The organism is Frankia umida (assembly GCF_023242945.1).
Taxonomy (GTDB): Bacteria; Actinomycetota; Actinomycetes; order Frankiales; family Frankiaceae; genus Frankia; species Frankia umida.
In genome coordinates, this window is sequence record NZ_JALKFT010000014.1 from 30,586 (window position 1) to 88,256 (window position 57,671).

51 protein-coding genes and 2 pseudogenes (1 of these 53 running past the window's edge) are annotated in these 57,671 nt (G+C 71.7%); 27 read left to right on the top strand and 26 right to left on the bottom strand.

What is annotated here, in order from left to right:
- A partial coding sequence (locus tag MXD59_RS14995; protein ID WP_248825356.1) for a tetratricopeptide repeat protein occupies positions 1–242 on the top strand: 242 nt, incomplete at its 5' end.
- Positions 243–253: 11 nt separating this feature from the next.
- Here MXD59_RS14995 and MXD59_RS15000 read toward each other — a convergent pair.
- From MXD59_RS15000 to MXD59_RS15020, 5 genes are read right to left on the bottom strand one after another with little or no spacing between them, the layout of a single operon-like run.
- A complete protein-coding gene (locus tag MXD59_RS15000) occupies positions 254–958 on the bottom strand; it encodes a response regulator (protein WP_248825357.1) in 705 nt (234 codons plus the stop codon).
- 34 nt (positions 959–992) lie between these two features.
- Positions 993–1,895, bottom strand: coding sequence for a potassium-transporting ATPase subunit C (locus MXD59_RS15005; RefSeq protein WP_248825358.1), 903 nt, complete (start codon positions 1,893–1,895; stop codon positions 993–995).
- A gap of 3 nt (positions 1,896–1,898) precedes the next feature.
- Positions 1,899–4,364 carry a potassium-transporting ATPase subunit KdpB gene (gene kdpB / locus MXD59_RS15010; RefSeq protein ID WP_372512088.1) on the bottom strand — a complete coding sequence of 822 codons (2,466 nt, stop codon included), beginning with the start codon at positions 4,362–4,364 and terminating at the stop codon, positions 1,899–1,901.
- A complete protein-coding gene (gene kdpA / locus MXD59_RS15015; RefSeq protein WP_248825359.1) occupies positions 4,361–6,073 on the bottom strand; it encodes a potassium-transporting ATPase subunit KdpA in 1,713 nt (570 codons plus the stop codon). Before kdpA ends, kdpB begins: the two co-directional genes overlap by 4 nt.
- On the bottom strand, positions 6,073–6,162 hold the full coding sequence (locus MXD59_RS15020) for a potassium-transporting ATPase subunit F (protein WP_163549796.1): 90 nt from the start codon (positions 6,160–6,162) through the stop codon (positions 6,073–6,075). The genes kdpA and MXD59_RS15020 overlap by 1 nt, the downstream gene beginning before the upstream one ends.
- Before the next feature lie 287 nt (positions 6,163–6,449).
- Here MXD59_RS15020 and MXD59_RS15025 point away from each other — a divergent pair, with 287 nt between their 5' ends.
- From MXD59_RS15025 to MXD59_RS15045, 5 genes are all read left to right on the top strand, one after another.
- Positions 6,450–9,014: a sensor histidine kinase gene (locus MXD59_RS15025; protein ID WP_248825360.1), complete on the top strand. Its 2,565-nt coding sequence runs from the start codon at positions 6,450–6,452 to the stop codon at positions 9,012–9,014.
- Positions 9,015–9,262: 248 nt separating this feature from the next.
- The gene (locus MXD59_RS15030) at positions 9,263–9,928 is read left to right on the top strand and encodes a phosphatase PAP2 family protein (protein WP_248825361.1); all 666 of its coding nucleotides are present in this window, start codon (positions 9,263–9,265) and stop codon (positions 9,926–9,928) included.
- A 67-nt stretch (positions 9,929–9,995) separates the two neighbouring features.
- Entirely contained in the window at positions 9,996–12,194 is a 2,199-nt protein-coding gene (locus MXD59_RS15035; RefSeq protein WP_248825362.1) for a PEP/pyruvate-binding domain-containing protein, read from the top strand.
- Positions 12,191–12,694 (top strand): hypothetical protein, encoded by a 504-nt coding sequence (locus MXD59_RS15040; RefSeq protein WP_248813605.1) that lies wholly within the window; start codon positions 12,191–12,193, stop codon positions 12,692–12,694. The genes MXD59_RS15035 and MXD59_RS15040 overlap by 4 nt, the downstream gene beginning before the upstream one ends.
- A 31-nt stretch (positions 12,695–12,725) precedes the next feature.
- Positions 12,726–13,115, top strand: coding sequence for a hypothetical protein (locus MXD59_RS15045; protein WP_248825363.1), 390 nt, complete (start codon positions 12,726–12,728; stop codon positions 13,113–13,115).
- 270 nt (positions 13,116–13,385) lie between these two features.
- On the opposite strand, the gene MXD59_RS15050 is transcribed toward MXD59_RS15045, so the two are convergent.
- Positions 13,386–15,101 carry a DHA2 family efflux MFS transporter permease subunit gene (locus MXD59_RS15050; RefSeq protein WP_248825364.1) on the bottom strand — a complete coding sequence of 572 codons (1,716 nt, stop codon included), beginning with the start codon at positions 15,099–15,101 and terminating at the stop codon, positions 13,386–13,388.
- A 209-nt stretch (positions 15,102–15,310) separates the two neighbouring features.
- Here MXD59_RS15050 and MXD59_RS15055 point away from each other — a divergent pair, with 209 nt between their 5' ends.
- The 5 genes from MXD59_RS15055 to MXD59_RS15075 all read left to right on the top strand — a co-directional run bounded on the left by MXD59_RS15055 (position 15,311) and on the right by MXD59_RS15075 (position 21,322).
- On the top strand, positions 15,311–15,862 hold the full coding sequence (locus tag MXD59_RS15055) for a MarR family winged helix-turn-helix transcriptional regulator (RefSeq protein ID WP_308301714.1): 552 nt from the start codon (positions 15,311–15,313) through the stop codon (positions 15,860–15,862).
- A gap of 1,000 nt (positions 15,863–16,862) precedes the next feature.
- Positions 16,863–18,047 (top strand): Rv3169 family protein, encoded by a 1,185-nt coding sequence (locus MXD59_RS15060; protein WP_248825365.1) that lies wholly within the window; start codon positions 16,863–16,865, stop codon positions 18,045–18,047.
- Positions 18,044–19,246, top strand: coding sequence for a cytochrome P450 (locus MXD59_RS15065; RefSeq protein WP_248825366.1), 1,203 nt, complete (start codon positions 18,044–18,046; stop codon positions 19,244–19,246). The genes MXD59_RS15060 and MXD59_RS15065 overlap by 4 nt, the downstream gene beginning before the upstream one ends.
- A gap of 52 nt (positions 19,247–19,298) precedes the next feature.
- Positions 19,299–20,414: a phosphotransferase family protein gene (locus MXD59_RS15070; protein WP_248825367.1), complete on the top strand. Its 1,116-nt coding sequence runs from the start codon at positions 19,299–19,301 to the stop codon at positions 20,412–20,414.
- A gap of 68 nt (positions 20,415–20,482) precedes the next feature.
- The gene (locus MXD59_RS15075; RefSeq protein WP_248825368.1) at positions 20,483–21,322 is read left to right on the top strand and encodes an SDR family oxidoreductase; all 840 of its coding nucleotides are present in this window, start codon (positions 20,483–20,485) and stop codon (positions 21,320–21,322) included.
- A 25-nt stretch (positions 21,323–21,347) separates the two neighbouring features.
- On the opposite strand, the gene MXD59_RS15080 is transcribed toward MXD59_RS15075, so the two are convergent.
- Positions 21,348–21,941 (bottom strand): TetR/AcrR family transcriptional regulator, encoded by a 594-nt coding sequence (locus MXD59_RS15080; RefSeq protein ID WP_248825369.1) that lies wholly within the window; start codon positions 21,939–21,941, stop codon positions 21,348–21,350.
- Between the two features lie 153 nt (positions 21,942–22,094).
- Here MXD59_RS15080 and MXD59_RS15085 point away from each other — a divergent pair, with 153 nt between their 5' ends.
- Together MXD59_RS15085 and MXD59_RS15090 are read left to right on the top strand one after the other, a co-directional pair.
- A complete protein-coding gene (locus MXD59_RS15085; RefSeq protein WP_248825370.1) occupies positions 22,095–23,765 on the top strand; it encodes an MFS transporter in 1,671 nt (556 codons plus the stop codon).
- Between the two features lie 227 nt (positions 23,766–23,992).
- The gene (locus MXD59_RS15090) at positions 23,993–25,834 is read left to right on the top strand and encodes a phosphatidylglycerol lysyltransferase domain-containing protein (RefSeq protein WP_248825371.1); all 1,842 of its coding nucleotides are present in this window, start codon (positions 23,993–23,995) and stop codon (positions 25,832–25,834) included.
- Here MXD59_RS15090 and MXD59_RS15095 read toward each other — a convergent pair.
- The gene (locus MXD59_RS15095; RefSeq protein WP_248825372.1) at positions 25,759–26,685 is read right to left on the bottom strand and encodes a TIGR03564 family F420-dependent LLM class oxidoreductase; all 927 of its coding nucleotides are present in this window, start codon (positions 26,683–26,685) and stop codon (positions 25,759–25,761) included. The two genes, MXD59_RS15090 and MXD59_RS15095, sit on opposite strands and share 76 nt — an antisense overlap.
- 137 nt (positions 26,686–26,822) lie before the next feature.
- Positions 26,823–27,167 carry a hypothetical protein gene (locus MXD59_RS15100; protein WP_248825373.1) on the bottom strand — a complete coding sequence of 115 codons (345 nt, stop codon included), beginning with the start codon at positions 27,165–27,167 and terminating at the stop codon, positions 26,823–26,825.
- 257 nt (positions 27,168–27,424) lie between these two features.
- On the opposite strand from MXD59_RS15100, the gene MXD59_RS15105 reads away from it, so the two are divergent.
- Entirely contained in the window at positions 27,425–28,048 is a 624-nt protein-coding gene (locus tag MXD59_RS15105; RefSeq protein WP_248825374.1) for a TetR/AcrR family transcriptional regulator, read from the top strand.
- A 130-nt stretch (positions 28,049–28,178) separates the two neighbouring features.
- A complete protein-coding gene (locus MXD59_RS15110; protein WP_248825375.1) occupies positions 28,179–28,832 on the top strand; it encodes a histidine phosphatase family protein in 654 nt (217 codons plus the stop codon).
- 206 nt (positions 28,833–29,038) lie between these two features.
- Here MXD59_RS15110 and MXD59_RS27785 read toward each other — a convergent pair.
- The 5 genes and pseudogenes from MXD59_RS27785 to MXD59_RS15135 form a co-directional block, all read right to left on the bottom strand.
- Positions 29,039–29,233: pseudogene (locus MXD59_RS27785) on the bottom strand (LLM class flavin-dependent oxidoreductase); the annotation flags it as partial.
- 90 nt (positions 29,234–29,323) lie between these two features.
- On the bottom strand, positions 29,324–30,454 hold the full coding sequence (locus MXD59_RS15120) for an RNA-guided endonuclease TnpB family protein (protein WP_248825376.1): 1,131 nt from the start codon (positions 30,452–30,454) through the stop codon (positions 29,324–29,326).
- A gap of 95 nt (positions 30,455–30,549) precedes the next feature.
- Complete coding sequence (locus MXD59_RS15125; protein WP_248825377.1) at positions 30,550–30,699, bottom strand: hypothetical protein; 150 nt, start codon at positions 30,697–30,699, stop codon at positions 30,550–30,552.
- A gap of 27 nt (positions 30,700–30,726) precedes the next feature.
- Positions 30,727–31,998, bottom strand: a complete 1,272-nt coding sequence (locus MXD59_RS15130; RefSeq protein WP_248825378.1) for an SfnB family sulfur acquisition oxidoreductase — start codon at positions 31,996–31,998, stop codon at positions 30,727–30,729.
- 404 nt (positions 31,999–32,402) lie between these two features.
- Positions 32,403–33,125: a M24 family metallopeptidase gene (locus MXD59_RS15135; protein WP_248825379.1), complete on the bottom strand. Its 723-nt coding sequence runs from the start codon at positions 33,123–33,125 to the stop codon at positions 32,403–32,405.
- Between the two features lie 63 nt (positions 33,126–33,188).
- On the opposite strand from MXD59_RS15135, the gene MXD59_RS15140 reads away from it, so the two are divergent.
- Positions 33,189–34,349: an RNA polymerase subunit sigma-70 gene (locus MXD59_RS15140; protein WP_248825380.1), complete on the top strand. Its 1,161-nt coding sequence runs from the start codon at positions 33,189–33,191 to the stop codon at positions 34,347–34,349.
- Here the strand turns inward: MXD59_RS15140 and MXD59_RS15145 are convergent.
- From MXD59_RS15145 to MXD59_RS15165, 5 genes are all read right to left on the bottom strand, one after another.
- Positions 34,312–35,625, bottom strand: coding sequence for a phosphotransferase family protein (locus tag MXD59_RS15145; protein WP_248825381.1), 1,314 nt, complete (start codon positions 35,623–35,625; stop codon positions 34,312–34,314). The genes MXD59_RS15140 and MXD59_RS15145 overlap by 38 nt on opposite strands.
- Positions 35,626–35,706: 81 nt before the next feature.
- Positions 35,707–35,877 (bottom strand): antitoxin, encoded by a 171-nt coding sequence (locus tag MXD59_RS15150; RefSeq protein WP_248825382.1) that lies wholly within the window; start codon positions 35,875–35,877, stop codon positions 35,707–35,709.
- A gap of 292 nt (positions 35,878–36,169) precedes the next feature.
- Positions 36,170–38,686 carry a SpoIIE family protein phosphatase gene (locus MXD59_RS15155; protein WP_248825383.1) on the bottom strand — a complete coding sequence of 839 codons (2,517 nt, stop codon included), beginning with the start codon at positions 38,684–38,686 and terminating at the stop codon, positions 36,170–36,172.
- Positions 38,683–39,285, bottom strand: a complete 603-nt coding sequence (locus tag MXD59_RS15160; protein ID WP_248825384.1) for a biliverdin-producing heme oxygenase — start codon at positions 39,283–39,285, stop codon at positions 38,683–38,685. Before MXD59_RS15160 ends, MXD59_RS15155 begins: the two co-directional genes overlap by 4 nt.
- A 330-nt stretch (positions 39,286–39,615) precedes the next feature.
- Positions 39,616–40,356: a type 1 glutamine amidotransferase domain-containing protein gene (locus tag MXD59_RS15165; protein WP_248825385.1), complete on the bottom strand. Its 741-nt coding sequence runs from the start codon at positions 40,354–40,356 to the stop codon at positions 39,616–39,618.
- A gap of 556 nt (positions 40,357–40,912) precedes the next feature.
- On the opposite strand from MXD59_RS15165, the gene MXD59_RS15170 reads away from it, so the two are divergent.
- The 4 genes from MXD59_RS15170 to MXD59_RS15185 all read left to right on the top strand — a co-directional run bounded on the left by MXD59_RS15170 (position 40,913) and on the right by MXD59_RS15185 (position 44,256).
- A complete protein-coding gene (locus MXD59_RS15170; protein ID WP_248825386.1) occupies positions 40,913–42,010 on the top strand; it encodes an aromatic ring-hydroxylating oxygenase subunit alpha in 1,098 nt (365 codons plus the stop codon).
- A gap of 148 nt (positions 42,011–42,158) precedes the next feature.
- Positions 42,159–43,376, top strand: a complete 1,218-nt coding sequence (locus tag MXD59_RS15175) for an isopenicillin N synthase family dioxygenase (protein WP_248825387.1) — start codon at positions 42,159–42,161, stop codon at positions 43,374–43,376.
- 9 nt (positions 43,377–43,385) lie between these two features.
- Complete coding sequence (locus MXD59_RS15180; protein WP_248825388.1) at positions 43,386–43,721, top strand: hypothetical protein; 336 nt, start codon at positions 43,386–43,388, stop codon at positions 43,719–43,721.
- Positions 43,722–44,073: 352 nt separating this feature from the next.
- Positions 44,074–44,256: a hypothetical protein gene (locus MXD59_RS15185; RefSeq protein ID WP_248825389.1), complete on the top strand. Its 183-nt coding sequence runs from the start codon at positions 44,074–44,076 to the stop codon at positions 44,254–44,256.
- Positions 44,257–44,715: 459 nt separating this feature from the next.
- Here the strand turns inward: MXD59_RS15185 and MXD59_RS15190 are convergent, their stop codons facing one another.
- On the bottom strand, positions 44,716–45,135 hold the full coding sequence (locus tag MXD59_RS15190) for a hypothetical protein (RefSeq protein WP_248816281.1): 420 nt from the start codon (positions 45,133–45,135) through the stop codon (positions 44,716–44,718).
- Positions 45,136–45,390: 255 nt separating this feature from the next.
- Between MXD59_RS15190 and MXD59_RS15195 the strand changes: the two genes are divergently transcribed.
- On the top strand, positions 45,391–46,329 hold the full coding sequence (locus MXD59_RS15195; protein ID WP_248825390.1) for an alpha/beta hydrolase-fold protein: 939 nt from the start codon (positions 45,391–45,393) through the stop codon (positions 46,327–46,329).
- 114 nt (positions 46,330–46,443) lie between these two features.
- Here MXD59_RS15195 and MXD59_RS15200 read toward each other — a convergent pair whose 3' ends face one another.
- A complete protein-coding gene (locus tag MXD59_RS15200; RefSeq protein ID WP_248825391.1) occupies positions 46,444–46,731 on the bottom strand; it encodes an EthD family reductase in 288 nt (95 codons plus the stop codon).
- 302 nt (positions 46,732–47,033) lie between these two features.
- On the opposite strand from MXD59_RS15200, the gene MXD59_RS15205 reads away from it, so the two are divergent.
- The gene (locus MXD59_RS15205) at positions 47,034–47,750 is read left to right on the top strand and encodes a TIGR03619 family F420-dependent LLM class oxidoreductase (protein WP_283096937.1); all 717 of its coding nucleotides are present in this window, start codon (positions 47,034–47,036) and stop codon (positions 47,748–47,750) included.
- Positions 47,751–47,852: 102 nt separating this feature from the next.
- On the opposite strand, the gene MXD59_RS15210 is transcribed toward MXD59_RS15205, so the two are convergent.
- From MXD59_RS15210 to MXD59_RS15225, 4 genes are all read right to left on the bottom strand, one after another.
- A complete protein-coding gene (locus MXD59_RS15210; RefSeq protein WP_248825393.1) occupies positions 47,853–49,181 on the bottom strand; it encodes an ABC transporter substrate-binding protein in 1,329 nt (442 codons plus the stop codon).
- An 81-nt stretch (positions 49,182–49,262) separates the two neighbouring features.
- On the bottom strand, positions 49,263–50,609 hold the full coding sequence (locus tag MXD59_RS15215; protein WP_248825394.1) for a CoA transferase: 1,347 nt from the start codon (positions 50,607–50,609) through the stop codon (positions 49,263–49,265).
- 8 nt (positions 50,610–50,617) lie between these two features.
- Positions 50,618–51,925, bottom strand: a complete 1,308-nt coding sequence (locus MXD59_RS15220; RefSeq protein ID WP_248825395.1) for a CaiB/BaiF CoA transferase family protein — start codon at positions 51,923–51,925, stop codon at positions 50,618–50,620.
- 257 nt (positions 51,926–52,182) lie between these two features.
- A complete protein-coding gene (locus MXD59_RS15225; RefSeq protein ID WP_248825396.1) occupies positions 52,183–53,442 on the bottom strand; it encodes an amidohydrolase family protein in 1,260 nt (419 codons plus the stop codon).
- Between the two features lie 185 nt (positions 53,443–53,627).
- Here MXD59_RS15225 and MXD59_RS15230 point away from each other — a divergent pair, with 185 nt between their 5' ends.
- The 5 genes and pseudogenes from MXD59_RS15230 to MXD59_RS27375 all read left to right on the top strand — a co-directional run.
- The gene (locus tag MXD59_RS15230) at positions 53,628–54,404 is read left to right on the top strand and encodes an AraC family transcriptional regulator (protein ID WP_248825443.1); all 777 of its coding nucleotides are present in this window, start codon (positions 53,628–53,630) and stop codon (positions 54,402–54,404) included.
- A 304-nt stretch (positions 54,405–54,708) separates the two neighbouring features.
- Positions 54,709–54,909, top strand: coding sequence for a hypothetical protein (locus MXD59_RS15235; protein WP_248825397.1), 201 nt, complete (start codon positions 54,709–54,711; stop codon positions 54,907–54,909).
- A gap of 9 nt (positions 54,910–54,918) precedes the next feature.
- Positions 54,919–55,362 carry a ferric reductase-like transmembrane domain-containing protein gene (locus MXD59_RS15240; RefSeq protein WP_248825398.1) on the top strand — a complete coding sequence of 148 codons (444 nt, stop codon included), beginning with the start codon at positions 54,919–54,921 and terminating at the stop codon, positions 55,360–55,362.
- 114 nt (positions 55,363–55,476) lie between these two features.
- Positions 55,477–55,815: a ferredoxin gene (locus MXD59_RS15245; protein WP_248825399.1), complete on the top strand. Its 339-nt coding sequence runs from the start codon at positions 55,477–55,479 to the stop codon at positions 55,813–55,815.
- 56 nt (positions 55,816–55,871) lie between these two features.
- Positions 55,872–56,030: pseudogene (locus tag MXD59_RS27375) on the top strand (FAD-dependent oxidoreductase); the annotation flags it as partial.
- A 255-nt stretch (positions 56,031–56,285) separates the two neighbouring features.
- Here MXD59_RS27375 and MXD59_RS15250 read toward each other — a convergent pair.
- On the bottom strand, positions 56,286–57,671 hold the 3' portion of the coding sequence (locus MXD59_RS15250; RefSeq protein ID WP_248825400.1) for an AMP-binding protein. It continues 288 nt past the right edge of the window; only the last 1,386 of its 1,674 coding nucleotides appear in the window; its start codon lies off the right edge, out of view — the gene reads right to left on this strand; it ends in the stop codon at positions 56,286–56,288.

The following is a 57,671-nucleotide window of genomic DNA, read 5'->3' on the forward strand; positions in this document are numbered from 1 at the left end:
AACAGACCCTCACCGACCGCGTCCGCATCCTCGGCCCCGACCACCCCAACACCCTGACCTCCCGCCACAACCTCGCCGGCGCCTACCAGACCGCGGGACGCCTCACCGACGCCACCGACCTGTACGAACAGACCCTCACCGACTGCCGGCGCGTCCTTGGTTCTGACCATCCGCTGACACGTACCGTCGCGGCGAATCTCGCCCGCTGCATCGGCGGCGAAGGAACCACCGCGGATGCGTAGGTGATCCTCTTTTATGGCTGGTAGCGGTAGCCCATGCCGGGTTCGGTGGTGAGGTGGCGGGGGCGGGAGGGGTCGGGTTCGAGCTTGCGGCGTAGGCGGTTGACGTAGAGGCGCAGGCTGGAGGTGTCGTCGCCGTGGCCGGGGCCCCAGACCTGGTCGAGCAGCGCCCGCGTGGAGATCAGCTTGCCGGGCTCTCGGACCAGAACCTCCAGCAGCCGCCACTCCGTCGGTGTCAGGCGCAGGGAGCCCGACGGCTCTGCTCCGCCGGGTGCCCCGTCCACAAGGACGGTGGCGGTTTTGGTGGTGAAGTCGATGCGGTGGTGGCCGAGGGTGATGATGGGGGCGGTTTCGGTGGGAGTGGCGCGGCGGGTGACGGCGCGGATGCGGGCGAGCAATTCCTCGATGGAGAACGGTTTGGTCACGTAGTCGTCGGCGCCGGCGTCCAGGGCGGCGATCTTGTCGGGGCCGGAGGTGCGGCCGGAGAGAACGATGATGGGGACGCGGGTCCAGCCGCGCAGGCCGCGGATGACGTCGACGCCGTCCAGGTCGGGCAGGCCGAGGTCGAGGACGACCAGGTCGGGCGGGTGGCCGGCGGCCTCGGCGAGCGCCTGGGCGCCCCCGGTGGCGGCGCGGACCTCATGGCCGCGGCTGTGCAGGTTGATCCGCAGGGCGCGTAGCAGCTGCGGTTCGTCCTCGACGAGCAGAATCCGGGTCACCCGCGTCCCCTCCGTCCCGTTTCTACCGCTGCTTCTACTGCCGCGCCGGGGTGAGCGCGTCGAGTGCTCGGTTGAGGTTCAGCACGTTCACGGCCGGTTCGCCGAGGAAGCCGAGGGCCCGGCCGGTGGTGTGCGCGGCCACCAGAGACTGGACCCGCGCCGCGGGCAGCCCTCGGGTGCGGGCGACCCGGGCGATCTGCAGATCAGCGTAGGCGGTGCTGATCTGCGGGTCGAGGCCGCTGCCGGAGGCGGTCACCGCGTCGGCGGGCACGGCGGGACGCGCCGGGGCGTCGCCGCGGACGAGCACCTGCCGGCCGGCGGCGACATCATCGCCGAGTGTGCGGCAGCTGACCGTCACCCCGTCGTAGGTGGTGAGGAACGGCTTCGCGGGGCACAGTTCGTCCACGCTGATCACCCGGGTGATCGGGCCGGTGTAGCCGGGGCCGGCGTGGTAGACGGCGAGGACCGCGCCGACGCCGCCGGCGGTGCAGTAGGGGCGGCGGCCGTCGACGCCGTCGAACGCGCCGATGTCGTGGCTGCGGGCGCAGACCTGGGTGAGCAGGCTCTGTCGGGTCTCGTCGGCGTCGCGGGTGGCCGGGTCGTCGAAGGTGTCGACGACATCCTCGGGGCCGAGGTTCGACGCCGAGGTGGACGTCGGGTCATAACCGTCGCCGGCGGCCGACGGGCGGGACTGGAAATACCGCGGGATCGGGTTGCCGTCACCGTCGGTGAACGACTGGCCGATCAGCGCCGAGCCGACCGTGCGGCCGCGGGTGTCGGTGACCAGCGAACCGTCCGCCCGGTCATGCAGACCGGGCAGCTGGGCGACCGCCAGCAGCGCCAGCGGATACGCCAGGCCACAGACGACGGTGAACACCAGCAGGATGCGCAGGGCGGCCAGGTGACTACGGGCCCAGCCGGGAAGTCGCGCGAACATGGGTCAGCCCACCCCCGGGACGAACTGGATCAGCAGGTCGATGAGTTTGATGCCGACGAACGGCGCGACGATGCCACCGAGGCCGTAGCGGGTCAGGTTCCGCGACAGCAGCGCACTGGCACTGCTCGGGACGTAACGCACCCCGCGCAACGCCAGCGGAATCAGCGCGACGATGACCAGCGCGTTGAAGATGACCGCGGACAGGATCGCCGACTCCGGTGTGGCCAGCCGCATGACGTTGAGCCGGTCCAGGCCGCCGTACACCCCGGCGAACAGCGCCGGAATGATCGCGAAGTACTTCGCCACGTCATTGGCGATGGAGAACGTGGTCAGGGCGCCGCGGGTGATGAGCAGCTGCTTGCCGATCTCGACGATCTCGATCAGCTTCGTCGGGTCGCTGTCGAGGTCGACCATGTTGCCGGCCTCCTTCGCCGCGGACGTCCCCGTGTTCATCGCGACGCCGACGTCGGCCTGGGCGAGCGCCGGGGCGTCGTTCGTGCCGTCCCCGGTCATCGCGACGAGCGTGCCGTTCGCCTGCTCGGCGCGGATGAGCGCCAGCTTGTCCTCGGGGGTGGCCTCGGCGAGGAAGTCGTCGACGCCCGCCTCCTCGGCGATGGCCTTCGCGGTCAGCGGATTGTCACCGGTGATCATGACGGTGCGGATGCCCATCCGGCGCATCTCGTCGAACCGCTCGCGCATCCCGGTCTTGACCACATCCGAGAGCTGGATGACCCCCAGCACCCGACCCTGCCCGACGCTGGACGGGCCTGAGCTGGACGGGCCTGAGCTGGACGGGCCTGAGCTGGACGGGCTGGCGGCGGTCGGGGCGTTCGGGAGTGCGTCCGAGGTCGTGATCTCGGCGACGACCAGGGGGGTGCCGCCGGCGGCGGAGACGCGGTCGACGATCTCGGCGAGCTCGTCCGGCACCGTCCCGCCGGCCGCGCGCACCCAGGCCACGACCGCGCTCGCCGCACCCTTGCGGATCTGCCGGCGCCGCCCAGAACCCTCCGACCCGGCCGGGCCGTCCGAACCCGTCAGGCCGTCCGGGCTGGTGGAGCTGTCCGGGCTGGTGAAGCCGTCCGGGCTGGTGGGGCTGTCCGGGCTGGTGGGGCTGTCCGGGCTGGGGGGGTCGTCCGGGGGGACGGGGGAGGTGATCTCGGTGAGGTCGACGCCGGACATTCTGGTCTGGGCGGTGAAGGGGACGAAGGTGGCGGTACGCAGCTCGCCGGGGGCGCGTTCACGCAGGCCGTGATGTTCCTTGGCGAACACGACGACCGAGCGGCCCTCGGGGGTCTCGTCCGCCAGGGACGACAGTTGGGCCGCATCCGCGAGCATCAGTGGGTCGATCCCGCCGACGGGCAGGAACGCCCGGGCCTGGCGGTTACCGAAGGTGATGGTGCCGGTCTTGTCGAGCAGCAGGGTGCCGACGTCGCCGGCGGCCTCGACGGCCCGGCCGCTCATCGCCAGGACGTTGCGTTGGACGAGGCGGTCCATGCCGGCGATGCCGATCGCCGAGAGCAGCGCGCCGATCGTCGTCGGGATCAGGCAGACGACCAGCGAGACCAGCACGATGCCGGTGATGCCGTGGCCGGTGAGGGTCGCCGAGTCGGGCAGGGCGGGTTGCAGGTTCCTGGTGTAGGCGGCGAGCGGCTGCAAGGTGGCGACGGCCAGCAGGAAGATCACGGTCAGCGCCGCGAGCAGGATGTTCAGTGCGATCTCGTTGGGGGTGCGGCGGCGGTCGGCGCCCTCCACCAGGGCGATCATCCGGTCGATGAAGCTCTCCCCGGGCTGCTGGGTGATCCGCACGACGATCCGGTCGGAGAGCACCCGCGTCCCGCCGGTGACCGAACTGCGGTCGCCGCCGGACTCGCGGATCACCGGCGCCGACTCGCCGGTGATCGCCGACTCGTCGACGCTGGCGATGCCCTCGACGACATCGCCGTCGCCGGGAACGTTCTCCCCCGCGACCACGACGACGAGATCACCGCGGGCCAACTGCGGTGCCGGGACGTCCGCCGTGGTGACCGTCTCGGGTGGGTCGCCGGGGGACCAGTCGGACGCGGTGAGCCGGTGGGCGACCGTGTCACCGCGGGTGCGGCGCAGCGCCGCGGCCTGGGCTTTGCCGCGTCCTTCGGCGACCGCTTCGGCGAGGTTGGCGAACACGACGGTCAGCCAGAGCCAGCCGGTGATCAGCCAGCCGAACACCGACGGGTCCGCGACGGCCAGCACGGTGGTGTACGCGGCGCCGACCTCGACGATGAACATGACCGGGTTGTGCCACAGGGTGCGCGGGTCGAGCTTGCGCAGCGCGTCGGGCAGGCCACGGGCCAGCTGACGCGGGTCGAGGACACCGCCGCCGACCCGCCGCGGGCCGCTCGGCCCCTCATGGCCCGCGGCGCCTTCGTGGCCGGCAGAGCCCTCGTGGCCGGCAGAGCCCTCGTGGCCGGCGGCGGTCAGGGTGGTACTCACGCGTGCATTCCTTCCGCGAGCGGGCCGAGGGCGAGGGCCGGGAAGAACGTCAGCGCGACGAGGATCACGGCGGTGCCGGCGAGCATGCCGGCGAACTGTGGCCGGTGGGTGGGCAGCGTTCCGGCGGTGGCCGGCAGCGGCTGCTGGCGGGCGAACGAACCGGCCATGGCGAGGACGAACAGCATCGGCAGCAGCCGGCCGAGAAGCATCGCCAGACCGAGCGCGGTGTTGTACCAGGTGGTGTTCACCGAGATCCCGGCGAACGCCGAGCCGTTGTTGTTCGCCGCCGACGTGAACGCGTACAGCACCTCGGAAAGCCCATGGGCCCCGGAGTTCAGCATCGAGGCACGTTCACCTGGAAGTCCCATGGCGATTCCGGTACCGAGCAGCGCGATGGCCGGGGTGATGAGGAAGTACATCGCGGCGAACCGGATCTCCCTCGACCCGATGCGTTTACCCAGATACTCCGGGGTGCGTCCGATCATCAGTCCGGCGACGAACACGGTGATGACGGCGAGGACCAGCATGCCGTAGAGGCCGGAACCGGTCCCGCCGGGGGCGATCTCGCCGAGCATCATGTTGAACAGCAGCGTGGCGCCGCCGAGGCTGGTGTAGGAGTCGTGGAAGGAGTTGACCGCGCCGGTCGACGTGAGGGTCGTGGCCGTGGCGAACAGCGACGAGTTCGGTACCCCGAACCGCGTTTCGGTCCCCTCGGTGGCGGCTCCGACCGCGGTCGGCACCGTGCCGTGGTGGACGGCCTGGAACGCCGCGCCGGCGGTCAGGCTGCCGATCGCGAGCACCGCCATCACCGAGACGATCACGAGGCCCTGGCGACGGTCGCCGACCATCCGGCCGAAGGTGCGCGGCAGGGAGAAGGGGAGCACGAGCAGCAGGTAGATCTCGAACAGGTTCGTCCACGAGGTGGGGTTCTCGAAGGGATGCGCGGAGTTGACGTTGTAGAAGCCGCCGCCGTTGGTGCCGAGCTCCTTGATCGCCTCCTGGCTGGCGACCGGCCCGCCGGTGATCGCCTGATGGCCGCCGGTGAGGGTGTCGACGAGCCGGACGCCGTGCAGGTTCTGGATCGCCCCGCCGGCGATGAGCACCAGGGCCGCGAGCACACCGATCGGCAGCAGCAGCCGGATGACCGTGCGGGTCAGGTCGACCCAGAAGTTCCCGAGCTCCTCGCCGGCGTCCAGCGCGTTGTCGCGGCTGCCGGCGCCGGGCGCGACCGGCGCACGGCGATGGGCCAGGCCGCGCACGACCGCGATCGCCACCGAGATGCCGACCGCCGCGGACACGAAGTTCTGCACCGCCAGGCCCGCCATCTGCACCAGATGGCCCATCGTCGACTCGCCCGAGTACGCCTGCCAGTTCGTGTTCGTCATGAAGCTGACCGCGGTGTTCCACGCCAACGGCGGCGCCACACCAGCGAAACCGAGACTGCCCGGCAGATGTGCCTGAACCCGCTCCAACAGATACAGCAGCAGCACGCTGACCAGTGAGAACGCCAGCACGCTGCGGGCGTACACCCCCCAGCGCTGCCCCGCGTCCGGGTTGACCCCGGTCAGCCGGTAGATGACCCGTTCGACGCGCAGATGCCGCCGATCGGTGTACACCCGGTACATGTGGTCGCCCAGCGGGCGGTAGCCCGCGCACAGCAGCGCGACCAGCAGTGCGACGGCGAGCACTCCGGCGACGTTCGTCGACATCAGAACCGTTCCGGAAAAACCAGTGCGGCCAGCACGAATATTCCCAGCCCGATCGACAGCACCAGGCCGGCTATGTTCTCCGCGTTCACAGTTTTTCCACTCCGCGACAGACAAGCGCCAGCAGCGCGAAACATCCCAGCGTCAGCAGGACGTATATGACGTCTTGCATCCTTCGCCTCCTCCACCCCGACGTACCGCCCTGGTACAGAGCCCACGACCAGCGATCCCAGTAAAGCGCCAGGAAAGTCGGAAAAGAAGCCCTGTCACAGGCTTATAACAGCCACCCCGGGTATTCTCACGCGCCGCTAACATCGAATGGAGAGGCCGACCACTACGGCGGTTCCGCTGGTTCCCACGCAGCCCGGACAGGTGCAGGATGGGCGGTGTGGGACGGGGAACTCTGCGGATCTACCTGGGCGCCGCACCCGGGGTCGGAAAAACCTATGCCGCCCTCGACGAGGCCCGTCGGCGCCTCGACCGGGGCACCGACGTCGTCATCGGCCTGGTCGAGACGCATGGCCGCCGGCACACCGCCGCCATGGTCGACGCGGCCGTGCTCGCGGGGATGGCGGTGGTTCCGCGCCGGTCCGTCGAGCACCGCGGCGCGTCGTTCACCGAGCTCGATCTCGACGCGGTGCTGGCCCGCGCGCCGAAGGTCGCCGTCGTCGACGAGCTCGCGCACACCAACGTCCCGGGCAGCCGCAACGACAAACGGTGGCAGGACGTCCAGGAGCTGCTCGCCGCCGGCATCGACGTCATCTCCACGGTGAACGTCCAGCACCTGGAGTCCCTCAACGACGTCGTCGAGACGATCACCGGGGTGGCGCAGCGCGAGACCGTGCCCGACGAGGTGGTGCGCCAGGCCGACCAGGTGGAACTGGTCGACATGGCCCCCGAGGCGCTGCGCCGGCGGATGGCGCACGGCAACATCTACACCGCCGAGCGGGTCGACGCGGCGCTGGCGAACTACTTCCGCCCCGGCAACCTCACCGCGCTGCGCGAACTCGCCCTGCTCTGGCTCGCCGGCAAGGTCGACGACCAGCTTGACCGTTACCGCGCCGAGCATCGCATCGCCGGTGTGTGGGAGACCCGGGAGCGGGTCGTCGTGGCGCTCACCGGCGGCCCCGAAGGCGACACGCTGATCCGCCGCGCGGCCAGGATCGCCGCCCGGGCCAGGGGCGCGGACCTGCTCGCCGTCCACGTCGCCCGCTCCGACGGGCTCACCGGCGCTGACCCTGGCGCGCTCGGCGGCCAGCGCCGGCTCGTCGAGAGCCTCGGCGGCACCTTCCACCAGGTCGTCGGCGAGGACGTGCCCGTCGCGCTGCTCGACTTCGCCCGGGCGTCCAACGCCACCCAGCTCGTCCTCGGGGCGAGCCGCCGCAGCCGCCTCGCCCGCATCCTGCATCCCGGCATCGGGGTGACCACGACGAACCTGTCCGGCCCGATCGACGTCCACATGGTCACCCACTCGGAGGTCGGCGGCACCGGCTTCCGGCTTCCCCGGGCCCGCCGCGGCCTGGACCCACGCCGCCGGCTCCTCGCCATGGTGCTGACAGTCGCGTTGCTGCCGGCGCTGACGGCGCTGCTCGTCCAGGGCCGGGACAGCGTCGACCTGTCCCTCGACATCCTCGGCTATCTGATCATCGTGGTGGCGATGTCGATCGTCGGCGGGTTCCTGCCGGCACTGCTGTGCGCGCTGGCCAGCGGGCTGCTGTTGAACTACTACTTCGTGCCGCCGCTGCACCGGTGGACCATCGCCGACGGCAACGACGCCCTCGCCATCGCCGGCTTCGTCCTGGTCGCTGCCATGGTCAGCCGGGTCGTCGACACCTCCGCCCACCGCTACGCCCAGGCCGTGCGCGCCTCCGCCGAGGCCGCGACCCTCTCCGTGCTCGCCGGCAGTGTCCTACGCGGCGAGGATGCCCTGCCCGCCCTGCTCGAACGCGCCCGCGAGACCTTCGCCATGACCTCCGCGACCCTGCTCGAACGTCTCCCCACCGACACCCCCGACCGGGACGGCTGGCGGACGGTGCTGTCAGTGGGACCGGACGCGTGCACCCGCCCGGGGCAGGGCGCGGTGGACGTCCCGATCGGCGATGATCTGGCGCTGGTGCTCACCGGCCGGCCGCTACCCGCCTCCGACCGGCGCATCCTCACCGCGTTCGCCGCCCAGGCCGCCGTCGCCCTCGAACGGCGCCGCCTCGCCGAAGCCGCGGCCCAGGCCGCCCCGATCGCCGAGGCCGACCGGGTCCGCACCGCCCTGCTCGCCGCCGTCAGCCATGATCTACGCACCCCGCTGGCCGCGGCGAAGGCGTCCGTCACCGGCCTGCGCGGCGGCAGTGACCTGCTGGCACCGGATGAACGCGACGAACTGCTCGCCACCGCGGACGAGTCACTCGACCGCCTCACCCGCCTGGTCGAGAACCTGCTGGACCTCTCCCGCCTGCAGGCCGGGGCGCTCAGCGTCTTCCCCCGCCCGATCGGACTGGACGACGTCATCCCGCACGCCCTGGCCGAACTCGGACCCCCCGCCCGGGCCATCCCCATCCGTCTGCCGGACGACCTGCCCACCGTGGACGCCGACCCCGCCCTGCTGGAACGGGTCCTGGTGAACCTGGCCGCCAACGCCCTGCGCCACTCCCCCGAAGGCCGCCCGCCGACCATCACCGCCAGCCACCTCGCCGGCCGCGTCGAACTCCGCGTGGTCGATCACGGCCCCGGCATCCCCGCCGACGCCCGCGAGCAGGTCTTCCGCCCGTTCCAACGCCTCGGCGACCGCGACAACACCACCGGTGTCGGTCTGGGCCTGGCCCTGGCCCGCGGCCTCACCGAAGCCATGCACGGCACCCTCACCCCCGAGGACACCCCCGCCGGCGGCCTCACCATGGTCATCAGCCTCCCGGCGTCCGCACCACCACAGCCGTTCGACAATCTGGACTGACCTCGACACACGCTCACGGCCGACCCCGCCGACCTGTGGACGGGCGCGGCAGCGCCCTTCATCGACCCCAATGCGAAACTCCAGGTCGGGTGCCGTGACCGGGTGTAGCGACGTGGCCCGTGGGGGTTTGTTGGGTGGCCAGGGTGGGTACAGCCACCTATTCTTGGTTTCCAATGACTGTTGTCACGGATACCCTCACGTCCCCCCGTTCCCTGACGCCCTCCGTTCCGCGGGGCCGGCAGCGGCATGTGCCGACGTCCGCGGCGCCGCTGATCGTCCGCACGCCGCAGCACCTCGCCGGGCTGGTCACGGCGTTCGCGGTCCTGGCCGTCACTGTCTACTGGGCCAACGATGTGCTCGTCCGGTTGGTGGATCATCCGATCGAGTCGTGGGTCATCGACCAGCGCACGCCGACGATGGATCACATCGTCCGGCGGATCTCGTTCCTCGGCAGTTCGCAGGTGGTCTACACCCTCGGGCCGCTGCTCGGGCTCATCGCCCTGGCCCGGTGCCGGGTGGCGGGCGCGACGATCCTCGCGGTCACGGCGCTGCGGCCACTGGTCGAGTTCACCGGCAAGCTGGTCGTCGGGCGGCCCCGGCCGAACATCGACCGGATGGTCAACGGCGTCGGCTACTCGTTCCCGTGCGGGCATGTGATGGCCGCGGCGGCGCTGTGGGGCATGGTTCCGCTGGTCGTCTCGCTGTACGTGTCGTCCCGGCGGGTCTGGCGGATCTGCGCCATCGCCTCGGTCGCGATGATCGTGGCGATCGGTTCGACCCGGGTGTACCTCGGCGTGCACTGGCCCAGCGACGTCGTCGCCGGGGTGCTCGCCGACCTGGTACTGCTCACCGTGCTGGACCGCGCGTTCCACCGCATACATGACCGGCGTCACTGCCGGATATCTCATTCTTAACACGATCTGAACAGCACACCGCTGGGTATCGTCGCCTTCGTCCGGACCCGTCGTTTCTGGGGGCGAGATGCCAGATCAGAACGCCACCACCCTGGTCCCGGGGACGCCGAACGACGCCACCGGCGGCGTCGCGAACGGCGCCACCGGCGGGTCGGACGAGGCCGAATCCCCCGGCGACCAGCTGGTCGTGCGCCTCTCGGAGGCGGCGGCGAGTGACGTGGCGCTGGTCGGGGCGAAGGCCGCCAACCTCGCGGTGGCCGCCCGCGCCGGGCTGCCGATCATCCCCGGGTTCGTCGTCACCACCCTCGCGACCGACCCGGGCCGTCCCGGCGGGCTGCCGGCGACCGACGGCGGCGGCGTGCTGTACGACCGCTGGCGGGAGCTGACCGACGGCGGTGAGCGGCCGCTCGCGGTGCGGTCGTCGTCGGTGGCGGAGGACTCGGCGTCCTCGTCCTACGCCGGTCAGTTCCTCTCGGTTCTGCATGTCACCGGCTGGGCGGCGTTCGTCGACGCCGTCGGCAGGGTTGTGGCATCCGCGGCGGAGGTCGGCGGCTCGCAGGAGCCGATGCCGATCGCGGTGCTGGTGCAGCCGATGGCGCAGGCGCGCCTCGGCGGGGTGATGTTCGGGCTGGACCCGCTGACCGGAAATCCCAAGCGGATCCTGGTGTCGATGACCGACGGGCTGCCCGAGGCCATCGTCAGCGGCCAGGTCACCGGCACGACGGTCCTGCTGAGCCGCCGCGGCCGGCTGACCTCGGTGGACGGCGCGATCCCGGCCACGGTGCACGCCCACCAGCGCCGCCAGCTCGCCCGCCTCGCCCGGCGCACGGCGAAGGTGTTCGGCGCCCCGCAGGACATGGAATGGCTGATCGAACCGAACGGCGTGCTGCGGCTGCTGCAGAGCCGACCGATCACCGCCGCGGTGCCGGTCGCGCACGGCCGGGTCTTCGGGCCGGGTCCGGTCGCCGAGACGTTCCCCGAACCGCTGTCGCGCCTCGAACTCGACCTGTGGCTGGCGCCGCTGGAGGACGGGATCCGCGAGGCACTGCGGCTGTCCGGTGCGGCCGGTGGGGCGGCGCTGCGCCGCCGGTTCGTCATCGACGTGCAGGGACGGGTCGCCGTCGACCTCGAAGCCCTCGGCGTGATCAAGTCGAAGCGGTGGTGGAGTCCGATCGACCCGCGGCCGGGATTTCGCCGGTTGCGCGCGGCCTGGCGGCTCGGGCGGCTACGCGCGGCGTTCCCCGCGATCGTCGCGGACCTCGCCGAGGAGATCGACGCCGACCTGCGTGCCGTCCCCGACCTCGCCACCCTGGCCGACGCCCAGCTGCACCTGTTGTTCATCAACGCGGCCATCACCCTGCGCGGCATCCACGCCCACGAGGTCCTCGCCGGCTTCTTCCTGGACGCCCGGGCCAGCGCCACCACCGGTGCCGCCGTGGCCCTGGCCGCCGTCTCGCACGCCCGCGACGACGACCTGACCGACGTGGAGATCATCGCCCGCCACCCCGAGGCGCTGGCGCTGATCCCACCGTCCATCGGCGTACCGGCACCGCTGCCGGCCACCCCCGCCTATGTTCGGGCGCCCAGCGGCATCGGCGACGACCCGATCGCCGTGGCCCGGGAGGCCATGCGGCTACGGGCCCGCTGGCTGCACGAGGTGACCGCCCGCGCCGCGATGGAACTCGGCCGACGTCTCGTGCGCCACGGCCAGCTGCACCATCCCTCCGACGTCCGCCATCTCACCCTCACCCAGCTGCGCGACCTGACGGCATCCCACGCGATCGCCGCCGGCGCATCCGGCGGGACGGCGGGGACGGGCTCGTCGGGTGCGACCCTGCCCGCGGCGTTCCGGCTCTCCTCCGATGGCCAGGTCGTGGCGACCCGGGCGGCGGCCGGTGCGACCCAGGGTGTCAGCCCCGGACGTGCCCGCGGTCTGGTCACCCACGATCCCGCGGCCTCCGCCGGACGGGTCCTCGTCGTGGAGACCCTCGACCCGGCGCTCGCCGGCGCGCTGCCCGACCTCGCGGCGCTTGTCTCCGTCACCGGTAGTCCTCTGAGTCACCTCGCGATCCTCGCCCGCGAGAACGGCATCCCCGCCGTCATCGGCGTTCCCGACGCCAGAGCCTCCTTCCCCGACGGTGACGAGGTCCTGGTCGACGGCAGCACCGGCGAGATCACCCATCTCAACGGGGACGGGGACGGCGAGAACCGCGGCGGGGGCACGACCGCCGCGTCGACGGATCACAGTGAGGCGGTGGGCGGATGAGACGGGGCCTGGTTACCGGAATCGGCGCGATCACGCTGCTCGGCGCCGGTGCGTACTTCTTCGTCTACCTGTACCGGTGGGAGTGGAACCGGGCTCTGATCAGCGGTGGAATCTTCATCGCCGTCGAGATGATGCTGATCGCGGTCACCCTGTTGAACCGGATCAGCCGGCTCACCTCCCAGGTGAACAGCGATTCCGACCGACGCCACCGCATCGAGACGCGGTTGCGTGAAGCGCCCGCTCCCCGCAGCGCCGTGTTCGACTGGATGCGCGCGGACGGATCGTCCGCGCCGGTGTTCATCCCGATCCTGATGGGCGCGGGCCTGCTGCTGTCCGGACTCGCCTGGGTGGTCGAACGTCTCGCCCGCGCCACCGCCGGTGGCACCGCCGATGCCGGCGTGGCCGCGACCATGGCCCGGCTGGGCCCCCCGCCCGGTGGTCTGCTCGACACCTCCCTCGACCCCCTGCGCCTGCTCCGCCAGCCCTCGAGCCCCCGATGACCGCGACGGCAACAGCCACGGCGGGACGGCCATGACCGCCGGACGGTCGGTGATCGTGCTGGTCGTCGCGGCGGTAGCCGTCCTGTTCGGTGTGCAGCTTCTGCAGGAGGCGACCGAGTACCACGGCGGCGCCGGTCAGCACGACCGCACCACGGTCGTCTTCACCGTCAGCGAACGCGGCAACCGGCACGGCGACACCTTCGCCGCCGGCGCCCTGTGGCACACCTGCATCGCCACCATCGGCTGGGACGACCAGGAGGACCCCGCCCCCCAGGACAACCGCCCTCCCCGCACCTACCAGGCGGTCCTGCACCCGTCGCTGCCCGCGGACACCCGCCGCCGCCTGCGCGGCTGCCTCGAGGATCTGGTCCTCAGCCACATCCAGGGCACGGTCATCAGCATGGACTCCGGGCCCGCCTGACCAGCCCCTGCCGACCGCCACACCCACACGTCCACGCCTGCGGACCCGACGGAGCCGCGCCCTGTCATGCAGGTGAACGCCGGTCACGCCCTTCCCGCACGTCGGCGACCGGAGCACCGGGCCACGGTCGGATGCCGAGGGTTGAACGGTCGCATGCCGAGGGTTGTCAGGTATACGGAGGCCGTAACTTCCCAACAACCCTCGGCATCCCATGATCTCGACCGCGATCCGCGGGCTACCGGAACCGCGGAGGCCAGAACCGCGGCGGCGCTACTTGGCCGCGACCGGCTGCTCGATGGGTGGGGACGCCGACCGGCCATCGGCGAAGGCCTCGCCGCCCGAGGCATCCGAGGCGTCCGACGTGATGCTGGCGGATGGACCGCCGCTGGAGGACGGGCCGCCGCCGCTGGCGGCGGGGGCGGTGACGGGTCGGCCGGGGAGGAAGAGGCTGGCGATCAGGCCGACGACGGTCAGCGCGACGATCCACCAGAAGGTGACGCCGAACGCCTCGCCGACCTGGTCCGCGATCGGCCCGGGCAGTTTCACCCCGGCGGACTCGGCGAGCGCCGCCCCCCCGGCCGCACCCGGCACCCGGTGGGCGATGGCGTGCTGCAGCTCGACGGCGACGAGCGCGGTGGCCAACGACCCGCCGACCCGCTGCACGATGTTCAGCGTGGTGGTCGCCCGCGGCACCGCCGACGGTTCGAGAGTGGCGTAGGCGGCGGCCATCGCGGGCATCATCGTCGCGCCGAACCCGAGGCCGCGCACGAACAGCGCACTGGTCAGCAGGGCGATGTTGGTGTGCCCGTCGACCTGGGTGAACGCCACCGTGCCGAGCAGCGACAGGGCCATACCGACGGGGACGACCGCCCGCGGGCCGCGCCGGTCGGCGACCCGCCCCGAGATCGCCATGGCGATCATGGCACCCAGGCCCTGCGGGGCCAGCAGCAGGCCGGCGGCGCTGGCGCTCTCCCCACGGGCGACCTGCCAGTACAGCGGGAGCAGGAACAACGCGCCGAACAGCAGGGCGCCGATGACGAACGTGGCGATGCTCGCGACGGTGAACGTGCGGTTGCGGAACAGTCGCAGGTCGAGCAGGGCGTTGTCGTGGCGCAGGGCATGCACGACGAAGCCGACCAGCAGCACCAGCCCGACAGCGATGCTGACCTGCACCTTGGCCGCGCCGAAGCCGCCACCGTTACCCGCTTCGGACAGGCCGTAGACGAGCGCGGCCAGCCCCGGTGAGATGAGCGCGAGGCCCGGCACGTCCAGCCGGTGGCTCGCGGAACCGCGGTCGCCGCGCGGCAGCACCCGCCAGGCCAGGAACAACGCGACCGCACCGATCGGCACGTTCACGTAGAAGATCCAGCGCCAGCTCAGGTGATCGACGATCAGACCGCCGACGACCGGCCCGAGCACGGGTGCGATCAGCGTCGGCACACCGACGATGCTCATCACCCTGTTCATCCGCTTCGGGCCGGCCGCCTGGGCGAGCAGCGTCATACAGATCGGCATGATCATGCCACCGCCGATGCCCTGCAGGATCCGGAAGGCGATCAGGGCCTGGGCCGACCAGGCCACCCCGCACAGGACGCTGCCGAGCACGAACAGCGACAGCGAGATGTTCCACATCCGCACCGCACCGAAGCGCTGCACCGACCAGCCGGCCAGCGGGATCACGACGGCCAGGGCCAGCAGGTAGCCGGTGGTGACCCAGGAGATGGTGGACAGCGAGGTGTCGAACTCGTTGCCAAGCGCATGGATGGCCACCGACACGATCGTCGTGTCGAGAATGACCATGATCGCGCCGAGCATGACGGTGGCGGCCAGGCGGATCAGCGCCGGATCGAGCTTGGCGTCATCGGTGGTTCCAGGGTCGGACGGCGCAGTGGGTCGTAGTGCGGCGGCCTGGGGTGCGGTGGCTCGCGGCTCGGGCGCCGGTGGCTCGCTGGCCGGTGGCGAGGCCGCGTTCGGCTGGTCGGACACGTGGATCTCCCTGGCGAGAGGGGTGGCTGCCGAGCAGGGGCAGGCGGGACAACCAGGACAACTGGGGCACCGTGGCGCCGCTCCAGCATCAGGCATTCATTGAGTTGAGTCAAATATATTGTGTCTTCAATAGTATGAGCAGGTGATGTACCGTACGATCAGGTCCTGAGCCAGGCGCGCCCGGGGTCGCCTACGAGGGAGTCCGCACCGTGACAAGCCAGCACGCCGCCGTCGTGGCCAGCTCGGCCGTCCCGGCCAGCACCCAGGTGGCCCGCGAGGCGTGGCGGGCGATGTTGGCAATGACCTTCAGCGGTGAGGCGCCCAGCCGCATGAGCCTCGTCTGCCAGGAACTCGACCTCACCCCGGCGGCCCTGAAACTTCTGCTGGTGCTCTCGAACGGCCCACGCCCGATGCGTGCGCTGGTCGAGAGCTTCCGCCACGACCCGAGTTACCTGACCAGCGTCGTCGACCTGCTGGAGCGCCGCGGCGTCGCCCGCCGCGAGCCGCACCCCACCGACCGGCGCGCCAAGACCGTCACCCTCACCGACGAGGGCCAGCACGTGCTCGCCCGGGCGCAGGAGCTCCTGTCCGTCCCGCCCGCCTCCCTGCAACGGCTTTCCCCCGACGAGCAGTCCCAGCTCCTGCACCTGCTGCTACGCGTCGTCGACGGCGAACCCGGCATCCCGCAGGCCCTGCGCCCCCACCCCGTCGACGTCGAAGCCGACGCCGACGCCGACCCGCCGGTACTCACCCAGCGCTGAGCGTCCGGCCCGCACCCGCCCGTCCACCCGCGCCCCGACCCACGAGGCCGACGCCAGCCCACCCGGCCATCCCTGGCTCCCGGTAGCGGCTTTCTGCGCCTCTCGTCCACTGTTCGGATGGGTGACCGCTACCCGGGTCGCCCCACCCAGGGTCGCGGCCATGATTGTTTTGCCGCCGACAACGACTCCGATCCCCCACCCGCACCCCCGCCGCCACCACGCGCCGCAACAAGCCCCAGGGCAAGATCCGCCCACACGGGTCGCCGTGGGGGCATATCGGACACGAACACCCCCACGACAACCCCTGTGCATCCTGCACATCCGCAACCCTTGGCAGCAGCGTCACAGACCGTAGTCACGGTCGAGGGTCGGCACCGTGGTACCCGAAGAAGCCAGCAGGGTCGAGTCGGGCCCGCATCGGGAGGCGAACCGGAGTCAGACCCGGCCGGGTGACGGAATGCGATCGCGACAGTCCGTCCGTTCCATCCCGACGGAATCGGATGAATACGTCGAGCCAGGACGGCAGGGTTGGGAAGCCAGGAGCGGGATCGGGCCGGCCCGGATGCGGTGGAGGAGCTGGGGTGCGGTGGAGGAGCTGGGGTGCGGTGGAGGAGCTGGGGTGCGGTGGAGGAACTGGAAGGAAGCGGGAGACAGAGACGGGACGGGGGACGGGCAGCGGAAGCGAGAGGCCTGATCGGGGATCCGGAGCGGGGACGGGAGGTCGGAAAAGATGTGGATCAGGGGGGTCGCTCGCCTTGAGCGAGATGAGACAAACATGCAATAGTGTTCCGCTGTAAGCCAGGGGCACCGATGCGGCTGATATCCGCCATGGTCACGGGCCGGCCAGCGTTGGTCAGAGGCCGGCCAGGGACCGGCCAGGGAGCAGCCAGGGGCAGGCCGGCGGTCGGGTCAGGCCGAACGGTCAGCGGTGCTCCTGTGCCGAGGTGGTGGTGGGTCGCCCACCGGCGCCTGCCACGCGCTCACGAGGGGACAGGTTCAGATGGCACCGAAGGACATCGGGGCGCTCACCGGCGCGGACGAGTCTCTCAACCACCAGATCGTGGACACCTTCGCCACCGTCGCCGAGTCCGATCTGGCCTGGACGGAGAAGATCTGGGGCTCTCTCGCGAGCACGGACGGGTCCCTTCAGGTCGACTTCGGGCTGGGCAAGTACCGCAACCGGGGTGTCATCGACGGGTTCGCCGGGGTGTCGCGGGGGCGTGAGCAGTGGACGGTCCGGGGCAGCCGGGAGCTGCGTTCCGCGCCGGACGAGACGACCGTCGGGCCGATCGAGTACGAGGTCCTCGACTCGCTGAAGCAGGTGCGGTTCCGGCTGGCGCCCAACGACGTGCAGCCCATCTCGTTCGACCTGGTCCTCACGGGTGTGACCCCACCGTTCTTCGAGGACCGCAACCTGGTCCGCAATCGCAACTCGGGGCGCCTCGACATCAACGTCGTGCGTTATCACCAGGGTGGGCATGTTCGCGGTTCGGTGACGGTGGACGGGGAGACCGTCGAGATCGATGACGACTCGTGGTTCGGGTTCCGGGATCATTCGTGGGGTATCCGGCAGTCCGTCGGTGTGCAGCCCAGCGACCTCATCCAGAACGCGGCCGCGCAGCCGGGCGCGACGGCGGGCCATGCGGCGGACCGCAGCGGGATGAAGTGGACGCCGGCCTTCCTGCGCCGTCCGGACGGCAGCTACTACGAGATGGCGGTCTTCGTGGCCCAGGGGGCGTGGGGATACGCGTCGGCCTATGTGAACGAGGCCAGCGGCGCCCAGACCCGGATCCGGGATGCCGAGGTGCACATCAGCTACGACCCGCGGACCAGGTTCGTGCGGGGCGGCGAGCTGCACCTCGTCACGGAGGCGGGTGACAGGCGGGTCATCGAGGTCGAGGCGCTCGGTGAGTCCGGTTTCTTCCTGAAGACCGGCGGCTACGGGTCCTGGGGCAGCCACATCCACGGCTCCTGGATGGGCCCACTGCACCTCGAAGGCGACTACATCGACGACTGCTGGTTCGGCAAGCACGCGCGTGAGCTCGGGCAGCTGCGTGACACACCGATCCGGGTCCGTGAAGGGGACGCAGTGGGGTACGGAATCATGGAAAGCATCGTCCACGGTGTCTGGCCGGAACTCGGTCTGACCGCGGAGACCGACTACCGCGCGTCCTACTCGGCATGACCACCGTCGCCGCCGACCGGCGGACCAACATCAACGTGCTGGATCCCGAGTTCTACGTGGATCCGTGGGAGTCCTACCGCTGGCTGCGTGACGAGGCGCCGGTGTTCTGGGATTCGGTGCAGCGGCTCTGGGTGTTCTCCCGTTTCGCCGACGTGATGGCCGCGGAGAAGAACGACGTCCTGTATTCGTCGTTCAACGGCTCGCGGCCGCATATCGACCAGCGCCTCGACGAGTCCATGATCAACCTGGATGAGCCGGAGCATCACGCGGCGCGGGTCCTGGTCGCGCCGCAGTTCGCGCCGCGGGCGATGCGCAACCACGAGCAGCAGGTCCGCGACGTGGTCACCGAGATCCTCGACGCGGTGACGCCGCTGGGTGAGTGCGAGGCGATCGAGGCGATCGCGTCCCGACTGCCGGCCATCATGATCGGCGACCTGTTGGGCTACCCGCGCTCGGACTGGGAGAAGGTCCGGCTCTGGTCGGAGCAGATCATGCTGCTGGCGGGGCAGACCTCGCCGACCGGGCCGCCGCACACCGCCCATCCGGAGATCCCGGGGCTCCTGCGCGACTTCAGCGAGGCGACCACCGAGCTGATCAACCAGCGCCGGGTCGAGCCGAAGGACGACCTGCTCTCGCTGTGGGCCCACCGGCAGGGCTGGACCACCAAGCGGGTGCTGGAGGAGACGCTGCTGCTGCTCGACGGCGGCGCCGAGACGACCCGGACCGTCATCGGCTCGATGATCCGCGAGCTGGCGCTGAACCCGGCGCAGCGCGATCTGCTGCGGGCCAGGCCCGAACTGCTCTCGTCCAAGGCGACCGAGGAGTTCATCCGCTGGGTGTCGCCGGTGCTGAACATGAGCCGCACCGCCACCGAGGACCACGAGCTGCACGGCCAGCAGATCAGGGCCGGCGACGAGATCCTGCTGCTCTACCCGGCGGCGAACCGCGACCCGCGGGCGTTCACCGACCCCGACACCCTGGACGTCTCCCGCACCTCGCTGCGGCATCTGGCGTTCGGGTTCGGCACCCACGTCTGCCTGGGGGCGAACCTCGCCCGGCTGGAGATCCGGGTGATGTTCGAGGAGCTGCTGCGCCGCATCCCGGAGTGGGAGCTCGTCGACCCGACCGAGCCGAAGATCATGCCGGCGACGTTCGCCCGCGCCTATGACCGCATCCGCATCCGTTTCACCCCGAGCTGACCGGTTCGTGTCCACCACCATCGGCCGCGACCACAGCGAATCGAGTGCCCTGATGGCAGACCCGAGAGTTCCGGAACCGTTGGTGTTGTGGCTGCGCGAGCAGCTGCCACCCGACGCCGGGCTACAGGTCGAGTACGCCGGCCCGGCCGGTCTGGTCGGCTACTCCGCCGAGCTGCTCATGCTGACCCTGACCTGGCAGGCGGACGGTGCCACGCACCGCAGGGACGTGGTGATCCGGCTCTGCCCGCCGTCCCCGGGTCTGCTCGAGCCGTACGACATGGCCCGGCAGGTCGCTGTCCTGCGGGGTCTGGAGCACACCGACGTCCGAAGCCCGAAGGTGCTCTGGTTCGAGGAGACCGGCAAGGTACTCGGCCGGCCGCTCTACGTGATGGAACGTCTCGGCGGCCGCGCCTACGAGGGGACCGTCCCCGAGGAGATCGCGGGGAACCCGGCGCTGGTGCGGCGGATGTCCGAGGGCTTCATCGAACAGCTCGCCGCGATTCACCAGGTCGACATCGACGCCACCGGCCTCGCCGCCCTCGGTGACGGCCGGACGTATCTCAGCGACCAGCTCGACCACTGGACGTCGGAGATGCACCGCGTCCAGCGGGCGCCCCTGCCGGGCCTCGAGCGGCTGCTCGCCGAGCTGCGCGCCCAGCAACCCACCCGCTCCGAGCGGATCTGCCTGCTGCACGGCGACGCCAAACCCGGCAACGTCGCCTACCTGGACGGCGAGGTCAGTGCCGTCTTCGACTGGGAGATGGCCGCCATCGGCGATCCGATGGCCGACCTCGGCTACCTCCAGGTCCTGTGGAACACCCGGATCTATGTCACCGCCCAGCCCGGCGCGCTGAGCTTCGACGAGGCGGTGGCGCACTACGCGTCGCTGACCGGCTATCCCGTGCACGACCTCGACTGGTACCACGCGCTCGCGTGCTACAAGACCTGCGTGATCGTCCTCGTCGCGTCGATGCTCTTCGACGCCGGCCATTCGGACGACCTCCGCTTCGTCTTCATGGCGCGCAACCTGGACGTGTTCTTCCAGCGTGCGCTGCGCCTGCTCGGCGTGGACGAGACCCTCGACGCCGGCCCCGTCCTCCCCCGGCCGGAACGCATCGCCCAGGTCGAGACCGCCGCCGTTGCGGCCACCACCACCACCGCTCACTAGGACCGCGGGTCGCCCCCCGCACCGCCGGGTGAGCCGATGGCTGCCCAAGTCGACCGAAGGACAAGGCAATGACTGACGAGGTAACGAAGCTCTCGGTGCTGGTCACCGGCGGTGGCACCGGCATCGGCGCGGCGATCGCCCGGCGCCTGGCCCACGAGGGTGCCTGGGTGACCATCTGCGGCCGCACGGAGAAGACCCTGCTGGCCACCGCCGAGGCCGTCAACGCCGAGGTCGGACGGGACGCCGTCACCTTCCACACCGCCGACGTGACCAACGAGGCCGACGTCGCCCGGGTCGTCGCCGCCGCGGCCGCCTGGCAGGGCCGCCTGGACGGCGTCGTGTCCAACGCCGGCGGCGGCGGTGCGCTCGCACCCCTGCACGAGCAGGACGTCGACGCGTTCGAGGCGATCATGCGACTGAACGTCACCAGCGCCCTGCTGCTGGCCAAGTACGCGGTCCCCTTCTTCGCCCGCGGCGGGTCCGGTTCGTTCGTCGGCATCTCCTCGATCGCCGGTCACGTCACCCACCCGTACTTCGGCGCCTACCCCGCCGCCAAGGCCGCCCTCGAGGAGCTCATCCGCAACGCCGCCGACGAGTACGGCGCCGCCGGCATCCGCTTCAACGCGATCCGCCCCGGTCTGACCTCCACCGAACTGCTCAGCTTCATCAAGCCCGGCACCGACGTCTACGCCAGCTACGACACCAACACCCCCCTGGGCGGCGCCTCCGAGCCCGACGACATCGCCCAGCTCGTCTCCTTCCTCCTCTCCTCCCGCGCCAGCCGCATCACCGGCCAGGTCGTGAACGTGGACGGCGGCCTCTCCCTGCGCCGCGGCCCCGACTTCAGCGCCCGGGTCCCGTCCCACCCCATCACCCGGGAGAAGCTCGCCGCCCTGGTCACCCCGTAAGCCATGCCCGGGCGGATGAGGTGGTTCAGGGACGGCCTGGGAAGCCGGCGCGGCCGGGGCCCGCGGGGCGGGGGGCGGCGCCGAGCAGGGTGGTCCGCAGCGCCGGACCGAGGGTGCGGACTATTTCATCAGGGCGCATCGAGGCCATCGGTTCGACCGGGACCAGATAGCGGGTGAGCAGGAGGCCAGCGACCTGGGCGACGAAGGCGCCGGCGCGCTGCTGGGCGTCGGCACCGCCGAGGCGATCGGCCAGCCGGTCGACGAGCTGGCGGAGCAGGCCGCCGCGGAGCAGGTCGGCGAGCTCCGGATCGATGATCGCCGCGCGGACGGCCGCCATCATCGGGACGCCGGTCTCCGTGCTGTCGTAGGCGGCCAGTACGGTCAGCAGCAGGCGCCGCGGCAGCGTCTCGAGGTCGCCGTGGAGCAGGCCGGAGAGGGTGTCCGCCGGGCTGATGGCGAGCTCGAGGACGGCGGCGAACAGGCCGCTCTTCGAGCCGAAGTAGTAGCTGATCAGCGCCGCGTCGACGCCCGCGTCAGCCGCGATCGAGCGCATCGTCACCGCCTCGTAGCCCTCACGGCGAAACCGTTCCCGCGCCACCTCGAGGATCTGACCGCGCACGTCCGGACGCCCCGGCCGCCGCCCCCGCGGCGATGCGGGGGGCGGCTCCGTGGGCGGAGTCGGCGAAGAATTCATCACGGTTGAACTACGGTAGTCGTGGGGTCCACGGTCGGTCCAGGCACACCGCCACACCGCGCCGGAAGGACCCGGACCATGACCACTCCAGCCGCCTCGTCCGCCTCCACCACCTCGCTGTCACCACCGGTCGTGCCGGCGGCCTCCCCGCAACCGACGACCTCGGCCGCACCAGCGGCAGCGGGCGCCCGTCCGACGAACGCACCAGCCAAGGATCGCTCGGCACCCACCGGCAGCTCGACCGGCTCGACGTCCGTGGACAGCTCCCCGTCCCCGGACGGGGCGGCGGGGCGGCATGGTCGGGTGCTGGCGGTGACCTGCCTGGCGCTGGCGACCGTCGTGTCGGCGATGTCGTCGCTGAACGTGGCGCTGCCCTCGATCGCGACCGACACGCATGCCTCGCAGACCAGGCTGGCCTGGATCATCGACGCGTACAGCCTTGTGTTCGCGTCCCTGCTGCTGCCGGCGGGGGCGATCGGCGACCGGTTCGGCCGGCGGCGGGCGCTGCTGGCGGGGCTTGCGATCTTCGGTGCGGGATCGGCCGCGGCGCCGTTCACGTCCAGTGCGGGGGCGTTGATCGGGTTGCGCGGCGTGCTCGGACTCGGAGCGGCACTGGTGATGCCGGCGACGCTGTCCACGATCACCGGGACGTTCCCGCGGGAGCGGCGGGCGGCGGCGGTCGGAGTGTGGGCGGCGGTGGCCGGATCGAGCGCCGTCATCGGCGTGGTCGCCTCCGGGCTGCTGCTGCAGGTGTGGTCGTGGCGGGCGGTGTTCGTGCTCGGAGTGGTGCTCGCCGCCGTCGCCATCGTCGGGACCTGGCGGTTCGTGCCGGACACCGCCGACCCGCGGCATCCGCCGATCGACGTCGTGGGCGCGGTGCTGGCCGTGGCCGGGCTCGGCGTGCTGGTCTACTCGATCATCGAGGCGCCGGAGCACGGCTGGATCCGCGACACCACCCTGGGGGGTCTCGGCGTCGGGCTGGCGCTGCTGGTCGGGTTCGTGCTGTGGGAGCTGCGCACGTCCGCGCCGTTGCTGGACCCGCGGCTGTTCACCCGGCCGGCGTTCGCGGCCGGCTCCCTGTCGATCATGTTGCAGTTCTTCGCCTTCTTCGGTCTGATCTTCGTGCTGATGCAGTACCTGCAGCTGGTGCGGGGTGACAGTGCGCTGATCGCGGCCGTCAGTGTGCTGCCGATGACGGCGGGTCTGATCCCCTCGTCCAGGCTGGCGCCGAAGGTCGCCGCGAAGGTCGGCGCCCGGGTGTGCTGCGTCGGCGGACTCCTGCTGATCACCGCCGGGCTGATCCTGCTCGCCCAGGTGGACGGCGGGAGCTCCTACCTGCTGATCGCCGGCGGCCTGTACCCGCTGGGTCTGGGCATGGGATTCGCGATGACGCCGGCGACCACCGCGATCACCGACAGTCTGCCGCCGGCGTTGCAGGGGGTCGGATCGGCCGTCAACGACCTGTCCCGCGAGCTTGGTGGTGCCCTGGGCATCGCCGTGCTCGGCAGCCTGCTGGGCTCGGCCTACCGCTCCCACCTGAACCTGCCCGCCGCCGTGCCGACCGAACTCGCCGAGCGGGCCCGCGCGTCCTTCGGTCTGGCGGCCCATCTGCGCGAGCCGGTGCGCGGCCAGGCACAGTCCGCCTTCGTGGACGGTATGGGCATCGCCCTGCTCGGCGGCGCCGCCGTGACCGCCCTGGCCGCGGTCTGCGTCGCCGTCCTGCTCCGCCCGTCGCGCCGTTCGGCCTGACCGCGCCCGATCACCTCAGGGGATCCCGACGTCGAACACACCCGTGAGGGTGACCACGTTGGGTAACGAGTGCTCGGACCGACAGGCACCAGCCGCCCGAGCCGGACAGCAAACGGGGTAACGTACGCCGATCCGGGACGACGGCGCGATCATGTTCCGGTGTCCCGCGGGACGCCCGCGGCCGCGCCCACCCCTGCTCCCGGTTCGCGGATGGATGTGGTTCCCAGGTGACGCCTGGTAAGGACGCGCCGGCACCGACGGCCGGCTCGCGGTGGCGGCGGTTGCCCACCCCGGCGCTGATCGCGGCGCTGACCGCCCTCGTCGGTCTGGTGGACGTGGTCACCGCCATCAGTCACCGGCCGACCCGCTGGACGTGGATCGGCCGGATGATCCCCGGGCTGGTGACCGACGCGGCGGCCGGCACCAGTGTCGGCGCCGGCCTGCTGCTCATCGGGCTCGCGCATGGCCTGCGCCGGCGCAAGCGGCGGGCCTGGCGGGCGGCGGTCATCCTCTCCGGCGCGGCCGTGCTGCTCGACCTCGCCCGCGGGTTCGCCGTCGCCGCGGCGGCCCTCGATGCCATCCCGTTCGCGATCCTGCTCGCCACCCGGGCGCGGTTCCACGCCGCCGGCGACCCGCGCACCCGCTGGCGGGCCCTGGGCGCCCTCGCGGCCCTCGCCGCGGCCGACCTCACCATCGGGCTGTCCCTGATCTCCTTTCGCCATGGCGAGGGTGCGCTGGCGGACCGGCTGACCCACGTGCTCGCCGGTCTGGTCGGGGTGAGTGGGCCGGTGCGTTTCGGGCCCCGCGACGCCGACCTTGTCGGCGCGGTGCTGCTGGCGCTGGGCGCGGTCACCGTCGGTGTCACGGGCTATCTGGCGTTGCGACCCGCCCGTCCGGTCGCGCGGTTGACCGAGCAGGACGACACGGGGTTGCGCGCGCTGCTGGCCCGCCACGGCGGACGCGACCCGCTCGGCTACACGGCGCTGCGCCGGGACAACAGCGTGCTGTGGTCACCATCCGGTAAGGCCGCGATCACCTATCGGGTGGTCGGTGGGGTGGCGCTGGTCTGCGGTGACCCGCTGGGCGATCCGGAGGCCTGGCCCGGGGCGATCGGCCCGTTCCTCGAGCTCGCCGCCGCCCATGCCTGGGTGCCGGCCGTCGTCGGCTGCGGTCCGGACGCCGGGCGGGCCTGGCAGCGCGCCGGCCTGCGGGTGCTGGAACTCGGCGACCAGGCCATCGTGCGCACAGCCCAGTTCCGCCTCGACGACCCGCCGCTGCACCCGCTGCGGCGGACCGTCGCGACCTTCGAAGGTGCCGCCCACACCGCCCGGATCGACCGGATCGGCGACCTGGGTGAGGACGAACGCGGTGCGCTGGTCGAGCGGACCGCGGCGGTGGACCCCGACGGTGTGGTCGTCCGGGCCTACCACCACGACCAGCTCTGCGGGCTTCTGACGTTCGCGCCGTGGGGCCGCGACGGGCTGGCACTCGACCGCATCCACCGCGAGCGGACCGTCGCCGGTGGCCTGACCGAGTTCATGCTCGTCGCCCTGCTGCGCGACGCACCGCGTCTGGGTGTCAGCCGGGTCTCGCTGACCTTCACCGCCTTCCGCACGGCGCTGGCCCGCGGTGAGCGGCTTGGGGCGAGCCCCGCGCTCAAGGTGTGGCGGCGGGTGCTGCTCGGGGCGTCCCGCTGGTTCCAGATCGAGTCGCTGTACCGGTTCAACGCCCGGTTCGCACCCGACTGGCAGCCCCGTTACGTCTGCTGGCCGGTCACCCGCGACCTGCCCCGGGTGCTGCTCGCCGCGATGCGCGCCGAGGTCCTGGTCTCCCGGCCCACCCTGCTGCCGTGTCGCCCCCGCTGGCGGGCCGACGACCCGGTGCTGACCAGCGACGTCACCATCAGCACCGCCCCCCCGCCCGCTGCCCCCGTCGGCCGGCCGGGCCTCGCCAGGCGGGAGGGGCGTCCGGGGGTGCTCGGGCGGGACGGGCGTCAGGCGCGGGAGAGGCCGCCGAGGAACTCCGCGGTACGCAGCAAGGTGTCGTCGTCGCCGAAGCAGACGCCGTAGACCTCGTCCACCCCGGCGTCGGCGAACAGTCTCAGCCTGGCCGCCACCGTCTCCTCGTCGCCGATGGCGGCGAGGTCGGCGGGGCCGGTGGCGTTCTCCCGGGCGAGTACCCGCTCGTAGACGGGCAGCGCCACGAACCTGCGCAGCCGCTTGTTCACCAGCTCCGCGTGCCGCTCGGCGTCGCCGGACGCGCACACCGCCATCGGGATACCGGCGACGACCCGCGGCCTGGGCCGGCCGGCTTCGGCGGCGGCCGTCCGGACGAGGGGGATCACCTCGTCGGCGAGGGTGTTCGGGCCGACGAGCCAGGTGATGACACCGTCGGCGAGCTGGCCGGCGACCTTCAGGGACAGCGGGAACATGGTGCCGACGTAGACGGGCGGCGCATCCGCACCCACGACGTTGGCGCGACCGAACTGACCTGTGGTGTCCACCCGGATCAGTTCGCCGGTGTGGGTGAGCCGTTCCCCGCGCAGCAGCGGCGGCAGGACGGTGAGGTATTCCCGCAGGTAGGCGGCCGGACGCTGGTAGTCGATGCCGAGCACGTCCTCGACCAGGGCGCGGTGCGACGAACCGATCCCGACGACCAGCCGGCCATCGGTGGCGGCCTGCGTGGTCAGGGCCTGCGACGCGAGCAGCAGGGGGTGGCGCACGTAGGTGGGCAGGATGCTCGTTCCGAACGAGATCCGCGTGGTCCTCGCCCCGGCCAGCGCGAAGATGGTGAGGGCGTCGACGCCGAAGAGCTGACCGCACCAGACCGAGTCCAGGCCGGCTTCCTCATGATGGACGATCTGGTCGAGGTAGGCGGACAGGGACCGCTCACCGCCGGCCAGGGACATGCCGAACCGCATGGTCGGTACCCCCTTCGACGCAGGGCCGTCGCGCTCGGAAAGCGCCGATCACACCCGACCTTAACGACGTTAACCAAAGTCGGTGCTATCCGCTACTTATCCACCGCCGACCCGCGAGCGGACCGCGGCCCCCGCCGCTACCTCGACCGGACGGGACGCAGCCGCCCGAGCACCGCGACCACGCTGGCCACCGCGAGCGCCGCGACCAGCGGGTGGATCACCCGGTCACGCATGTCGACCGGGATGAGACCGATCAGCCGGTCACCGTCGACCGCCAGCTCCAGCAGGGTGGCCGCCGCGTACACCGCGCCGATGGCGGCGACGCACAGCGTCCGCCGGGCCGGGAACACCAGACCGCCGACGGCGAAGGCCACCATCACCAGCTGCCAGACCGAGCGCCAGCCGGTACCGGGCGCCGTCCAGCTGGCACCGCCGACGAGCGTCCCCACCGCCCGCACCCCGAACACGGCGATGATCAGCATGCAGAACCAGGTCGCCGGCGAGCGAAGCGCCGCCCGAACACCGCCGCCCGCCGATCCGGGCACAGGCCGCGACGCCGGTCCCGGCGCCGACCCCGATCCTGATCTCGACGCCGATCCCGGTCCCGGTGCTGGTACCGCCTGGGTCACGTCCTGCTGGCGCTCGCTCATTCGCTGCCGTCCCCACTTCGCTCTGGGCCCTGTCGCGCCCCGACCCACTAATGCCATGTTGGCACTAGCGCTGGACGTATAGTGCCACAGTGGCAGTAGCAAGGGTAGACCCGTCGGCCCGTCGTGTGCGCCGCACCCCGGAGGTGGCTCGGGCGGAGATCCTCGCCGCGGCCCGCGAGGTGCTGGAGGGCGGCAGCGCCGCGGACTTCACCGTGGCCGCGGTGATGAGTCGCACCGCGATGACACGCAAGACCTTCTACGTCCATTTCGCCGATCGGGGCGAGCTGATCCGGGCGCTGGTGGGCCCGCTGCGCACCGAGCTGGACGCGACGCTGCAACGATGGTCCGGCGCCGCCGACCCGGTCGCGGCCGGCAGCGAGGCCCTCGCCGCGGCGGCGCGGATGTACGTCCGGCACGCGACGCTGCTGCGCGCCGTGTGGTGGTCGGCGGCCGACGACGCCGAGGTCGCCCAGGCCCGCGCCACCCTGCTGGCACCGCTGGTCGCGGTGGGCACCAGGCTTCTGGTCGACCAGCGGGGCTTCGACGACGACCGGGCCCGCGGCGTCGCCCTCGCGCTCGCGACGATGAACGTCCACGTCCTGCTCGCACTCGGTCCGTCCGCCACCACCGACGAACGCGACGCCGCGACCCGGGCCCTGCGCGAGGTCTGGACGAGCGTCGTGCTGCCCCGCACCCCGACCGCGGACACCTGACAGCTGACAGCTGACACCCGGCGCCGGACGCCCCGCGCCCGGCAGTTGGCGCTCGCCGGGATCAGGGTTTGGCCGCAAAAGGACCAGCCGCGACGTTGACAGCACCGGTCAGGGTTGATTGCCTCGCCCAGTGACCACGCGGCGCACGCTTCGCCTCGCCCTCGTCAGCGCCGCTCCCACCCCGGCGCTGCGGGCCGCGCGTTTCCCCGACGACGAGGGGCTCGACGCGGACGGTCTACGCCGCACCGCCGCCGCCGCCCGCACGCTCGCCGCGGGGCCGCTGGCCGCCGGCGCGCTGCCCGGACGCGCCCGGGTGCTCATCGACGACTCGGCCCGGGCCCGGCAGACCGCGCGTGTCCTTGGCCTGAGTGCCCGGGCCGGCGAGACCGGTGTGCGGGTGGAGACGGCCCTGCGCGACCTGGACGTCGGCGACTGGCGCGGCCGGGAACTCAGCGAGATTCCCAGCGCCGACCTGCTGCGCTGGCATGAGGAGCCGACGATGGCCCCGCCCGGCGGCGAGTCACGCCAGGCCCTGGTCACACGGGTCAGCACCTGGCTGGACGGCCTCGCCGGCGAAGCGGAGCACGTCATCGCGGTGAGCCATCCCGCGATCGTGCGGGCCGTGCTGCTCACCGTCCTGCGCTGCCCGCCGGAGGTCTTCTGGCGCATCGACGTCGCCCCGCTGACCGCCACCCTGCTGCACCGGCGCGCCCCCCTCCCCGACGACGACGCCGACGCCGCCGACGTCCACTGGACTCTCACCCACGCCTGCCGTCCGCTCTGAGCTTCTCGCCGGCCAGCCTCGGCCGGCGCCGATCAGCGGGTGGGCGGAAGAAACGGGATGATCGGCTCGGGAACCGCGGACCTGGCCGGGATGGCGGTTCCCGCCGCGGCGGAGCCGAACGCGGTGACCGGGTGGCTGGCATCCGGGTGGCTGGGGCCGGTGGCCGGGGAGGTCATGGTGGTGAACAGGCCGGCGTGGGTGCGCTGGGGCAGGACGCCCTCGCCGAACCAGTAGAGCTCCTCCAGGTGCGGGTAACCGGACAGGACGAACTCGTCGATGCCCAGCGCCGCGTACTCGGCGATCCGGTCGGCGACCTCGCGGTGGCTACCGACCAGGGCGGTGCCCGCACCGCCGCGGACCAGACCGACACCGGCCCACAGGCTCGGCGCGATCTCCAGGGAACGCGGTTGACATCCTCCCCGGCCTGAATACCGGGGATTCCCACCCTCGCGGGCAGGTTTTCCTGTTTCACTGACAGACGCCTCCCCACTCTAGGAGTGGGGTGGTCTCACTCCGTCTCCGCAGGCGATCACGGCGAGCCCCGCCGCGAGAACATTCCGTGCCGCGTTCACATCCCGATCGTGGACCGCACCACAAGCGCAGACCCATTCCCGGATGTTCAACGGCAGCTTCTCGACCAGCGTCCCGCAGGACGAGCAGGTCTTCGAGCTGGGATACCAGCGGTCCACCGCGACCACGTCGCGTCCGTACCAGCCGGCCTTGTATTCCAGCATGGTCCGCAGATCCCGCCAGCCCGCATCCGAAATCGCACGGGCAAGACTGTGGTTGCGGACCATGTTCTGGACCGCCAGGTCCTCGATGACCACCGTTTGGTTCTCGCGGATGATCCTCGTGGACAGTTTGTGCAGATGATCCCGCCGCCGGTCGGCGATCCGACCGTGCATCCTCGCGACCTTCAGCCGGGCCTTCGCCCGGTTCGCCGAGCCCTTCTTCTTCCGGGACAGCTCCCGCTGCGCCCGGACCAGCCGGGCCCGGTCGGTCCGGGCGTGCCGCGGGTTGGCAATCTTCTCCCCGGTGGACAGCGTGACCAGCGACGTGATGCCCACGTCCACCCCGACCTGCCCGCCCGCCGCCGGCAGCGCCTCGATCGGGCAGTCCACCAGGATCGACACGTGATACTGGCCCCGGCTGTTCCGGGACACCGTCACCCGCGACGGCACCGCGCCGTCCGGGAACGGACGCGACCAGACGATCCGCAGCGACGCGGCCTGCTTCGCCAGCCTCAGCCGCCCGTCCCGGAACGTGAAACAGTTCCGGAAATAGGTCGCCGCATCGTTCGTCTTCCCCTTACACTTGAACGTCGGATGGCCAGCCCGTTTTCCCCAAAAGTTCACATAGGCGGTTTGGAGATTCCGCAGCGCGGCCTGTAGCGGGCCTTTCGACGGCTCGGCCAACCACAGAGTGTCCGGGTCCCGTTTCCACCCGGTGAGCATCAGATCGGTTTCCCCGTGGCTGATCCGCCGCTGTTCCTGGGACCACACCCGGTGCCGTTCGGCAAGCGCCCGGTTGTAGACGTAGCGGACACAGCCGAACGTTTTCGCGAGGTTCTCCATCTGGTCGGGAGTCGGGTAGAAACGGTAGCGGTACGCCCGCTTCACCACCCGACTTCCCACACCGGGCAGAACACACGATTCCCCGGTCATTCTCGCAGCCGAGTTGACGCGCTCACCCCGCCCTGAAGGACGGGGCCTGCACGCTACGTTTCCCGGTCACGCCAGGAACCGTCGCCGCGATGGCGTTCGTGCAGGGCGAGCATCCGGGCCTGGCCGGTGGACTCGCTGCGGGCAGGACCGGCCTGGGCCGCGGCGACGGGGCCGGCCGACCACCTTTCACGTCGTGGCGTCACGCGGTCATGGGGTCATGGACTGTCCGGTCAGAGCTGGCCGTGGCGGGGTGGGGGTGTGCCGGTGAGCAGCCAGCGGCCGATGTGCTGGACCTTCCAGCGGCTCGGATCGTGCAGGGTGTGGGTGCGCGCGTCGCGCCAGTAACGGTCGAGGCCGAGCGCCCCGGCGGCGCTGCGGGTGCCGCCGAGTTCGAACAGTTCGGACGCGGCGCGCACCGCGGCCCGGGCTCCGGCGACCTTCGCGACCGCGGTGGCGATCGAGGCGCGCGCCGTGGTCTCGTCGGTCGGGTCCAGTTCGGCGGTGTCGATGGCGACCGCGGCCTCGCGCAGCAGCGCCTGTGCCCCGCGAACGTCGATCTCCAGCTCACCGGCCTGTTGGACGAGCAGCGGGTCGTCGCTGGCGTGAGCCACCCCGGACTCGAACCACGGCCGGGCCCGGGCCACCTGGGCGACGGCGGCGTCCAGCGCACCGCGGGCGAGACCGACGTCGAGGGCGGCGTGCAGCACCTGGGCGCGGGCGCCGTAGGTGGTGGGGCCGTCGAAGATCGAGGTGAAGGGGACGATCTGGTCGGCGTCGACGGCGACCTCGTCGAGATGGACGGTGCCGCTGGCCGTGGTGCGCTGGCCCATGGCGTCCCAGTCGTCGTCGACCCGCACCCCCGGGGTGTCCCGGCGCAGGTAGATCAGCACCTTGCCCGGCGCGCCGTCCGGCGACTCCCCCGGCGCGCCGGGCGGCGGACCGGCCAGCACGGCGCGCACGACCAGCCAGTGGGCGAACAGCGCGCCGGTGCAGTAGAACTTCTCGCCGGTCAGCAGGTAGCCGTCGCCGTCCGGGCGGGGCCGCAGGGTGGTGGCGTCCTCGGTGATGGTGCGCCCACCACGTTCGCTCTGCGCGTTGGCGAAGCGCCGACCGGCGAGGGCCTGCGCGAAGAACCGGCGCTGCTGGCCCTCCTGCCCCGCCCGGCGCAGCGCGTCGAGGAACACGAAGTGGCTGTGCGGGATCTGCGCCAGGCTCGCGTCCGCGGTGGCCAGCGACCGGAACACCTCGGTGAGGGTCGCCACCGACACGTCCGCCCCGCCGAACCGGGCGGGCACGCTGATCCCGAGCAGGCCGGACGCGGACAGCTCGTCGACCTGTTCGCGCGGCAGCACCCGCCCGGCATCCCGACCGCCGGCCCCGACCGCGAACCGCCGTGCGAGCTCCCGCGCCACCGCCACCGCCTCGTCGTCCCCGCGCAGTACGGGTACCGGCGGTGGTTCGGTCACGACGGTGGACGGCTGTTCGGACACGGGTTCTCCCACAGGCGATGTTCGGTGGCGGGACTCAGCGGTACAGCGAGAACCGCGGGGCGCGGCGGTTGAGGGTCCAGTCGCCGACCTCGCGGGCCTTGTAGTCCACCGGGTCGTGGACGGTGTGCGTGCGCAGGTTGCGCCAGCGCCGGTCGAAACCCTAGTCGCGCGGCCCGTGCGCGCCCTCACCCGCGGTGGACTGAAACAGGAGAGCCCATCTTCCTTACCTTCCATGGCGTGGTCGCACTCCATCGGCGGGTTACCGGACAGCGCAGGGTCCACCCGCCGACATGCTGATCATGTTCGTGTAGCGGAGATCGTCGATGAGACCGAAGGTGGCGGCGATCGCGTTGTGCTCCTCGGTCGCCGCCTACCAGGAAGTGATCATGTCGCGGCCGGGCCGCACAGCGCTGGTCTCAGCTGCCGGTGCTGGCGGTGGTGTCCGCGCTGGGGCCGAGGTCGAGGAGCTGCTCGAAGAAGCCGCCGAAGGCGCGGGTCTCGTCGACGAGGTGGATCTCGAGAATCCAGTGGCAGCGGCGACCGTCGTGGTCGAGGCGGCGCATCGGCCGGTCGCTGCCGGGCGCCACGTAGTACTCGATCTTGTTGCCGGGGATGCGGGCGTGCGGGAACTCACCGACCAGGTGGCCGGCGATCGGGCCGCCGAACGTCCAGCCGGCGGCGCCCGCGAGCCGTCCGGCCTCGGCGAACAGTTCGGCGCCGGTGACATCCGGATGGGCGTCGAAGTAGGTGCGTCCGGCGTCGAAGACACGGGGCAGGTCGGCGAGCAGGCGATGCCTGACGGGATCGTCACCGAGGACGAAGGTGCGGCCGAAGTCGGCCTCCCAGCCCGCGAAGACGGGGCCGAGGTCGACGAAGACGATGTCGTCGGCGTCGATCAGGCGGTCGGGCGGGTTGTCGGCGTAGGGGTGCAGGGTGTTCGGCCCGGCCCGCACCACCCGCTTGTGCCAGTGCCGCTCGACGCCGAACATCTCGTGGGCCAGGTCGCGGATCTGGTTGCTGACCTGACGTTCCGAGCGCCCGGGGGCGATCAGCGCGCGGGCACCGATCTCGTCGAACAGCGCCAGCGCCTGCTCCTGCGCCGCGAGCAGGCGGACGACCCGGTCGGCTTCGGACTCCACAGTGGCTCATCGTAGGTTCTGACCCAGCCACACGTTCCATGTGCCGCCAGGGAGCCAGGTCAGATGGACACAACGCAGCGCCGCACCCCGACGAACATCCAGCCCGCCCAGCCCCAGCCCGAGGCCGAACGCGACGGGGAGGAGGAGCGGCTGCTCACCGCCGCGCGGGCCGGGGACGCGGAGGCGTTCCGCCGGCTTGTCACCCCGTTGCAGCCGCGGCTGCGAACACACTGCTACCGGATGCTCGGCTCCCTGTTCGACGCCGAGGACGCCTTGCAGGACACCCTGGTCAAGGCCTGGCAGGGCCTCGACGGGTTCGACGGCCGGGCCCGGTTCGGCACCTGGCTGCACCGGATCGCGACGACCACCTGCCTGAACGCGATCCGCAGCCGGTCGCGGCGGGCCCTGCCGGTCGACACCGGGTTCCGCGCGGCCGGGCCGTCGGACGCCGCGGGCCCGCCGATCGCCGAGTCGGCCTGGCTCGAACCGTTCCCCGACACCGCCCTGGGCCTCGGCACCGCCAGCGCCGCACCGGATCCGCAGGAGACCTACGAGCTGCGCGAAAGCGTCGAGCTGGCGCTGGTCGCGGCCTGGCAGCATCTGCCGGCCAACCAGCGGGCGGCGCTCATCCTCACCGACGTCCTCGGCTATCCGGCGCGGGATGCCGCGAGTCTGCTCGACACGACGACCGGTGCGCTCAACAGCGCGTTGCAACGGGCCCGGGCGATCGTCGCGGAGAAGGTGCCGGCGCGGTCCCAGCAGGCCACCCGGCGCCAGGTCGGCGACGCCACGATCGACGCGGCCGTCGAACGGTTTCGCACCGCGATGGACGACGCCGACGTCGACGCGGTCATCGGCCTGCTGCGCGCGGACGCCACCTGGTCGATGCCGCCGCAGCCGGCGTGGTTCCACGGGCACGAGGCGATCGCCGCGTTCCTCGTCGCCAACCCGTTCCACTACTTTCGTTGGCGCAGCGTGATCACATCGGCGAACGGCCAGCCGGCGCTGGCCGCCTACTCGGTGCTGGCCACCGAACCGCCAGGCACCCCGTACCTGCCGCACGCGATCAACGTGCTCACCCTCGACGCCGACGGCGATCGGATCGCCGAGGTCACGACGTTTCTCGACGTGACCCGCCGCGGTGTCACCGGCCCCGAGTTCCGCGCCTTCACCGAGACCGGCCTGTTCACCCGTTTCGGACTGCCCCCGGCTCTGGCGGACTGACCGTCCCGTCACCGGGAACACGCTCGTCGGCGGCCTGATCCTCGGAAGCCCGGCCGCGGGGGATCCGATAGGGGTCTCGGGCCCGGTGCGGGGGGCGGGGTGTGTGCGGCTCCCGGGTCTCGGCGAGGACGCGCACGAGCAGGTCGGCGGCGAACTGGTCGATCGGCGGTATCCGCTCGGGTGGCAGCAGGGCGTGCTCGCGCATCAGGCGGGTCACCCGGGCAGCGAGCAGGGTGTGGCGCACCGAGGCGAACAGCAGGTAGGGACCGAGCTCGTCCAACGGCCGGCCGAGCAGTTCGGTGTAGCGGCGCACGGTCGCCGCCCGCCCCGGCAGGCCGGGCAGGCGGGTCGCCCCGACGCCCTCGCTGAGATGGCGGTCCAGATGCAGGTACCAGGCGAGATCGACCTCGGGCTGCCCGATCGACATCATCTCCCAGTCGAGCACCGCGACGACCCGCTCCCCCCGGAAGATCAGGTTGCCGAGCCGGGCGTCTCCCCACAACAACGTGGCCGGATGCCGCTCGGCCGGCGGATGGGCCCGCAGCCACGCGCCGGCCGCCCGCAGCGTCTCGGCCGTGTCGTCGCTGGGGGCGAAGAAGTCCAGCTGGCTTTCATAGCTGGCCAGCTGCCCCAGCAGGGTGCCGGGCTGTGGTTCGGCGAAGTGGACGCCGAGCGCCCCCGGTTCCAGCCGGTGCACCCGGGCCATCGCGGCCAGCCCCGCGTCCCACACCCGGGCCTGGCCGGCCAGGGAGAGCTCCGCGGGGAAGCCCCCCATGTGGTAAGGCGGGATGTCCGGCGGCACCTGCCCGTCGACCAGCCCCATCACGAGGAACGGCGCGCCCAGCACCGCCGGGTCGAACTCGTAGCCGTACACCGGTGGCACCGGGACGTCACCGTGGCGACCCAGGATCTCGACCAGCCGGCATTCGTCGGCGAACCGGTCCCACGGGTAGAGCCGGTAGCGCCGCGGCGCGAACCGCACCACCAGCGGGCAGGCGACCCGCGACCCGTCCGCCGTGACGCGGTGCGCCTCGACCCGGATCAGCTCACCGGAGAGACCCTGATCACCCGGCGTCCGCGGCGTTCCCAACTCCCAGCGCACCGCCGCCGCCCCCACCCTGGTGGACGGGTCCGGACCGGCTGATCCGCCGTTCGGATCCGCGACGCCCCCGGCGCCGGACGAAGGTCGCCCGCCCGGTGGGGAGGAACGCTCGTCGAGCCAGGCCACGAGGCGGGCCCGCAGCCACTCCGGGTCGGTCTGCACCGGGACGGCCACCGCCGCCTCCCCCTCACCCGCGAGTCGCGCCCGCGCCCGCGCCCGTCACGTTGATCGTCGTCGGTCAGGCGCGGTCGTCGGTCAGGTACGGTCCTGGATCTCGCGGACGGCGCGGTCGATGTGCTCGGTGTGCTTGTGGCCGGTCTTGTCGTCCACCACGTCGCCGAGCTTGTCGGCCGCATTGTCGATCTTGTCGTCGTGCTTCTCGGCCAGGTCGCCGAGCTTGTCGAACGCACCCTTGAAGTCGACCATCGAACGCTCCCTCCGTCGCGACGCCCCCCACTGCCCGGCATCCGCCCACATCAACGGACACACACCGGCACCGGGCGGGCGCCTCATCAGCGCTGCCGTCCAGCACCATACCCAGCACGCCGCCCCGAGACCGGGCAAAACGCAAGTCACCCGGTAGGCGACGGGCGCCGGACCGCGGGCGGCGTCAGACCGGCTCGTCCCAAACCGACCGCCGCGCGCACCTCCGCCTGACCGACCTGCCAGGACCTGTCCCCTGCCGGCCAGGCTGGGCACCGGTCAACCGGCACCCTGATCAGCTGGAAGTCGTGTCAGCCGGGAATCGCGGCGTCGCGGCGCCGGGCCGTCGGCGCAGCAGGAGCAGGGTGGCATCGTCGTCGCTGTCGGGGTCACGGCAGGTGTCGAACAGGTCGTCGCCGAGGGCCCGCAGGTTCTCGGCGCCCGGCGCGGCCCGCTCGGCCCCGGCGCGCAGCCGTTCGATACCGACGTCCGGCGCCTCGCCGCGTCGTTCGGTCACACCGTCGCTGAACAGCACCAGCGTGTCGCCCGGCCCGAGCCGCACGACCGTCTCGACGCCCACCGGCGGCCCAGCCGTCCCCGCCGGCTCCGTCCCCGTCGGCGTCAGGCTCAGGAGGTCGACGGCACCGACCGGCGGCGCCACGTCCAGATCGACGACGGAAGCCGTACCGGCCGCGGCGAGGCGCAGGGGCGGGGGGTGGCCGGACGACGCGATCTCCACCGCACCGGTGGCCGGGTCGACCATGGCGACGATCACTGTCGCGATCGCCTCGGGGAGCAGGACGTCGACCAGGCGGCCAAGCTGGTCGAGAACCAGCCGTGCGGGCGCCGGCGATCCGGGCCCCGGCATCCTCGATGCCGGTAACCGGGGCACCGAGCAAACGGGGCCAGGGGCTCGCGACGCGGGGTCGAGGGCGACGACGTACGCGCGCAGGGCGCCGCGCAGCTGGGCCATGGTGCCGGCGGCGGCGATGCCGTGCCCGGCGACGTCACCGACGACGACGGCGACCCGGCCGTCGGGCATCGGGATGGCGTCGTACCAGTCGCCGCCGACCCGGTCGGTCGCGGCCGGGTTGTACCAGGACTCGAGCTCGAAACCGTGGATCGGCGCGAGGCGCCGCGGCAGCAGACTCTCCTGCATGAGGCGGGCGAGCGCGGCGGTCTGGCGGGCCCGGGCGTAGGCGACGCGGGTGAGGGCCTGGCGCAGCTCGTCGGCCAGGGCCCGTTCCTGGGGGGTCCAGGGACGGGCCCGGTCGCGCACGACCTGGCGCCAGCGGTCGAAGGAGCGGCGCGGGCTGAGCCGGACCTCGCCCCCCTCCGCAGCGATGATCTTGGCGTTCTCCGGGTCGCCGCCCCAGTCGACGGTGCGCACGGTCTCCGGACGAAACCAGGCGACGCCCTCGTCGCGGGACAGCCGGAAGGCGAGCATGCCGCAGGCGACGGCGCGGTACTCGGCGAACTGCGGCAGCTCGGTCGGGACCGCGTCACAGGCGAGGATCTCGGCCTGGGAACCGAGGGTGTCGAAGACGGCGCGGGCGATCCGGCGCGGCGGTACCTCGCCGACGGTGCGGTACTCGCCGTCCACGGCGATCACGGCGCCGGAGCAGCCGATCAGGTGGGTGAGGTTCAGGGCCGCGGTGGTCAGCTGGTCGGCGAGGGACACCCCTTCGCGCTGCGCGGCGGTGACGAGCTGGTCGAGTACCCGCCGGCTGGCCAGCGACGCGGCGAGATGCTGCTGCTCCTCCCGCGCGACCAGGCGCAGCGAGAACAGATGGCCGAGGAACTCCGCGGCCGCGCACACCTCGTAGCCGGGTTCATGCGCGCCGGAGTAATGGTGGCAGGCGATGAGCCCCCACAGCCGTCCCTCGCGCAGCAACGAGATGGACATCGACGCGGTGACGCCCATGTTGCGCAGATATTCGAGGTGGATCGGCGAGACGCTGCGCAGCCAGGCGTCGCTGAGGTCGAGCGCCGCTCCCGTGGACGGATCCAGGGCGGGCACGACCGGCACCGGCTGACAGTCGACGTCGGGGATCAGCCGCAGCCAGGAACGCTCGTACAACGCCCGCGCCTGGACGGGAATGTCGCTGGCCGGATAGTGCAGGCCGCGAAAGCTGTTGAGCCGCTCGAGGCGGGCCTCGGCGACCACCTCGCCGTTCCACTCCGGGTCGAACCGGTAGACCATCACCCGGTCGAAGCCGGTCAGCCGCCGGACCTCCTCGACCACGACGTCGTAGAGCTCGGCGAGCGAGCGGGAGCCGTTGAGCCGCAGCACCGACTGCCGGGTACGGGCGTAGGTACCGACGTAGGTCAGCGGACGCACGCCCTGAGCCGGCTGCAGTTCGCAGACGACGAGTTCGCCCACCCGGTGCAGCAGCGCGTCGTAGTGCCGCCAGCCGTCCCCGTCGCCGAGCAGGAGGTCCACCGGGCTCGCCTCGCGCAGGTCGAACGCGGTGCGCACCACATCCAGGATGGTCTTGGCCACGGCCGGCCCGGCGACCTCGCGCAGCGGACGGCCGAGCAGCTGGTCGGGCTCGCGCCCGAGTGCCTCCGCCACGTTCGCCGACACCCGCGCGACCGTGAGATCGTCGTCGGTGCGCACGGCGAGCAGCACGCCGTGCGGCTGCACACTGCCCGGGATGTGGATGGGTTCCCGGTCGCAGTTCGTCAGGTCGACGGGCCCGTCGAACCGTGGTTCCAGCGGCCCCTCGAACGGCCCGGCGACCGCCCCGGACGGATCGGCCTCGCGCGCGGACCCGCGCGCGCCGGTGGCACGCGGGACGCCCCCGCTCATCGGGAGAACTCCACCTCGAGGGCGCCGAACAGCGCCTCGGCCGTATCCGCGCAGGCCGCGACGCGTGCTTCGTCCGCGCCCGACCAGACACGCAGGGCGTGGCGCAGCTGGCTCCAGCGCCGGCCGACCTCGTCGCCGTAGGAGCCGAAGAACGCGGTGGCCGCGGCCGGCACCTCGGTGGACGCGACCTGTTCGACGATGAACCGCCCGCCCAGCGTCGCCCCCTCGAAGACGTACAGCACGCCCATGGCCGCCGCGACGTCGGGGACCGCGGGCACCTTCGGCCGTGGCAGTGCCGCGAGCGTGGCCTCGGCCACGCCGAGCACGGCGAGGTCACGGCGCAGCAGCGGCGTCTTACGCCGCGAAGGCCAGTCCGGCACGGGTGAACCGGGCACACCCAACATCGCGTCGAGACGCGGCTCGAGAAGATCGTAAAAGCCGTGCATCCGCATGAGGACGTCACGATAACGGCTGACTGAAAGGTCATGCCCGGTCAGTTGCAGCACACTTTCCAACCGGGTGTGCGCGGTGGCTGTACGCCTACGCAGAACGAACATCACATCGGCGGTATCAGGAACCGGGTCAGCACCGTCGCCCATGCCTGTTCCCCACATCTGACTGCCCACCGTACCCGCTCTGTCGTGCTCAACCCGCCGCACACAACCACAGCCGCTCCGGGGGACTACCAGCAGCATCCGAGACGCCGTGCTTTGTCGACATCCCGATCGCTAACAGGCGTACCGATGTGGGGAGCGGGCTGACCGCGGTCCGAAGCTATTCGGCCACATCGCCGACCGACATTCCCCGTCGGACCCGCGATCACCCTCGGTCGGTCGGACTCACGATCACCACCCGTTCCGGTCACCCTCCGCCTCCGGCCGCTCCCGCCTTCGGTCGGCCGATGCCTCCCGGTGTCCCGCCGCCGTGGATCAGCGCAGGTCGTCGGCGCCGGACCGGGCGGCCTCCGTGTCGCTGCCGGCGCCGGCGGACTCACGGGCGAACACGTCGGCCGCCTGCCGGTCCGAGCTGGTCTGCCCGGCGACCTGGCGGGCCACCTCGTCGTCGCCCAGCCCCGCACCGGCCGGACGGGTCGTGCCCGCGGTGGTGGCGTTCCGGGTCGGGCGGACGTGGCGGACGATCGCGGCGCAGAAGGCACCGAGGTCGTCCGGGCGACGGCTGCTGATCAGGGTGTTCGGCCCGGATTCGTCGACGACGACCTCCTCGTCGACCCAGTCGGCACCGGCGTTGCGCAGGTCCGTGCGCACACTCGGCCAGCTGGTGATCCGCCGGCCGCGGACCGCGTCGGCCTCGACGAGCGTCCACGGGCCGTGGCAGATCACCGCGACCGGGCGGCCCGCGTCGAAGAACGCCCGGCTGAAGCGGACGGCGTCGGGCTGGGTCCGCAGCTGGTCGGGGTTGGCGACCCCGCCGGGCAGGACGAGGGCGTCGAAGTCGGCGGGATCGGCCACCTCGACAGTGATGTCGACGCCGAACTGGTCGGCCCGGTCCAGGTGGTCGTAGGCCTGGATCCGGCCGAGCTGGGTGGACACGAGCACCGGTTCGCCGCCGGCCCGGCGCACCGCCTCCCAGGGCTGGGTGAGTTCGGCCTGCTCGACGCCTTCCGGCGCGACCAGGAAGGCGACCCTGGTTCCAGCGAGATCACTGCTCATCGATCCGCTCTCCCTGCACTTCGAGGACGACGGCGCTCACGTCGGATTCGTCACACGCACAGGACGGATCTCCGCGCGCACTCCGGGGACCCTCACCTGAGCCACTGCGGACCCTCTGTACGAGCCGCCCGCCGCCGCTGTCGGATTCGCGTCCGCCTCGCGGCGCCGCTCTGACGACAGGGCCCCTGCCCGACGCCGGGCCTGTTACGCACGCCGTCGCCGAAACGCCCGGAATCACCCTCGAACCACGCCGGCTCATCACCCTGGGCACCCGCTTCGCGACGCAGGGATGCCATCAGTGCAGAGGAGGGGTGGCACATGGTACGCAATGCGACGCTTCCCCGCCTGTCAGAACAAGGACTTATCCCGGGGCGGGGGCGACTTATGCGGGCCACATACTATTTCGTTTCAACCCGGGCATCACGATCTTGCGTCGCCGTCGTAGTCGCGCCCCCCGCTATGTCCGGCATACCCGAGGAGGCCTCCGATAGACCGCTACGAGCTCATCGATCTGACTCGACGGGCACTCAAAATCGCCACGGACCGAACAACTGACATGACGGCCGCGGAACATCGTCAGCCGGCCAGCGTGTACACGGACAGCGAACGCGCCGAGCAGGAACGGGAAGTAGTTCGGCGCGCTCCGCAGCTGGTCGGTTATCGATCCGAACTGCCCGAGCCGGGCAGCTACTGCACGAAGACCGTCCTGGATGTGCCGATCCTGCTGACCCGGGATGCCGACGGTCAGGTTCACGCCTTCCAGAACATCTGCGCGCACCGCGCCGCCCCCGTCGCCACGGGCTGCGGCACGGCCGAGCGGTTCGTCTGCCCGTTCCACGCGTGGACCTACGACAACCACGGCCGCTTCGTCGGCGGCCCCGGCCGGGAGGGTTTCCCGACCGCGCTGGCCCCCGGCGTCGGGCTCACCGAGCTGCCCGCCGCCGAATACGCCGGCTTCCTGTGGCTGAGCCTCGTCCCGCTGGACGGGCCGCTGGACATCGCCGCGCACCTGGGTGACCTTGGGCCGGAGCTCGCCTCCTGGAACGTCGGGTCCTGGTCGCACGTCGGCGAGAAGACACTGGACGCGCCAGTCAACTGGAAGCTCGCTCTGGACACGTTCGCGGAGAACTACCATTTCGCGACCGTCCACCGGGACTCGTTCGGCACCTTCGCCCGCAGCAACTGCGCCCTGTTCGACTCCTACGGTCCGCACCACCGGTTGGTGTTCCCGTTGCGGAACATCACCGATATCGCGGACCAGCCGGAGGACTCCTGGCAGCCACTGAACCACCTGGTGGTCATCTACGCGCTGTTCCCGAACATCGTGTTGTCGTGCACGGTCGCCAACGGCGAGATCTTCCGGGTCTACCCCGGCCAGACTCCCGGGCAGTCGGTCACCTACCACGACAACGCGACGCTGATGGACATCTCCGACGAGATGATGCGCATCGGTGTCGGCGAGATCTTCGAGTACGCGCACAGCTCCGTGCGTGACGAGGACTACTCCCTCGCCGCCGACATTCAGCGGGCCCTGGCCTCCGGTGCACGGGACGCGCTGGTCTTCGGACGCAACGAGCCCGGCCTGCATCACCGGCACGCCGCCGTCGACGCGGCCCTCACCAACACGGTGCTCGCCGACACGCTGGGCGCCTGACCGTCCCGCACGGACGGCTCCCCCGCACCAGCACCACCGCGGCGGGCGGGCGGCACTCGCCACCGCCTCGCCCGCCCGCGCCAGCATCGAGGTAGCGTCTGCCCCCGCTTCCGCGGGTGACTCGTGCGTCACGCTCGAGAGGACGCTGATGCCAGGCCACGAACCAGCCACCCCCGCGGCCCCGGCGAGCATCGTCGCGACCGTCGACGTCTCCCCCTGGACCCGCCCGGACAGCACCACCAGCACCACCAGCACCACTGTGGACGGCGGCGGTCGTCCCACTCGAGCGGCGACGGCGCGGCGGTTGGACGAGGTGTGCCGGACGGTGGGCTTCGCGCAGATCGTCGGGCACGGAGTGCCGACGGCACTGATCGCCGAGATGCTCGAGGTCACCACGGAGTTCTTCGAACGTCCCCTGGCCGAGAAACTGGCGCTGGTGCCGCCGCGGCCGGAGGTCAACCGGGGTTACGCCCCCCTCGGCAGTGAGGCCCTCGCCTACAGCCTCGGCGCCGAGCGGTCGCTGCCCGACCTGTTCGAGGCGTTCAACATCGGCGTGGACGACTGGCCCGCCGGCGATCCGTACTACGAGGCCGAGGCGCACCGGCTGTTCGCGCCGAACCTGTGGCCAGCCCGACCGGCGCGGATGCGGGCGGTCTGGACCGCCTACTTCGACGCGCTGACCACCCTCGCCCACCAGCTGATGGCCGCCTTCGCACACGCCCTCGACCTGCCCACGGACTTCTTCGTCTCCCGCACCGGACGAGCGCCCGACGTGATGCGGGTCAACCGCTACCTGCGCCAGCCCGGCTCCCCCGCGCCCGCCCCCGGCCAGCTGCGGATGGGCGCCCACACGGACTACGGCGCCTGCACGATCCTGCTCGCCGACGACGTCGACGGCCTGGAGATCCTTGGCCCGGACGGGTCATGGCATCCCGTGCGTCCCGTGCCCGGCGCCTTCATCCTCAACGTCGGTGACCTGCTCGCCCGCTGGACGAACGACCGCTGGCGTTCCACCCTGCACCGCGTCGTCCCCCCACCGCCCGACGCGCACGGCCCCGCCCTACGCCGCTCGATCGCGTTCTTCCACGAGGGCAACCACAACGCCCTCGTCGAATGCCTCCCCACCTGCGTCACCGCGGACCGCCCCGCGCGCTATCCCACAGAGACCGTCGCCGAGCACCTGCTGGCCAAGCTCCTCGGCCCCCGCACCCTGTCCACCTCCACCGCCACCTCCACCACCACCGACCGCACCACCACCGACCGCACCACCCCCGACCGCGCTACTCCCGAGCACGCTGCTCCCGACCGCACCACCCCCGAGCGTGCTGCTCCTGAGCGCGCCACCCCTGGCCGCGACAGCACGTAGCGCGCGGGTATGGCTTCCGTACCCATCGCACCCGTCGTCGCGGCCGGACTCGTCGGCGGCTGCTCCATCGCCCGGCTCAGTGGACGCCGTCCGCTCGGCGGGGTCGTCCTCGCCGCGGCCGGCGCCGTCTGCGGGCGATCCTGGCTACGCACCCGCGGACCGGCCCTGACCGGCGTCCTGGTTGGCACCTACCTGACCACCTTCGGCGCCTCCCACCCCCTGGCGAAGAAGCTCGGCGCCTGGCCGTTGGTACTCACCGTCACCGCCGCCGCCTCGGCCACCTCGTACCTCCTCGCGGACCGCCCCAAGGCCCGCAGCACCAGCTCCCCCTCCCCCGCTGCCTGATCCACTCCCGACTCTCCACCTGATCCACTCCCGCCCCGTCCCCGATCCGTCCCCACCCCGCTCCCGTTCCATCCCGCCCCTCCGTCCGGCCCGCCCTCCGTCCGGCCCGCCCCTCGGCCTGACCACGTCCCGCGTCGCGCTCCCCGACCACAGTCCAGACGTCCCATTCGTACGGATATGCGACTTTCTACTGGCACGTGAGGCCGCCGCGGAACGGACTGCGGCACTACGCCGAGGTTTGTTCGGTGCCATGCCGAGGCCTGTTCGGGGAATCAGGCCTCTTCTTTCCGAACAAACCTCGGCATCCGCGTCTGGGCAGGCCCCTCGCGGCCATCGCGGTGGCATCACGGCCATGGCCTTCACGCTGGGAGTGCAGGCGAAAGCCGAACGCATCCAAAAGCGCGATCAAGGGTTACCGGACTCCACCCGAGAACGCAGGATCGCCTCGCGCCGAGACTCGGTGAGGAAATCGGGTCCCGATTCTTCGCCAGACCTCGCCACGATGAGCGACGGCGACTTTTCCTCGGTGATGTGATCCGTTCGGCGCGCGCCTGCGCACCCGCTCCACCTGCCGTGGTGGCCCGGAGACCGATCCTTTGCCGCGCGGCCCGCCTCGGCGTAAGGCCACCAGGACCTCATCGACACTTTCGGCATGCGTCGACATACACATCGTGATCGCAGCCGGCCGACGACCGCCGAAGCGGGTGGGCGATCGAAGCCAGCGAACCAGTGCACGAGCGGACGGCCGAGGCGGGCGGGCGGAACCCGCAGAACGGGCAGAGCGGATGGGACTGGTGGGGCTGGTGGCCCGACCGGAATGGGCGGAACGGGTGGGACGGGCGGAACGGGCGGGTTGGGTGGGACGGGTGGTGGTCAACGAGCGAGGGGGCGGATTGGTGGCGGTGGGAAGAGGCGGGGTTTGGGTGCTGGCCGCAACGGGCCACCCCATGTCAGGTGGCGCGATCGCCCGGGTGGGAGTCCCCGCGGATAGCCGTCAGGTGCCGGTACCGACAGTGGAGGTCACCGCGCGCAGGAGAGCGCCGAGGCGGTCCCAGGCGTGGCGTGCCTCGGCGGCGTACTGCTGTTCGTGTGGCGGCGCGGAGGCCAGTAGTTGCACCGTCTTCACGGCCGCGTACAGGTACAACGGACGTCCCCGCCAGATGGTCAGCAGGGGGTAGGTCTCGCTGAGTGCCCGGTGGACGGTGCGTCGCAGGGGGATGTCGGGGCTGCGCTGACCGACGTCCATCCGGTGCAGGATGGTCACCGCGGCGTCGATCTCGTCCATGTCCGGGATCCAGAAGCCGGAGACCAGGGCCTGCGCGGCCTCGTCATACGCATCCGCGGCGGCCACCACCGGGTATCCGCCGCCGTGGTGCACAGGGGGCGGCGCCCAGTCGTCGTCATCATCGGTCACTGGACCACCGTCCCTGACGCAGGCGGCTGTGGGCCGGACAGTGGCCAGGCCCATAGCCCGCGGCCCCGTTCGGGCACCTGCCCCACCCCGTTCGGACCAGGTAGGGCGTGGACGGACAACCGGCCCGATCGGGTGGTTCACCCAGCCGCCATGACCCGATTGGACGCAACGGCCCGCCTGGCGCCAGCGGCCCGGCCGGTCGCAGCGGCCCGGCCGGTCGCGCTGGCCGCGTGCGCGGCTGGGAGCATGGCCGACATGCGGCCAACCCGGCGGACCCTGCTGACCACCGCGGTCGGCGCGGCACTGTCCGGAGTCGCCGCGGCCGGCTGCGCGGTGCCCTACGGTTCCGACGACCGCGCGGTCCCCACCGGGACGGCTCACGCACGCGGAACGGGCGGGCCGGGGGCGGAGCCGGCGGTCGCGTCGCCACGGGACGATCCGGCGGCGCGGACGGCGCGGACGGCGCTGGCCGCGGCTGGCCCGGCGGTGGTGACGGCGACCTCGTTCGTCAGCGGGGCGCGGGGACGCGAGGTGACGATGGTGCTGGTCGCGCCGGCCGGTGGAGCCCGCGACCTGCCGGTCTGCCTGGTGCTGCACGGGCGGGGGGACGACGCTCGCGGTTCGGTCGGGCTGCTCGGGCTTGACGGCCTGCTACCGAGCGTGATCCGTGCGGGGACGCCGCCGTTCGCGCTGGTCACCCTGGACGGCGGCACCGCCTACTGGCACCGGCGGGCCTCCGGTGATGACCCGGAGGCCATGATTCTGAACGAGGTGCGGCCCCGGCTCGCCGCGGCCGGGATGCGCACCACACGCCTGGCCGCGTTGGGGTGGTCGATGGGTGGCTACGGCGCGCTGCTGCTCGCCCGGCGCCATCCCGACCTGGTCGTCGCCGCGGCGGCCAGCAGCCCGGCGATGTGGCACACCTATGGTGCGAGCGCCCCGGGTGCCTTCGACTCGGCCGCCGATTTCGCCGCCCACCGCGTCCTGGGCGCCGGGCCCGCGCCGGGCGTCGCCTACCGGATCGACTGTGGCGCTTCCGACCCGTTCGCCGTCGTCTCCCGCGAGGCCGTCACGCAGCTACAGCCCGCCGAGCACAGCCTCGGCGCCGGTAGCCACGACCCGGCGTACTGGCGCTCGGTCGCCCCCGCCCAGCTCGCCTTCGTCGGCACCGCCCTGCACCGGACTCTTTCCTGAGCTTCGCGAGCTGCGCCAGTATGGACGGCCGTTAGACAGCTGTTGGACGGCCGGCCGTCGCCAGGGGCGCGTTCCTGGCCGTCCAACGCTGTTTCCCGCGGACAGGAGCGACCGTCAGCCGGCGGTCTCGCTGACCTGGACCTGGCCGGGGACGGTGCTGTAGTTGGGCAGGTCGTCGGCGAGGAACTTGAAGTCGAGTTTGGCCAGGGCGGCCTTCAGTTCGTCGAGGGAGTCGAAGGTGACGGTGGCGGAGGCCTCGTGCGGGCCGTCGATGCCGCGGGTGACCTCGACGTCGGAGCGGCCGAGGGCGGCGGCGAAGACGGGGATGTGCTTGTCGCGGTAGTAGTCGTGGTCGAACGTCGCACCTTCGGTCTTCGGATAGAAGACGGTCCACCGGATCACTGCGATCTCCCTGCCGCTCGAGACGCGCGGAATGTGTCGTACGCCTCGTCCCAGTGTGCCCAGCTCACCCCAGGGACTCAACAAATGCCTGGTCATGGGCGCACGGCAGACCTGACCGCCGGCAGCCGACGGGCCGGCCAGGAGCGCCCCGCCCACCCCAGGACCACAACGTGTCGCACGTCACAGATCGAGGGAGTCGGAATCCTGGGCACTTCCCGGGGTGCTGACCATGCACAACACGGACGGCGACGCACGCGGCACAGGCGATCCACGCGGCACAGGCAGCGATCCACGCAGCACTGATGATCCGCCGAACACAGGCGGTCCACGGAGTACGACAGCGGAGGCAGGCCCATGGAACTCGGTGTGCACGGAGTGAACATCACGGTGGCGGCAACCGGCTCGGTACGGGCATTCTGATCCTGCCGCAGCGCAATCCGCTGGTGCTGGCCAAACAGGCCGCGAGTCTGGACGCGCTCAGCGGCGGGCGGTTGCTGCTCGGGGTCGGCCCCGGCTGGCAGGAGGCCGAGATGCGGGCGGTCGGCGTGCCCCCGGAGCACCGCGGGGCCCGCACCGACGAGTACCTCGACGCGATGACCTCGCTGTGGACGGACGAGTCGCCCGAGTTCCACGGCCGCTACGTCGACTTCGCCGATGTGCTGTCCCCTCCGCGTCCGACGACACCCGGCGGGCCGAGGATCATCATCGGCGGGCACAGCCCGGCGGCGTACCGGCGGGCCGTCACCCGCGGGCATGGCTGGTTCGGCACCGGCACCGTCGCCGGTCTGGAGGAGGGTCTGCGCGGGTTGGAGAAGGCCGCCGCCGAGGTCGACCGCCCGGCCCGCCTCGGCCGGCTCGAGCTCACGTTCATGCACGCCGACCCCACCGAGATCAGCGTCGACGCCGTCCGGCGGGTAGCCGACCTCGGGGTCGACCGCTACCTCGTGTTCACGACGCCAAGTCGCACGGTCGCCGCCGCCGAGGCCCTCCTCGAGCGCCACGCCGACCTGCCCCGCTGAGCCGGTCGCGTCGGTCTACCCCTCGATCGCGCCGCCGGCGAGGCGCGGACGGTCGCGGAAGGTGAAGGTCGGGCCGGCGGCTCGGCCCGCCGGCCCGGATGGTCAGCCTTCGATCGGGGTGACGCCGACGGGCTTGTAGGGGGTGGGCTGGCCCTTGCCGTCCAGGACCGTCACCAGGGTGCCGCGGACGCAGGCCGCCGGCTGGCGGGCAACCGCCTTGCCGTTGCAGCGGAACTTCAGGCCGGACGCGCCCGGAAGGTCCTTCTCCGGCATGGCCTTGACAGCGGCGGTGATGCTTGCCGGTGTGACGTCGCCGGTGAGGCCCTCGGTGGCCGACTGCAGCGCGGCGACGGTGATGAACATCGTGAACGTGCCGGAGCGATGGATGTCGATGTCGTGGCCGTAGGTGTCCACGACCGCCTTGATCAGCCGGCTCGACGGGTTGTCGGTGCCGACGGGTGAGGGCGCCGAGACGGACAGGCCCTTGAGGGTGGAGCCGGGCACGGACTTACGGGTCGAGTCCGTGATGCAGACGACGTTCGCGGTCACCGTGCCGGTGAAGCCGACCGCCTTGAGACCGTTCAGCGCGCTGATGCAGAACGAGTCGCTGCCCAGCAGTGTCACCAGACCCGGGTCGCTCCTGGTGAACCGCTGCAGCTGCGGCGTCATGTCGGCGGTGCCGGCCGGAACCGGCACCAGCTCGAAGTCGAGGCCCGCCTGACGGTAGGCGGGCCCGACGGCGCTCTTGTAGTAGGCGGTCACGGTGGGTACGTCGACCGCCACCGCAGTGATCTTCTTCAGGCCCTTTTCCCTGGCCTGTTCGACCGGGAGGTTGATCGAGCCGTAGTTGGGGTCGGTCAGGGCGAACGTGGTGTCCGGATCGGCGAGCGGTCCCGGCGCCGAGGTGTTACCGAACACCATCGGGATCCTCGCCGCGTGTACCGGCTGCCAGATGCTCTCCCCCACCGAGGACGAACCGACGATGACGGCGGCGACCTTCTCCTCGACCATCCGGTTCCCGCAGTCCGTACCCTTCGCCGGGTCGGCCAGCGCCTCGCACTTGACCAGCCGGATCGGCCGGCCGGCGATTCCGCCGCGGTGCGCGTTGAGCCAGGACACGGTCGCGTCGGCCACCCGGCTCTCATACGCCAGGTCGGAGACCGGACCCTTGCCGTCGGAGACCATCCCGATCCGCACCGGCGTGCCCTTGGCCTCGTCGGCCGGGCCGAGTTCGGCCGCAGCACTCCCGGCCGACGCCGCGCCGCTGCTCCCGGCCGCGGGGCTGGCGCCGTCCGACCCGTCCGAACCGCAGGCGGCCAGTAACAGCACGCCGACGGACAACGCGGCCGTGGCGGTCAGTACTCGTCGAGGCGCACGGGCACCGGACCTGCGTCGCCGCAGGCCCGGGCAGGGAAGAGCGGGGTGCCTCATGTTGGTCCCATCTGTCCAGGTGTGATCCGGGCAGCGCGGGGACGCGCCACCCGGGGGGGCGATCGTCGAGCGGGCTGTCCGTCAGCCGGCGTCCCAGCCGGCGGTCAGCAGTGCGGCGGTGTGTTCACCCAGCCGAGGAGCGGGACGGGAGATCCGCCAGGGGGTGCGGCCGAACCGGTAGGGGGCGCCGGGATGCAGCTCGGTGCGGCCGGTGTGCGGGTCGGGCAGCTCGACGGCGAACTCGCGGGCGAGTGCGTGCGGGCCGCGGATCGCCTCCTCCGGCGAGGCCACCATCCCGGCGACGATCGCCCGGCGCTGACAGCCCAGGAAGAACTCGGCGGCGGGCAGGTGCTCGGCGAGCAGCATCATCGCGGCGCGGGAGGCGTCCCAGATCGGCTGGGCCAACGGGTCGGTCCCCAGGCTCACGATGCTGACGCCCCCACGTTCGACGCCGAGTTCGAGCAGCACCACGTCCGGGAACGCCTCGCGCAGTCCCAGCTCGTCGATCCATTCGACGAGCGCCGCGTACCGCGCGGCGGTCCGCGGCGGGAAACCGAGCACCACGTACTGCCCGTCGGCGGCGCGGACCTGCGTCTGGTTGGTCGGTGACGCGGTGGCGTGCCGTCCCGTCTGGCGGGAGACCAGCTGCCCGTCGGCCAGATACTGGGTGGTCGCCAGCTCGCAGGTCACGTTCAGCGCCGCATCGACGCTGACGTCGACATGCTGGCCCCGGCCGGAGCGGGTGCGGTACAGCAACGCGGTGAGCGTCGCCGCGACCGCGAACGAACCGCCGACGTGTACCGCCTGCCCGCCGAGCCCGCGCACCGGTGGCAGACCATGGTCGTCGTAGCCGCAGGACAGCACCGGTCCCGCCCCGGCGAGCAGGGTCAGGTCGGTGACCGGCCGGTCCGGGCCCGAGGCGGCCCGGCCGTACGGCGTCACCGTCGTCCACACCAGTGACGGGTAGCGCTGGGTGAACCGCGCCGGGTCCAGCCCGAGGGCGGCCGTGTCGGCGGCCGGCCAGCCTTCCAGCAGAACGTCACAGTCGGCCAGCAGCCGCTCGAACCGGCCAAGGTCGCCATCCCCGCCGCGACCGTCGTCCCCGCCCGTCGGCTCGCTGTCGACGGTTGTCGCCAGGTCCAGGACGATGCCGCGTTTGGAGGTGTTGTAGTGCCGCCAACCGATGCTGCTCTCCGGGTGTGGTGTGCTCTCGACGAACGGGGCGCGCCCGCGGGCCGCGGCACCACCGGGCGGTTCGACGACGACGACGTTCGCACCGAGGTCCGCCAACAGCTTGCCCGGGTAGGCGGTGAACTCGCCGGCCAGTTCCAGCACCCGCAGCCCGAACAACGGCCCACGCGGGCCACCCCCGGACGGCTCCTGCCGTGCGGCCGAGCCGCCCAGCGCGCCGTTTTGCGGGTCCCCCACGCGGACGCTCACAGCACGCCTGCCGCGGCGAGGTCGGCGAGCTCGGCGTCGTCGACCCCGAGCAGCTGCCCGAACACGAACTGGTTGTGCTCGCCCAGGCACGGCGCGCCCCGGCGCAGCGACCAGTCCGTCTCGGACAGATGCACCGGCAGACCCTCGATCCTGGCCGGTCCGATCCGGGAGTGCGCCACCGTCGGCCACAGGCCCCAGTCGGGGGTGGCGGGACGCGGGCCGTCGATCCGCTCGGCGGCCGAGCGCACCGGGCTCGCCGGGACACCGGCGGCCAGCAGCCGGGCGGCGAGCTGCTCGGCGTCGAACCCGGCGGTCCAGGCGCCGAGCAGCTCGTCGAGGGCGTCCTGGCCGGTCAGCCGCGCCGCCGCCGACCCGAGCCTCGTCTCGCGCGCCCAGGGCTGGCCGATCTCGGCGGCGAGCCGGCGCCAGTCGTCGTCGTCGCGGCAGGCCAGGGCGATCCAGCGGTCCTCGCCGCGGGCCGGGTAGATGCCGTGCGGCGCCATCTGGGGATCTCGGTTGGCGTGCACCGTGCCCGGCGGGCGCGGCGGGCGGCCACCGAGGTGGCGCTCGAGGATGTCGGTGCCGGTCAGGGCGATGCCGGCCTCGACCGTGCAGACGTCCACCACCTGGCCCTCGCCGGTGCGGTCACGGTGCCAGAGCGCGGCGAGCACGGCGATCGCCATCGTGTAGGCGCCCATGTGGTCCATGTAGGAGTAGCCCCAGCCGGCGGGTGGCTGGCCGGGCAGACCCGAGGTGAACGTCAGACCGCTCATCGCCTGGACGATCGGCCCCCAGGTACGGAAGTCACGGTAGGGGCCGCTGGTGCCGAAACCACTGTTCGAGACGTACACGATGGACGGGTTGAGCTCACATAACCGCTCGTAGGGAAAACCCATCCGGGCGAACACCCCGCCGGCGAAGTTCTCGGTCACCACGTCGGAGACGGCGATCAGCCGTTCCAGCAGCTCGCGGCCGCGCGCGGTGCGCAGGTTCAGGGTGACGCCGAGCTTCTCGGGGTTGTGGTTGTTGAAACCGGCGCCGAACTCGATGCCGCGCCGCTCGTCCAGATACGGCGGGCCGCCGCGGACGACGTCCCAACCACCCTGGTTCGTCGGGTCCTCGACCCGGATCACCTGGGCGCCGAACGCGGCGAGCAACCGGGTGGCACCCGCACCGGCGAGCTGACCGGACAGGTCGCACACCCGGATGTGGCGCAGAGCGTCGCCGCGGCCTTCGAGATCGGGTGGGCAGCCGGCCCACCGGTCGGCCGGCGCGCCGAGCTCCTCCCACGGCGACCCGCCCACATCTCGCGGCCCGCTCGCCTGGTGTGGTCCGTCCGTTAATCGCGGCCCGTCCACCTGTCGCCTCCCGATGCCCGGCGCGGCGCCACTGGAGCAGTGCCCGCGGAGCATCGGTCTATCAAGCGTCTGGTATAAGAGTCCAGAGCTCGGGCTTCTATGCGTGCAATGTCTGCATATGCCAGTCGGATATTGCCGGTCGAGGGCCCCCGGCGTCGCACCCGGGTGACCGGACGAACGTCGACCACCCGGGTGCGCGACGACTACACCGCGCTGTGACGCTCCGCGTACAGCCGTGCCCACTCCTTGCGGGAGCGGATCGCGGTGTCGACGTCGGTCGCCGTCGCCCGCAGCGCGCCCACGTTCGCCCGCTCGCGCGGCAGTTCGGCGAACGGATCCCAGTTGAAGAACCGACAGGCGTTCTCCCAGGTGATCTTGTTGATCTCCGGATCGGTGGCGCCCGCGCCGTTGAGCTCGTTCAGGACGAACTCCGGCGCGTTCGGCCAGATCGAGTCGGAATGCGGGTAGTCGCACTCCCAGGCGATGTTCTCGATGCCGATCTCGTTACGCAGCCGCAGCGAGGTCGGGTCGGTGACGTAGCAGGCCAGCGAGTGGTCACGGAAGACCTCGCTCGGCAGCTTGTCGCCGAAGTCGCGGCGCAGCCACCGCTGGTTGGTGTAGTGCCGGTCGCAGCGGTCCAGGTAGAACGGGATCCAGCCGATCCCGCCCTCGGAGAAGGCGACCTTGAGCTCCGGGTACTCGCGGAACGCCGGCCCCCACAACAGGTCCTGGACGGCGAGCACGGTGACCTGGGTGGCCAGAATGATCAGGTTGTCGATCGGGCCGTCCGGCGCCATCTTCAGCGCGGCGAAACCGGAACCGATGTGCAGGCACATGACCACGCCGGTGTCACAGAACGCCTGGAAGACCGGGCCCCAGAAGGTCAGGTCGTGGTAGCTGGGCAGGCCCTCCAGGTGCGGCAGCTCCGGCATCGTGACCGCTCGGGCACCCTTCGCCGCGACCCGGTGGATCTCGTTCACCATCAGCTGGCTTTCCCACGTCGGCACCAGCGCCAGCGGGATGAAGCGACCCGGGTAGGTGGCCGCCCACTCGTCGATGTGCCAGTTGTTGTAGGCCTCGACCATGCGCACGGTGACGTCGGACTTGTAGTGGTTCAGGTGACCGGCGCTGAACCCGGTGAACGTCGGGAAGCACATCGACGCGACGATGCCGTTACGGTCCATGTCGCGGACCCGGTCGTGAATGTCGTACACCCCCGGGCGCATCTCGTCGAACTTGGCCGGCTCCATACCCCATTCCTCGGCCGGCCAGGACACCACCGCGTTCAGCCCACTGACCCCGGTCACCCGACCCTGGTAGATCCACTGGTCGACGCCCTGCTCGTTGCGCACCACCTTCGGCGCCTGGTCGGCGAGCTTCGCGGGCACGTGGTTGCGGAACATGTCCGGCGGCTCGACCACGTGGTCGTCGATGCTCACCAGCACCATGTCGTTGACGTCCATGCCAGTCCTTTCTCGCGATGTGACCCGGCATACTCTCTGGTTCAGTTGTACGCTGTCGAGCCGTGACCGTCTCCGCGCCATCGGCCAGAAGCCATGCGATAACGGCCAGAACGGCCCGGCTCTCCTCGCCGGACGGCCCCCGCGGGGCCGCCCATCACGGTCCGCACAGCCGGTCCAACCAGGGCCTGGTCGACCTTCGCCAGGGCGGGCGGGGGCTGGGCGGGTCGTACGCCTGGGACGGGCCGCACCTGGTCACCGGGTGGCACTCACACGACATGCATCAGATCGAGTACGCGATCAGCGGCGTCATCGAGGTGGAGACCGCCGCCGCGCACTATCTCCTCCCTCCGCAGCAGGCCGCCTGGATCCCCGCCGGGCTGGAGCACTCCGCGACGATGAACTCCTCGGTGCGTTCGGTCGCGGTGCTGTTCGACCCGTCCCTGATTCGCTCCCCCGGCGACCGGGCCCGCATCATCGCCGTCCCCCTGCTCATCCGGGAGATGGTGATCTACGCCCAGCGCTGGCCGATCAACGACGCCCAGCCCGACCCGGTGGCCGACGGGTTCTTCCGCACGCTCGGCCACCTGCTCATCGAGGCGCTCGACCAGGAGACGCCACTCGACCTGCCCACCCCGACCGACCCGCTGCTGGCCGCGGCGGCCACCTACACCCGCCAGCACCTCGAAGCCGTCACGGTCGAGCAGGTGAGTCGCGCCGTCGGAGTCTCCGAACGCACGCTGCGCCGCCAGTTCCGCGCCGAACTCGGCCTGTCCTGGCGGGACTACCTGACCCGGGCCCGACTGCTGCGCGCGATGGCGCTGCTGGCCGAACCCGGCCCTTCGGTGCTGGAGGTGTCGAACGCGGTCGGCTTCGACAGCCCCAGCTCCTTCGCCCGGACGTTCACCCGACACTGCGGCGAGAGCCCGTCGGACTACCGGCGCCGCGTCACCGCCCGTACCTGACCCCGCCCACGCTGATTTCGCAATCAACCATCACGGATGACCCGTGGGCTGCGCGGATGCGTGGGCTGACCGTTGCCCCAAGGGGCGAACAGGCCCGATCGACCTGGCACCGATCGATTCTTTCTGCTAAGTTCGTCCGCATACCGTCCGGGGGGGATAAATCCCGGCGAGATATCTGTTGACGCACGTTATCCCGGCGTACAGCACTCCGGATTACAGCGCTCCGGATTACCGCACTCCCGCAGCTGGAACTCGGCCGCATCCACCTCCGACACACACTGGTTCCCCGACCAGGGTGACCGCCGTGCTGGGGGCACCGGCTGCTGTCGGTGCCGCCGCCCGCCTACCGCCACAAAGGCCCGGTGTCACGACCGACGCGACACTTGGCCACATCGCCGGCATCATCGGCTATGCGGCATTCTTTTTCATGACGGCGACGGTCGTCTGGGGAATTCTGCTGGCCACCCGTGTGCCGGATCGACACGTCCGTCGGCCGACCCTGTGAAGCGGGCACGTGACGCTTGCGATCCTGGCGCTCGCGGCGTCCGTCGCCCATGCTCAGGTGCACTTCTTCCGCCATGACGCCTACTACGACGAGGCCAGGATCTGGATTCCGTGGCTCGGCGGCGCCAAATGGGCGGTCGCTGTCGGCATTCTGGGCCTGGAGCTGGTGATCGCGGTCGCGGTGTCAATCTGGTTCCAACACAGGATCAGCTACCGACGATGGCACCGGTTCCACTGGTTCTCCTATCCAGGATTCATCCTGATCGCCGTGCACAGCACGGTGGCGTCACGTGAGACGTCATTCAGCATCATCTGGGCGGCAATGGCCACCGTGCTGTTCGCAGCTCTGCTGGCTGGCGCCATGCGGGTGCTCTCACCTGCCATACGCCGAGAAGCCGAAGATCCGTGGTCCGATCTCGTGGAGGAATTCGAGAATGGTATCCATCGGCGGTGACACCAGCGTGACGGTGGACTTCCCGGACGGCTTCTCGGTCGCCGAACAGCCGGTTCCGGCATCAATGCCGATATCGATCCCGGCGGTGGGGCCGGCGGGACGCCGACGGATCCGATGCTGACGACCGGGCCGCTCGACGTGGCACCGCTGACGGATCCTGGTGGCTACGGCGGTGTCCGGCGAACCGGCCGTCCACCCGTGTTCGCGCCGAACGAGCGGCGCCACCACAGCCGGCTCCCCCGCAGGTCAGGCCGGCCGACGGTGAGCGTCGACAACAACCGGTGCCGGCTGTACGCGATCTGCCAGCTGGAGGCCCCGGCGAGTTTCCTGGTGGCCCGGGACGGCCGGCTCTACTACGACGCCGCGCCGGCGCCCACCGAGTTCACCCGCGTTCGCCAGGCGGCGCGGCTGTGCCCCATGCAGGCCATCGCGCTGCGGGCCGAACCCCGATGACCCGCACGGCGCGGCGGAGGTCGGGGCGGGGCGGCACCGAGTTCGCCCGCGCGCTGATGGAGGCGGGGCGCAACCGGTGTGACCACCAGCCGCCGCGCCGCCAGGTGGTGATCGTGGGCGCCGGCATCGCGGGCCTACGGGCGGCCGAGCGGCTGCGGGAACGCGGCTTCGACGGCTCGATCGTCTTCATCGGCGACGAGCCGCACAAGCCGTACAACCGCACCCCGTCCGGTGTCGGGGTGCGGATCTGGCTGGACGACGGCGGGCGGATCGACGCCGACGCGGCAGTCGTCGCCGTCGGCGCCCTGCCCGCGGCGGGTTGTCCGTGGTGCCGTCGGTGCCCGGCTCCTCGAGTACACCGACCTCGTCGGCCTCTCGCTGTATCCCGTGCCCGACCACATCCCCGCCGCCCTGCCCGGACCGGTACCCACCGCCGCCTGACCAGCGTGGTCAGGGCTGGCGGGGCGTGGTCAGGGCTGGCGGGGCTGGTCGGCCTTGGCGGCGACGGCGGCGGCCCAGCGCAGGTCGGGTTTGCCTGCGGGCGAGCGCCTGACCTCGTCGACGCGGATGTAGGCCTTGGGCAGCTTGAACCGGGCGATGTGCGCGACCGCCGCGGCGGCGAGGTCGTCGTCGGTCACCACCACACCGTCATGGGGCTGGATGAGCGCGACGACCTCCTGCCCCCACCGCGGCGAGGGACGGCCCGTCACCACCACGTCGCGGATGCCGGGGTGGCTGGCGACCGCCTGCTCCACCTCCTCGGCGAAGATCTTCTCGCCGCCGGAGTTGATCGTCGCCGAGTCGCGGCCGAGCAGGGCGATGGTGCCGTCCGCGAGCAGGCGGGCGCGGTCGCCGGGAATGGTCATCCGCTGGCCGGCGATCGTCGGGAAGGTGCGGGCGGTCCTGTCCGGATCACCGAGGTAGCCCAGCGGCAGCGCGCCGGTCTTACCCAGCCAACCCGTGCCGTCATGGCCGGGGGGTAGCAGGCCGGACCGATCCTCCGCGACCACCACGCTGCCCTCCGTCGGGCTGAACACGCCGGCCGGCGGCGGCTGCTGCTGGCGGGAGGTCAGTTGCAGGCCCTGACTGCCACCTTCGGACGAGCCGATCGCGTCCATGATGGTGACCTCGGGCATCAGGTCGAGCAGCCGCTGCTTCGTCGCCGTCGTCAGCACCGACCCGCCGGACAGGATCGTGCGCACCGACGAGACGTCGTAGCGCCCGGTCCCGATCGCCTCGACGATCGGCCGGGCGAACGCCTCGCCGACGATCTGCAGCAACCGCACCCGTTCCCGTTCGAGCAGCGTGGCGATGTCGTGGCCGTCCAGCCGGTCGGTGCGGCTCTGGATGACGACGATGCCACCCTTGTTCATCGTCATGAACGCCGTCCAGTGCCCGGCGCCGTGCATGAACGGTGGTGCCGGCAACGCGACCGTGGGGTCGGTCTCCACAGCCGTGCGGGCGATCTCCGCCAGGGACGAGAACGGGGTGCGGTCGGGTCGGCGCCCGCCCATCGCGGTGAGGTGGATGTCCCCCTGCCGCCACAGGACGCCCTTGGGCAGCCCGGTCGTGCCGCCGGTGTAGAGGACGTAGAGATCGTCGGGTGACCATTCGTCCGACCAGGCCGGCAGCTGCGCGGACGCCCCGGCGAGGGCGTCGGCGTACCAGGTGGCGCCGGGCAGCAGCGGCTGGCCCGAGTCGTCCTCGATCTGGATGAGCAGGTGCAGGTCGGGCAGGTCCGCGAGGACCTCGGCGAGCCGCGGCGCGAACTCCGACTGGTACACGATCGCCCGACTGCGGCTGTCCCGCAGGACGTGCCGCAGCTCCTCGGCGACATACCGGTAGTTGACGTTCAC

What these genes read in the sequence shown, in the direction of transcription:
- MXD59_RS15005 (WP_248825358.1), bottom strand. Translation starts at nt 1,895, where the DNA reads ATGTTCGCGCGACTTCCCGGCTGGGCCCGTAGTCACCTGGCCGCCCTG.
- kdpA (WP_248825359.1), bottom strand. Translation starts at nt 6,073, where the DNA reads ATGTCGACGAACGTCGCCGGAGTGCTCGCCGTCGCACTGCTGGTCGCG.
- MXD59_RS15025 (WP_248825360.1), top strand. Translation starts at nt 6,450, where the DNA reads ATGGGCGGTGTGGGACGGGGAACTCTGCGGATCTACCTGGGCGCCGCA.
- MXD59_RS15035 (WP_248825362.1), top strand. Translation starts at nt 9,996, where the DNA reads ATGCCAGATCAGAACGCCACCACCCTGGTCCCGGGGACGCCGAACGAC.
- MXD59_RS15040 (WP_248813605.1), top strand. Translation starts at nt 12,191, where the DNA reads ATGAGACGGGGCCTGGTTACCGGAATCGGCGCGATCACGCTGCTCGGC.
- MXD59_RS15045 (WP_248825363.1), top strand. Translation starts at nt 12,726, where the DNA reads ATGACCGCCGGACGGTCGGTGATCGTGCTGGTCGTCGCGGCGGTAGCC.
- MXD59_RS15060 (WP_248825365.1), top strand. Translation starts at nt 16,863, where the DNA reads ATGGCACCGAAGGACATCGGGGCGCTCACCGGCGCGGACGAGTCTCTC.
- MXD59_RS15065 (WP_248825366.1), top strand. Translation starts at nt 18,044, where the DNA reads ATGACCACCGTCGCCGCCGACCGGCGGACCAACATCAACGTGCTGGAT.
- MXD59_RS15070 (WP_248825367.1), top strand. Translation starts at nt 19,299, where the DNA reads ATGGCAGACCCGAGAGTTCCGGAACCGTTGGTGTTGTGGCTGCGCGAG.
- MXD59_RS15075 (WP_248825368.1), top strand. Translation starts at nt 20,483, where the DNA reads ATGACTGACGAGGTAACGAAGCTCTCGGTGCTGGTCACCGGCGGTGGC.
- MXD59_RS15085 (WP_248825370.1), top strand. Translation starts at nt 22,095, where the DNA reads ATGACCACTCCAGCCGCCTCGTCCGCCTCCACCACCTCGCTGTCACCA.
- MXD59_RS15095 (WP_248825372.1), bottom strand. Translation starts at nt 26,685, where the DNA reads ATGCGGTTCGGCATGTCCCTGGCCGGCGGTGAGCGGTCCCTGTCCGCC.
- MXD59_RS15100 (WP_248825373.1), bottom strand. Translation starts at nt 27,167, where the DNA reads ATGCTGATCATCGCCGTGTTCGGGGTGCGGGCGGTGGGGACGCTCGTC.
- MXD59_RS15140 (WP_248825380.1), top strand. Translation starts at nt 33,189, where the DNA reads ATGGACACAACGCAGCGCCGCACCCCGACGAACATCCAGCCCGCCCAG.
- MXD59_RS15150 (WP_248825382.1), bottom strand. Translation starts at nt 35,877, where the DNA reads ATGGTCGACTTCAAGGGTGCGTTCGACAAGCTCGGCGACCTGGCCGAG.
- MXD59_RS15155 (WP_248825383.1), bottom strand. Translation starts at nt 38,686, where the DNA reads ATGAGCGGGGGCGTCCCGCGTGCCACCGGCGCGCGCGGGTCCGCGCGC.
- MXD59_RS15160 (WP_248825384.1), bottom strand. Translation starts at nt 39,285, where the DNA reads ATGGGCGACGGTGCTGACCCGGTTCCTGATACCGCCGATGTGATGTTC.
- MXD59_RS15165 (WP_248825385.1), bottom strand. Translation starts at nt 40,356, where the DNA reads ATGAGCAGTGATCTCGCTGGAACCAGGGTCGCCTTCCTGGTCGCGCCG.
- MXD59_RS15170 (WP_248825386.1), top strand. Translation starts at nt 40,913, where the DNA reads ATGACGGCCGCGGAACATCGTCAGCCGGCCAGCGTGTACACGGACAGC.
- MXD59_RS15175 (WP_248825387.1), top strand. Translation starts at nt 42,159, where the DNA reads ATGCCAGGCCACGAACCAGCCACCCCCGCGGCCCCGGCGAGCATCGTC.
- MXD59_RS15180 (WP_248825388.1), top strand. Translation starts at nt 43,386, where the DNA reads ATGGCTTCCGTACCCATCGCACCCGTCGTCGCGGCCGGACTCGTCGGC.
- MXD59_RS15185 (WP_248825389.1), top strand. Translation starts at nt 44,074, where the DNA reads ATGGCCTTCACGCTGGGAGTGCAGGCGAAAGCCGAACGCATCCAAAAG.
- MXD59_RS15195 (WP_248825390.1), top strand. Translation starts at nt 45,391, where the DNA reads ATGCGGCCAACCCGGCGGACCCTGCTGACCACCGCGGTCGGCGCGGCA.
- MXD59_RS15205 (WP_283096937.1), top strand. Translation starts at nt 47,034, where the DNA reads ATGATCCGCCGAACACAGGCGGTCCACGGAGTACGACAGCGGAGGCAG.
- MXD59_RS15210 (WP_248825393.1), bottom strand. Translation starts at nt 49,181, where the DNA reads ATGAGGCACCCCGCTCTTCCCTGCCCGGGCCTGCGGCGACGCAGGTCC.
- MXD59_RS15225 (WP_248825396.1), bottom strand. Translation starts at nt 53,442, where the DNA reads ATGGACGTCAACGACATGGTGCTGGTGAGCATCGACGACCACGTGGTC.
- MXD59_RS15245 (WP_248825399.1), top strand. Translation starts at nt 55,477, where the DNA reads ATGCTGACGACCGGGCCGCTCGACGTGGCACCGCTGACGGATCCTGGT.